Below are 51,750 nucleotides of genomic sequence, written 5' to 3' on the forward strand. Positions count from 1 at the left end.
GCGAAAACGAGGCGATGCTGCGCGGCGTCGAATTGGGCCTGCGCGCTTGCTGCGTTCTTTTCGAAGTCCGCCGGATCGAGCCGTGCGAGGGTCTGGCCGGGCTTGACGCTGTCGCCCAGGCGCACGCTGCGCTCGATGATCTTGCCGTTCACGCGAAACGACAGCGGCGTGGCGTTGCGCGCCTCGATATCGCCGGGGTAGACGGGGCTCACGCCGCCGCCGTCGGGATGCACGGTCATCGAGACGACCGGGCGCGGCTGCGGCGGCGCCTCCTTTTCCTTGCCGCAGGCAGCGAGCGCGGCAACACCGAGCACGAGAAGCACATTCGCGGTATGCCGCCGCCACGGCGCACTGAACTTACCGGTACCACTGCGCATCCTGCTCGATGCGCCACGACCGCAACGATTCACCTGGACCTCGATAGGCTGGGTGCGCACGCAGACCGCAATACCGCCAGACCGATAGCGCCGCCGTTGAGTCGCGGGCGCGGCGCGGCTCGCGCGCCGACCCGGACTTGGGATGATGAGTCGGATTCTAATACAACCTTGTATCCGAGTGCGAAACTGAATCCGAGGAATGTTTCAGTGCTAGACTCGCGTCAATCCGTGACACATAACGACGCCCCACGCCATGAAGCGCATTCGACTCACCCGCGAACAAAGCCGCGACCAGACGCGCGAGCGCCTGCTCGACGCTGCACAGGCCATGTTCATGAAAAAAGGGTTCGTAGGCGCGAGCGTCGAGGACATCGCGCACGCGGCGGGGTACACGCGCGGCGCGTTCTACTCGAATTTTTCCGGCAAGTCGGACCTGCTCGTGGAATTGCTGCGGCGCGATCACGAAGCCATGCAGACCGACCTGCGCGCCATCTTCGAGTCCGAGGTCTCGCGCGAGCAGATGGAGGCGCGCGTGCTGTCCTACTACAGCCGCATGCCGCAGGACAACAAGGTCTTCCTGCTGTGGGTGGAAGCCAAGCTGCTGGCCGCGCGCGACGCACGCTTTCGCACGCGCTTTAACGCGTTCATGAAGGAAAAGCGCGAGAGTCTTGCCGCGTATATCGAGGAATTTGCCGCGCGCCTCGGCATGCCGGTGCCCTTCGACCCGGAATTGCTCGCGGTTGGCCTGATCGGGCTGTGCGACGGCGTGCAGTTTCTCGCCACTGCCGATCCGCAGCACGTCACGCCGCCGGTCGTCGAATCGGTACTGGGGACTTTTTTCGCGCGCGTCGTGTTCGGCCGCGACGCGTGAGTCCAGCGCGCAAGCAGCCCACTGCGGGCGTGCTTCAGGAGCCGAGGCCAGGGCCGTAGTTGCTGCCGATCAGCCGCGTAACGGACGCGACGTCGTGGTAGTCCTGCTCCGGCATGCCATCGAGGATCGCCAGCACCTCGTTGCTGGCGCCAGCGTCGCGCGCGGCGTCCACGAGTTCGTCCTTGTTGGCGGGCCAATGCACTTCGCGCAGCACGTCGGCGAATTGCAGGTCGATGGGTTCGTCAGGAATGCGAGAGGCTGACATGCGTGGCGTCCTTTGCGCGGGCGGCCGGCGTTGGCGGTCCGCGTCGTCGTCTCGTTTGTTGTGCGGATTTTGTTCAGACTTTGTTCGCGCTTTGTTTGCATTGCAGCGCGCAGCGCTAGCGCCGCGCCACAAGCATACACAATCCGCCTCGCACGCCTTCGCGGCGTGCGCACGCGCTGCTCATTTGCCGCTCATGCGCCACTTTCTTTGCCGCTTGTTCGCAAACGGGAGTAACGGTTGGGCTCAGGTCTGCTCGTGCAGATCCGGGCTTAGCGTTTTGTCCAGCCGATGCGACTTGGGCAGCGTGAGGTACTCCCAGTGTTGCGGACCGTTTGCGGTTACAGGCACGTTGGGGGCGGGGGGCGCCACGGGGGCGTCGTAGGCGTGGGACTGTCCACTCGCGAGCGGGATGTGCGCGCTGGTCTGGGTGACCGGTGAGTCCTGCGCGGTGCGTACCGGAGCGGCGAAGCAAGACGCCGACAACAGCACGGTGGTCATCAGTGTCGAGGTTTTCATCGCTCGACCTCCTTTCTCATGCGGCCCATAGGTCGCAGCAAGCGCCGTACCGCATCCGCCAGCGTGGGTGGCAGTGCAGGCAGCCGCGCCAGCCGGGGCGGCCCGGCGCGCCGCTACGCGAAGGCGCAACGAGCCGCCTGGACGGCTCATGTGCGCGAGGCGCATACGGAAATACCATGATGGCAGGAAATGAGCCGACACGTCTCGAACGCGCGTGCTTTTTTACCGGCGCCGCCGTTACGCGGGATTAAAGCGAGGGCCCGCGCAGCGCCTCGAAACGCGTCCAGGGCCACGACGGGCGGTCGCGCATATAGCCGTTGAGCCAGTTCCATTGCGGATGGCGCTGCATGAATGCCTGGGCGTCGAACGGGCGGCCGCACGGATGGCCCCAGCGCGCCCAGAACGACAGATCGCGCGCCATTTCGCTGTCGACCACCTTGCCGTCGTTCGCGCCCCATGGGTTGAACGGCCCGTGGTCTGCGCCGCCGAAGCGCGCGTCGTCGAGTTCGAGATGGCCGCAGATCGTGCGCGAGCACGGGTTGTCGCTGCGCTCGAGGTAGACGTCGTGGTGGTCCGCGATCATCGCTTTCGCGAGTTCGGCGTCGATCGCGCCGCGATGCTCCTGCGCGAGTTGCATGAAGCGCAGGCGGCGCGCGCCATTGCGGCGCACGTCGGTGTAGTCGTCGGCTTCGCCGGTGCATTCCTGGTTGCGGATCTTGAGGTCCGTCGCCGCGTTGAAACCGCTGTAGAAGCCGTCTTTCGTGCTTTCGAAGCCTGCATGCTGCAGGCCCAGTTCATAGCGCGCGATCTCGCCCGTTTTGGTGTCGCCGAGCAGCCAGCTGTTCACGTAGCCCGCGTTGTTCGCCTGCGCGAACATCTCGCACCACTGCGCGATGCTCGACGCATACTGCGTCGCCCGGCGCGAGCGATAGAACTCGGGGGCGCCGTTCGCGCGGTAGCCGACGAAGTTCGAGATGGTCGTCTCCGTCACCATCAGGCCCGCGCCGTTGATCCAGAAGTCGGTGAGGCTCGAGATGCAGCCGGGCAGGCCCTGCATGAGGATGCGGTGCCCCGAGTCGGGCACGATATCGAACACGATGTTGAAGGCGTCGCCGGCCGCGTAGCGGTCCCACGAGTTGTGCGCCATGACGATGCGGCCGTCGCGCGTCGCGCTGCCCGTGGCGATGAAGGCGCTGCAGTGGTGGCCCCGCCGCCCGCGCCACGGGCGCACGGCGCCTTGCCCCTGTGCCCCCTGCTGCGCTGCGGCATGAACCGGCCACCAGCTCTGCAGCAGGTCCATGTAGCCGTTCCAGGCGAGCACTTCGGCGAACTTCAGACCGGCGCCGTCGGCGATGCCCTGGATCTCGTCGGCGAATTCGGTGTCGAGGCGCGGCGCGAACTGCACGATCGCCGCGTTGACGAAGGTGTCGAAGTCCTCGCCTGTGTCCCATTTCGCGAGGTAGCGCGCGGTGCGAATCGCGTTGCGTATTTCGTTGGCGAGCAATTTGCCGTGCTGCTCGCCCCGGTCGTAGGGCTCGCCCTGCAAGTGCACGAATATCCAGCCCGCGTGGTCGCGGCGTACGGCTTCGAGTGAGGGTTCGCTCATCTTCGCTCCGGTCATCCCCCCGTCGATTCTCGCTGCCTTCTGCGCGCGCGTTCGTACGCAGGCGCACGGCATGGGCTGCGTAGCGCGTTTCCCTCTAGATTCTAGAAAATCCGTTGCGCTTTGCCACGCACCTCGCGCGCCGGCGAAGCCTACCGCTCCGCGTTCATGCGCTGATAGGCGTCGAGCAGCGAAGTCTTGTACACCACGCCCGCGAGCGTCGGCTCGCGCGTGCTTTCGACCACGGGCAGACGCTCGCCCTGAAACGACATGAAGTGCTGCAGGCCGACGGCGAGCGGCATGTCGGGCGTGAGCACGTCGAACGTCGGCTTCAGGTAGTCGCGGGCGTGCTTGTTCGCGGTGTCGCGCTTTTGCAGCAGGTCCGACGTGATGTCGGCCAGCGCAACCGCGCCGAGAAAGCGCCCCGTCTCGTCGGTCACGTAGAGGTACTTGACCGGATATTCGAGGAACACGCGCGTCATCTCCTGCACCGTGGCGCTCTCCAGCACGACCGTCTGCGCGGGGCGCACCAGCTCGCGCATCTGCGTCATGCGCAGGCGCATGCGTTCGGCTTCCTCGCGGTTGCGATGCAGCGTGATTTCGTACATCGACGCCTTGCCGATCGCGCGCGCGACGAAATACGCAACCACGCACGAGAGCATGAGCGGCAGCACCACCTGGTAGCTCAGCGTCATCTCGAAGATCATCAGGATCGCCATGAGCGGCGCCTGGGTCGCGCCCGCGAGGAACGCGCCCATGCCCACCATCGCGTAGGCGTACGACGCGGAGGTGCCGTCGGGCCAGAGCGCGTGCATGCCCTGGCCGAACAGGCAGCCGAGCACGGCGCCCATGAAGAGCGTCGGCGTGAACACGCCGCCCACGGCGCCCGAGCCAACCGTCGCGGCCGTCGCGATGAGCTTGAAAACGAGCACCGTGGCGAGCGCGGTCCAGGTCCACGGCGAATGGAGGATGGAGTTCACGACGCTATAGCCGTTGCCCCACACCTCGGGCGTCCACACGGAAAGGATGCCGACCACGAGACCGCCGAGCGCGAGCCGCACGGGCAGCGGCGCGTTGATGCGGCCAAAGCCTTTTTTCGCGGTGGCCATCATCATGAGGAACTGCGGCGCGAGCGCGCCGCACAGCAGGCCGAGCGCCACGAAGAGCAGCACCTCGACACCCGTCACCGGCGGGAACACGGGCATCTCGTACGGCGGCTTGTAGCCCGCGAACTCGCGCATGGTGATGTTGGCGACCACGGAGGAAACGACGATCGGCCCGAAGCTTTCCATGACGATGGAGCCGAGCACGATTTCGGTCACGAAGAAGGCGCCGGCGATGGGCGCGTTGTACGCCGAGGTGATACCGGCCGCCGCGCCGCACGCGACGAGCAGGCGCAGCCGCGACGGATCGAAGTGGACCCAGCGGCCGATCAGCGAGGCGGCGAGGGCGGCGAGCTGCACCATCGGGCCTTCACGGCCGATCGAGCCGCCGCTCGCGATCGTGAAGAGCGACGAGAGGCTGCGCCAGATGCTCGTGCCCACCGGCATGACGCCGTCGCCGATCGCCACCGCCTCGATGTAGTCGGCGTGCATCGCCTTGCCGTTGCTGCTGGGCGCCTTGCGCCGCGCGAGCAGCAGCAGGCATCCCGCGATGAAGCCGCCTACGGCCGGCATCCAGATACGCCGGTGCCACGGCAGGTGGCGCGCCATCTCGACGAGGCTGCCTTCGCTGCCCGTGAAGAGCATTTGCACATGCGCGATGCCCTCGCGAAAGATCACGGTCGCAAACGCACCCGCCACGCCGACGATGACCGACCAGATCAGCATCGTATGGGCGTCGGACAGGCGAAAGAGATCGCGGGCGCGGGTGCGCAGTTTCAGCAGGAATGACAGCACGGCGGGCAGGTCAGGTTACGGGTGAAAGAAAACCGCACGTGCGCGGGGCGCGACGTGCGGCGGGAAGCATAACGGGTGCGCTGCGGCAATTGCGTGCCGCATGCACGAAACCAGGCGACTGCGGATACCTTCCACGGCCCGCGCGCGCTCAGCGCATGGCCCGGTCGAGTTCGGGGTAGTGCCGGAAGATGCCCGTTTCGTTGAACGGCAGCCGCCGCTCCGAGTCGAGATAAGCGGCGATATGCGGGCGCTTCGCCACCGCGTCGCGCAGCGCGACGACATGCGGATAGTGGTCCGCGAAATGCTTCGTCGCCTTTGGAAACGCGTAGCGCAGGCCCTCGACGATCTGAAACATCGACAGATCGACATAAGTGAGCAAGTTGCCCACCATGTGGCGCGGGCCGTCCGGATTCTGCGCGAGCACGCGTTCGAAATAGCTCATGAATTTCGGAATGCGATGCGCGATGAAATCCGCCGAGCGCGCCTTCGCCGCATCCTTCTGGTCCTCGTAGTAGAGGCCGCTTGCGATCGGATGATGGGTGTCGTGCGCCTCGGTCACGAGGTCCGCGATCGTGAGCTGCAGCCCGTTCGCCACGACGCGCAAGCCCTCGTCGCGCGGCGCGAGCTTGAGCTTCGGGCCGAGATAGAAAAGGATATTGGCGGTCTGCGGCACGATCAGGTCGCCGTCCTTGAGAAAGGGCGGGGCGTAGGGCGGATACGGCTCGGCGCTCTCCAGTTCGCCCATCATCGCGCCGATGCCGAGGCCGTCCTTCTTCTCGCCGCGCGCCACGTCCACGTAGGGCGCCTGCGCCTCTTCCAGCGCGAGCCGCACGAATTCGCCCCGGCCCTGCAGACCGTCCCAGTAATAGAGCTCGTATGCCATCGGTCGTCCCCTTGCGTTCATGGCCGTGCTCGCCACGGCCTGCGCGGCCGCCGCCCACGCAACGGGCGGCAACGCACAGTATCGCTCGCAACGGTCGCGCCTGGTTCGCGCGTGGCGCACGCTCGCTCGATGGCGCAAGGGCGCCGCGCGCAGAAACGCAAAAAGCCCCGCCGCATGCGGGGCCGGTGGCCGGCAGCGCCGGCGCACAGGGACTCGGGTCGGGGCGCGTGGCCCTTGGGCGCCGGATCATCCGAACAGGCGCTGCACGCCCCAGGTGATCGCGAGACCGCCGCCGACCAGCCAGAGGTAGATGATGAAGCCGGCGGTCAGCGCCCGCGGGCCGGCCTGGCGAATCTGCGAGACGCGCGTCTCGATGCCGAGCGCCGTCATCGCCATCGTGAGCGCGAAGGTGTCGAGCGTGTTGACCGCGTGGGTGGCCGTTTCGGGCAGCACGTGGAGCGAATTGACGATCACGAGCGCGAGGAAGCCGAGCGCGAACCAGGGCACCGCGAGCTTACGCGCGCCGCCGTGGCTGGCGTGGCCGTCTGCCGCTGCCTTGCTGCGCGCCGAGCGATTGAGCCACACGCCGAGCACGAGCAGCACCGGCACGAGCAGCATCACGCGCGTCATCTTGACGATGGTGGCGATGTGCGTGGCCTCCGGGCTCACATTGCTCGCCGCGCCCACCACCTGCGCGACCTCGTGGATCGTGCCGCCGAAGAAGAGCCCCGCGCCGAGCGTATCCAGATGCAGCCAGCCCGCGCGGAACAGCACCGGGTAGAGGAACATCGAAAGGGTGCCGAACAGCACGACGCTGCCGACAGCCATGGCGCTCTTGTGCGGCTTCGATTGCAGCGTGGATTCGAAGGCGAGCACGGCCGCTGCGCCGCAGATCGCGCTGCCGGCCGCCGTGAGGATGGCGGTGTCGCGATCGAGCTTGAGGAGCTTCATGCCAACCCAGGTGCCGATCAGGAGCGTGCTCACGACGATCACGACGGATTCGACGAGCCCCGGCACGCCGACCTGGGCGATTTCCTGCAGGCTCACGCGCAGCCCGAAGAACGCCACGGCGATGCGCAGCAGCTTGCGCGCGGAGAAGTTCACACCGGCGGCCCAGCTTTCGGGCATGCCGTCGCGCAGCGCATTGCCATAGACCGCACCCGCGACGATGCCGACGATCAGCGGGCTCATGCCGAGCCCGGCGATGGCGGGCAGCGAAGCGACGCTGGTGACGGCCGCCGCGAAGAGCGCGACGAACAGCACGCCGTTGAGCTGCCCGCGGGTGGACGGCGATGATGCGTGCGCAAGACTGGGTGTAGACATGACGGCCTCTCTACCGGGCGAGCCGGTCGAAAAATGGGGTAGCGAACAGGTCGCTATCGAATGGCCTAATCCTAATTTAGATATATCGATATGAAAAATCGTGATTTGTGAAGTAATATATAGGACAACACGATGGTTTTCCACGATGACCCCGGAACAACTGATAACTTTCGCTGCCGTCGCCGAGCATCTCAATATCAGTCGAGCTGCGCTGGCATTGCATTTGTCGCAGCCGGCCGTTTCGGGCCAGTTGCGGCTGCTGCAGGAGGAAATCGGCGAGCCGCTCTATCAGCGCGATGGCCGGGGAGTGCGCCTCACGCCCACAGGCGAACAACTTGCGGGCTACGCGGCGCGCCTGCGCGACACCTGGCGCGACGCGCTCGCCTACCGCGACGCGTTGCGCGGCCTCGAGCGCGGCACGCTGCGCATCGGCGCGACCACCACGCCCGCGAGCTACCGGCTGCCGTATCTGGTGGCGCAGTTCCACGGCCGCTATCCGCAGGTCAAGCTCGAAACGTCGAGCGGAAATTCGACGGACGTCGTGGGCATGCTCGGCGCGGTCGATATCGCACTGATCGAAGGCCCGGTGGGCGAGCAGTTGCCGCCGGATACCGCCGTGCATGCCTGGCACGAGGACGAAATCGTCGCGATCGTGCCGCGCTCGCACGCGCTGGCGTCGCAGCTCGACGCGCAAGGCGATGCGGCTGGAGCAATGCCGGCCATCACCGTGGAAGCGCTCGCCCAGTGGCCGCTCGTCCTGCGCGAGGATGGCTCGGGCGTGCGCCAGGTGGTCGAGCGCGCGTTCGCACGCGCGGGGGTGCCCATGCGCGTGGCGCTGGAGATCGCGGGCGTGGAGGGTGTGAAGGAGGCGGTGCGCGCGGGCATGGGCATCGGCTTCGTCTCGGCCATGTCGATGCGTCACGAGAATGGTGCGTTGCGGCAGATCAGCCTTGGCCCCAAGCCGCTCGCGCGGCGCTTCTCGATCCTGGTGCCGCACGCGGGCGCGGCGTCGCGCGTCGCGCAGCGCTTCCTGGAACTGTGTCTCGCCGACGTTCCAGGCGCCTGATTCATCTGACCCAGGGCAATCCAGAATGGCGGCGTGAGCGGCTAGCGCGCACTATCCGCCGTAACCAACCGGCGCGCAGGCGCTTTTTTTTGGACTGGATTTGGAACCGGTTCCAAGAAACGCAAAGTACGCGCGGGTGGCAGTCAACAGGAAGAAGGCAATGGCGGAAGTAGCAATCGTGGCGAGCGCGTTCGGCGCGCAGGCAATCTGGCGTGACGGTCACGCGGCGTGGAGCCGGCCGGCGCGGCGCGCGGGCGCTCACGCGTTCGAAGTGCGGCGCGAGCTGATGCACGATGCCGACGCGCAGCCCGAAGCGCTGCGCGCGCTCGGAACAGCGCTCGCGAACGAGGGTTTGTGGCGCGTCTGGTCCACGCCGGACGCGTTGTATGGCGAGGATGGCGCGCTCGACGAGGCGGCGCTTGGCGCCGCGGTCGCCGCGGGTCGTGCGCTCGGGGCGCGTTTCGTGAAGCTGCAACTCGGCGGTTTTGCGGGTGACGCCAGCGCGGCGCGCCTCGCGAGCCTGCTCGACGAACTGGGCGCGCGCACGGGCGACACCGCTGAAGCGAGCCACGGCCCGCGCGTCGTCGTCGAGAACGGCCAGCTCGAGCAGGGCGGCAAGCTCGACCAGTTCATCGGCCTTTTCAACGCGTTGCGCGATGGTGGCGCACCGGGCGTGATCGGCATGACATTCGACATCGGCAACTGGCAATGGCCGGGCGAGCCGCCGCTGCTCGCTGCCGCCGCGCTCGCGCCGTACGTCGAATACATCCATTGCAAGGCCGTGGTAGGCGAGGGCGCACGCCGCTTTGCCGCCGCGCCGGATGACGACGACACGCTGTGCCGCGCCGCACTCGCGCTGCTGCCGACGCACGTGCCGCGCGGCATCGAATTTCCGTTCGATCCGGCGCGCGTGCAAGACGACGCCGCGCATTACGTCGAATGGCTCGCGGCCGCCTGAGCACCGCGCGAAGTCTCGAAGCCGAGCCCCAGACTCTCCATACGATTCATCAGGAACGCATCTCATGACCGAAGCACTCGATGTCATCACCTACGGCGAAGCGATGGCGATGTTCGTCGCCACGGAGCCGGGGCCGCTCGCCCAGGTCACGCATTTCACGAAGCGCGCGGCGGGCGCGGAACTCAATGTCGCGACCGGCCTCGCGCGCCTCGGTTTCAAGGTGGGCTGGATGAGCCGCGTGGGCGCCGATTCGTTCGGCGAGTTCGTGCGCGACGTGCTCGCGCACGAAGGCATCGACGCGCGCTGCGTAAGCACCGACACGCGTTTTCCGACCGGTTTCCAGCTGAAGTCGAAGAACGACGACGGCAGCGATCCCGCTGTCGAATACTTCCGCCGCGGTTCGGCGGCGAGCAAGCTCTCGGCTTGCGACTATCAGGCCGACTATGTGCTCGGCGCGCGCCATCTGCACCTGAGCGGCGTGGCGCCCGCGATCTCCTCGTCGTCGCGCGAACTGGCGTTCAAGCTTGCTCACGAGATGCGCGCCGCGGGCCGCACGATCTCGTTCGACCCGAATCTGCGCCCGACGCTCTGGGGCTCGCAAGCCGAAATGGTTGGCACGCTCAACGAACTCGCGAGCTTCGCCGACTGGGTGCTGCCCGGCGTCGGCGAAGGCCGCGTGCTGACGGGCTCGGACGACCCGGAAGCCATCGCGCAGTTCTATCTTGCGCGCGGCGCGCGCGGCGTGATCGTCAAGCTCGGCGCAGAAGGCGCTTACTACGCCACGGCCGAAGGCGAGCAGGGCCGCGTCGCGGCGCAGCGCGTGGAGCGCGTGGTCGATACCGTCGGTGCCGGCGACGGCTTCGCGGTGGGCGTGGTGAGCGCGCTGCTCGAAGGACGCCCGCTTGCTGCGGCCGTCGCTCGTGGCAACCGCATCGGCGCGCTGGCTGTCCAGGTGATCGGCGACTCGGAAGGGTTGCCGACGCGCGCGCAGCTCGATGCGCTCGAAAGCGCGCAAGCGCAGGCAGCCGCATAGCGGAACAAGCGGCGCAACGCCTTAGCGCGGCGCGCCGAATGACATGAGACCAGAGGGCGGAACTGACAGGTACCGAGCCCCCATTGAACTGGAGACACCGATGACCTCAACCTCGCTCGCGCCACGCCGCTGGTGGGCAATCATGCCGATCGTGTTCATCACGTACAGCCTCGCCTACCTTGACCGCGCCAACTACGGCTTCGCCTCGGCGGCCGGCATCAATCGCGATCTCGGCATCAGCCCGGGGCTCTCGTCGCTGATCGGCGCGCTGTTCTTCCTCGGCTACTTCTTCTTCCAGCTGCCGGGCGCCGTGTATGCGGAGCGCCGCAGCGTGCGCACGCTCGTGTTCGCGAGCCTCGTGCTGTGGGGCGGCTGCGCCGCGCTCACGGGCGTCGTCACGAACATTCCGTCGCTCATGGCGATCCGTTTCGTGCTCGGCGTGGTCGAGGCGGCCGTGATGCCCGCCATGCTCATCTTCATCAGCAACTGGTTCACGAAGAAGGAGCGCTCGCGCGCCAACACGTTCCTGATCCTCGGCAATCCGGTCACGGTGCTGTGGATGTCGGTCGTCTCGGGCTATCTCGTGCATGCCTTCGGATGGCGTCACATGTTCATCGCGGAAGGCGTGCCGGCTGTCGTGTGGGCCGTGTGCTGGTGGTTGCTCGTGCGCGACAAGCCCTCGCAGGTCACCTGGCTCTCCGACGATGAAAAGCGCGCGCTCGACGCCGCGATGCGCGCCGAGCAGGCCGCCATCAAGCCGGTGCGCAACTACGCCGAGGCGTTCCGCACGCCTGCCGTGATGCTGCTCTCGGCGCAGTACTTCTGCTGGAGCATTGGCGTGTACGGCTTCGTGCTGTGGCTGCCCTCGATCGTGAAAAATGGCTCGGCGCTCGGCATGGTCGAAACGGGCTGGCTCTCCGCGGTGCCGTACCTCGCGGCGACTATTGCGATGCTCGCTGCCTCGTGGGCGTCGGACAAGCTCGACAATCGCCGCGCCTTCGTGTGGCCGTTCCTGCTGGTCGGCGCACTGGCCTTCGCGCTCTCCTACGCGCTCGGCTCGACGCACTTCTGGATCTCGTACGCGCTGCTCGTGGTGGCGGGCGCGGCGATGTACGCGCCGTATGGCCCGTTCTTCGCGATCGTGCCGGAACTGCTGCCGAAGAACGTGGCCGGCGGCGCGATGGCGCTCATCAACAGCATGGGCGCGCTCGGCTCGTTCGTCGGCTCCTATGTGGTCGGGTATCTGAATGGCGCGACGGGCTCGCCTGCGGCATCCTATGCGTTCATGAGCGTGGCGCTGCTCGTTTCGGTGGGCCTCACGCTCGCCGTCAAGCCGCAGCGCGCCGCGGCCCGTGCTTATGCATCGCCGGCTCACGGAAAATAACCTCTCCTTTCTAGCGCACTTATGAAGCCGAAAATCGTTGTCTACAAAGCCTTGCCCGCCGATGTCGCCGACTATCTGCGCGAGCATGCCGAACTGATCGACGTCGATGCCGACCAGCCCGGCGCACTCGCCGCCGCGCTAAAGGACGCCGACGGCGCGATCGGCGCGAGTGTGAAGATCACGCCGGCGATGCTGGACGGTTCGCGCGTGAAGGCGCTCTCCACGATCTCCGTGGGCTACGACCAGTTCGACGTGTCCGATCTCACCAAGCGCGGCATCGTGCTCGCCCACACGCCCGACGTGCTGACCGAATCGACGGCCGACACTGTCTTCTCGTTGATCCTTGCGAGCGCGCGCCGCGTGGTCGAGCTGGCCGACTGGGTCAAGGCGGGTCACTGGAAGGGCAGCATCGGCCCGGCGCAATTCGGCGTGGACGTGCAGGGCAAAACGCTCGGCATCGTGGGGCTCGGGCGCATCGGCGGCGCCGTGGCGCGGCGCGCGGCGCTCGGCTTCAACATGAAGGTGCTCTACACGAACCGCAGTCCGAACGAAGCGGCCGAGCGCAACTATGGCGCGCGCCGTGTCGAGCTCGACGAACTGCTCGCAAGCTCGGACTTCGTGTGCCTCCAGGTGCCGCTCACCGACGCCACGCGCCACCTGATCGGCGCAGAGCAGCTGAAGAAGATGAAGAAGAGCGCGATTCTCATCAACGCCTCGCGCGGTGCGACCGTCGATGAAAAAGCCCTGATCGCAGCGCTCGAAGCGGGCACGATCCACGGCGCGGGACTCGACGTGTTCGAGCGCGAGCCGATCGATCCCGCGTCGCCGCTCCTGAGCATGCGGAACGTGGTGGCGCTGCCGCACATCGGTTCGGCCACGCACGAGACGCGTCACGCGATGGCGCGCTGCGCGGCGGAAAACCTCGTCGCGGCGCTTGCTGGCACGCTCGATGTGAACGTCGTCAACCGCGACGTGCTCGCGCGATGAGCATGGCTGCGGGCGGCGCGGATCGCGAGCGTGACGTCGATACGGCGGAAAAGGGCGCCGCGGCCACGGCGCCGCGCCGCGCGACCATCAGCGATGTGGCGCGCGAAGCCGGCACCGGCAAGACCAGCATCTCGCGCTATCTGAACGGCGAGCTGGGTGTGCTTTCGCCCGACCTGCGCGCGCGCATCGAGGCGGCGATCGAGCGGCTCGACTATCGCCCCAACCAGATGGCGCGCGGGCTCAAGCGCGGCCGCAACCGTCTGCTCGGCCTGTTGCTCGCCGATCTCGCCAATCCCTATTCGGTGGAGATTCTGCAGGGCGTGGAGGAGGCGTGTCACGCGCTCGGCTACATGCCGCTCATCTGCCACGCGGCGAACGAAATCGACATGGAGCGGCGCTATCTGCAACTGCTCACCACGTATCGCGTGGAAGGCGTGATCGTCAATGCACTCGGCGTGCGTGAATCGATGCTGAAACCCGTGGGCAGCGGCGGCATTCCGGCCGTGCTGATCGACCGAACCGTCGACGGCCTGGATGCGGACATGGTCGGCCTCGACAACGCGGCGGCCGTGCGCGTCGGCACCGAGCATCTGCTTGCGCGCGGCTACGACGACATCGTGTTCGTCGTGCAGCCGTTCGAGCAGGTGAGTTCGCGGCGCGAGCGCGAAGCGGCGTTTCGCGAGTCGATGCAGGCGACCAAAGGCGCGGCCCGCGGCCTCACGCACGTGCTCGATCTCCACGACGAAGCCGCCGTGCAAGCCGCACTCGCGACACTCGACACCCACGTGGCCCAGGCGCTCGCGCGTGGTGCGCGTTGCGCGTTGTTCGCGGCCAACGCGCCGGTAGCGCTGCGCCTCGCCTTGCATTTGAAGGCCGCCCTCGGCGCGCAGTGGCAGCAGCGCGTGGCGCTCGTCGCGATTGACGATCCGGAATGGGCCGAACTTGCCGGCATCACGACGATCCGCCAGCCTACGCGCGAGATCGGCTATCGCGCGGTGGAGTTCCTGCACGAGCGCATCGAGGGCGCGGCACCCAAGGCGCGCGCTGCGGCGTTCGAGGGCGAACTGGTGGTGAGGGCCTCGACGCTGGGGTGACTACAGCGGTATCGAGGGCACGGATTGCGGGCTGACTGAGCGTTCCGGCTGCGCGATTGCGAGCCTCTCGCGCAGCCGGGCCTGCGCGCAGGCGTCAATATCTGCGATCATTCGGGCTGCGGCGCGCGTGCTTGCGTGCCGAACGTCATAAGGAAGCCCATGTCCGTAGCCCCGATCACGCTCGTCTGCCTTTCGCTCGCGACGCTGTTCGTCGCCGCCTTGCCCGTATCGCTCTATCGCCGGCTGCGCGTGCCGTTCGCGCTCGACTGGCGCGATACGATCACGGGCGTCGCCATCTTCGCGTTGTTCGCGACTGTGATCGAGCGCGCCATCAACGACTACATGCTGCACGGCAACGCCGCCGTCGCGCAGGTCCTTTCGAATCCTGTTTTCTTCGTGCTGTACGGAGCGCTCGCCGCGGGCGTGTGCGAGGAGGTCGGGCGCTATATCGCCATGCGGGTCATCGCGCGCCGCGGCGCGGGCAAGCCCAACGCGCCCGCAGACAGCACGGCCTTCGGCTACGGCATCGGCCATGCGGGCGCAGAGGCGTGGTTCGTCGGCGTGCTCGTGCAGCTGCAATGGATCGTGTTCGCGGTGCTCGCGAATCGCGGCGATCTCGACGAGCATCTCTCCAATCTCACGATGGACTCGGTCTTGCGCGTGCATCTGATTCTCGCTAGCCTTTCGCCGCTCTTCGCGGGCGTGTTCGCGCTCGAGCGCACGGCTGCGTTCGTGTTCCAGATTGCCTTGTCGGTGCTGATGTGGCGCGGCGTGCGCGCGGGATGGAAGGGGATTTTGCCGCTCGCGATCCTCGTGCACGCGCTCATCGACGTGCCTGCCGCGATGTACCAGGCGCGTGTCGTGCCGCTCGTGGCCGTGGACAGTTTGTATGTGGTGGCGGCCGTGGTCGTCGCCGTCGTGCTTTTCAGGACGTGCCGCCCGCAGCGGCGCGTCGCACGCGCGGCTTGAGTGCGCGCGTCTTACTTCTTTTTTCTGGCATCAATGGAAGCCTATCTGTTTGAATGCGCGAGCCCCGATTTCGACGAGCTCGCCCGCGTGATCGCCGACATCTTTCCCGAGCAGACGCGCTTTGCCGAAGAGCCGAACGAGAACGGCGTGCCGCAACTGGTTGTGCACTGGGTGGCGATGCGCTTCGGCTCGAAGGCGCGCCGCATGGCGCTCACGGTGGCAATCGCGCCCGCCGCGCTCGCACGCTATCGCGCATTGCCGCCGCGGCTGCGCGGGCGCAGCTTCGCGGTGTTACGGGCCTACGTGGAGGCGACGATCGAATCGCTCGAGGAACAGCACGCGAAGGGCGAAGACGTGCCGCACGAGGTGACGATCGCGCTGGACGAAGAATTTGCGTAGCGGGTTGACTTCAAGCGCGTTGACTTGAAGCGATGGGCGCATCGCGCCCGGTCAGCGTTGCGCTGCGAGTCAGTCGACGAGCTTGTAGACCTTGGCGAAACGTGCAGCCTGCACGACGCCATAGTCGCCGGGCGCGTACTGCATGACCCAGTCGCCGGCTACGCCGCTGAGCCGGTCGCCACCTGCCGAACGCACGAGCGTGAACGGCTCGTCCATGCGCCTGGCGAGCACCACGACCTGGTGGTTGCGGTACGCGCCTGCGTCGCCGTGGGCGAGGGTATCGCTCGCCGGCAGGTACTTCGCATCGAACCGGTCGCGCGAGACGACCCAGCGATCGCCGGTCGAACCGGTGATGATCGCGTCGCCGGGCGCATAGCGGTTCGGGCCTTCGAGGCTCATCAGCTCGCCGGCAACGGCTGCGAACTCGACGCTCACGGTCTCGTCCTTGACGACGCGCTGTGCGGCGGGGTCGACACGCAGGTCGAGTTGGGTCAGTTCAATCATGGCGGCAGCAGCGGACGGGCTTCACAAAAACGGATTCCAGAGAAGCGACGGCCGGGCGAAACTGCCCGGCCGTCGCGCGGTCCGCAAGGGTACCCTGGATCGGGCCGTTGCGCACGCATGGGAGCGTGGCCCGATTGGCGGATGCGCCTGACTTCTTCTTACTGCGCGGCCGGCGTGCTGGCCGCTTCGGTGTCGCTCGCTGCGGCGCCTGCGGACGGCTTGGCCTTGCCCTTGTGCTTCGGATGCGCCGGCTTGCCCGACGGGCCGTGCTCATTGCCGTGGCGGAAGGCCTGATCGGCGAGCTTCTTCTGTTCCGGCGAGAGGCTCGTGTAGAGCGGCTCGAACGCCGAGACCAGCTTCTGCATGTCGTCCGCGTGCGCCTGGGCGATCTGCGCGTACTGCTTCATGTCGTCGAGCGCGTTGCGCGAGTTTTCGCTTTCAGCACGCTGCTTGAAGAGACTCGCCATGGTCTCGCCGTTGCTGCGCATGGTGTCGGCGAACGTCTTCCATTGCGGTTCTTGCTCGGGCGTGATCTTGAGCTGCGTATGCAGCCACGTGATACGTTCCTCGACACGCTGCTGATGCTGTGCGGCGCGCACATCGGCGCTCGACGCAGCGGCGGCGGTATCCGAAGCGGCCGGAGCGGCGCTTTGCGCAAACGCACCGCTCATCGAGAGCGAGGCGGCAAGGATGACGAAAGCTTTCTTCATTGTGACTCCTTGAATCATTTCGTAGCGGGTAGCATGGCCAGAATGCCTGCAGCCGTTATTAGTACCACGTTCTCGCTACGCCACGCCCCGGCTGCGACACTTGCTTACAAACGAAACGCGTGGAAATACCCGTCGCGCATGGCTTGCGCGCCGCGACCGCCGCCCGGCGCGCGCAACCACGCGCGATAATGTCGCCGTCCAGACTTCCCATACAGACCGCCGCCCGATGAGACCTCCGCGCCTCGATCAACTCGACGACCTCGACCGCAGCCTCGTCGCGCTGCTGCAGGAAAACGCGCGCGAAAGCGTCGCGAATCTCGCACGGCGCCTGGGCGTCGCTCGCACCACGGTGCTTGCGCGCATCGAGCGGCTCGAGCGCACCCAGGTGATCGCGGGCTACGGGGTACGCCTTGGCCAGGACGTGCTCGACGCGAGCCTGCAGGCGTGGGTCGGGCTCATCATCGCGCCGCGCCATGGGCCCGATGTGCAAAAGCGCCTCGGCAAGATGCCCGAAGTGCAGTTGCTGTGCGCGGTGAGCGGCGAGTACGACTACGTAGCGTGGCTGCGCGCCGATTCGCCCGACCGCCTCAACGATCTGCTCGACCAGATTGGCGGCATGCCCGGCGTGGAGCGCACGACCACGTCGATCGTGCTCGCGCGCAAGGTCGATCGCGGCTCGGTGACGGGCTGAAATACGGGCCGGCCGACGGGGCACTCTCCATCGATATCGCATGATTTCGTCATTTCGACGAAATCGATCGTCACAATGACGAAAATCACGGTCGAAACGCGTCGTTTTGCGTCTACAAACCGTTTTTGTCTCTCCCTAGACTGTGTTTGAGCGGGCGCTGCCCATCCCCAAGCATAGAAAACCAAAGGAGATGACACATGAAAGTTGCGATTGCAGGCGCCGGCCTGATCGGCCACACCATTGCCCATATGCTGCGCGAGAGCGGCGACTACGAAGTCGCGGCTTTCGACCGCGATGCGAAATCGCTCGAGCCGCTCGCGGCGCAGGGCATTCCAACCGCGCGCGTCGATTCCGGCGACGCCGCCGCACTGCGCGGCGCGCTGGAAGGTTACGACGTGCTGATCAACGCGCTGCCGTATTACCTGGCTGTGAATGTCGCCTCGGCGGCGAAGGGCGCGGGCGTTCATTACTTCGACCTGACCGAAGACGTGCGCGCGACCCACGCGATCCGTGCGCTGGCCGAGGGCGCCGATCATGTCTTCATGCCGCAGTGTGGTCTCGCGCCCGGCTTCATCGGCATTGCGGCGCATGCGCTCGCGAGCCGCTTCACCGAGATTCGCGACGTCAAGATGCGCGTAGGCGCGCTGCCGCAGTTCCCCACCAACGCGCTCAAGTACAACCTCACGTGGAGCGTGGACGGCCTCATCAACGAGTATTGCCAGCCGTGCGAAGCGATCCGCGAAGGCCGCACGCAGTGGGTGCAGCCGCTCGAAGGCCTCGAGCATTTCTCGCTCGACGGCGTGGAGTACGAGGCCTTCAATACCTCGGGCGGTTTGGGCACGCTGTGCGAGACGCTTTCGGGCAAAGTGGAGTCGCTCGACTACAAGTCGGTGCGCTATCCGGGTCATCGCGCGCTCATGCAGTTCCTGCTCGAAGACCTGCGCCTTTCCAGCGACCGCGACACGCTCAAGTCCATCATGCGCCGCTCGGTGCCCGCCACGGAGCAGGACGTCGTGCTGATCTTCATGACGGTGACCGGCATGCGCGACGGCAAGCTCGTGCAGGAAGTGTTCACGCGCAAGATCTTCGCGAAGACGGTGTGCGGCGTGCCCATGAGCGCGATCCAGATCACCACGGCCGGCGCCATGTGCGCGGTGCTCGATCTGTTCCGCGAAAAGCGTCTGCCGCAAGCCGGATTCGTGCGCCAGGAGCAGGTGTCGCTCCAGCAGTTCCTTGCGAACCGCTTTGGTCAGGTGTACGAAGGCGCGACGCTCGACAGCCGCGCGAAGGTGGCGGCCTGATATCTCAGGTCGATGCCGTTGCCGACACGATGCGCTCGAGCAAGGCGTCGTAGTCGGCCGCGGCGGGCGCGCTGTTGTCGAAGAGCAGAAGGCCGTCGAGCTGCGTGCCCGACGGCATGAAGCGCCGCTGTCGGTATTCGTCCCAGTGAGCGAGTTTGTAGGCGTCGATCGGATGGGCGCGCGCGACGATGCGCGCGTGCGCCGTTTCCTCGCTCGTATGCACCCACACCACGGTAAGCCCCACCTCCTGACCGACGCCGAGCCAGGCTCGGTCGAACAGCTTGCGCTCGCGCACTTCGCGCGAAAGCGGGCCGACCACGAGCGCGCTCACGCCAAGCTCGAGGTTTTCGCGGGCAGTGTCGATGAGCCCGCGGTACTCGGGTTCGCGAAAATGCTGCAGGAAGAGCGGGCTGTCGCGATCGTTCGGGTCGCGCGTGAGCGCGCCCATCGCGGCGGCGCTATAGCTGCCGTAGAGCGTGTCCTTGTCGAGCAGACAGAACGGCTCGCCGGTCTCGCGGGCGAGCGGGGCGAACAGGCTTTTGGCGAGCGACGTTTTACCTGCGCCGGCGTGGCCGCAGAAGAACACCAGTCTTGTCACGGGCGGTGTGCCTCGCCGTGTTGTGTGCCGTCGTTTGCCGACGGGGCGTTATCCGTGCCGTTTTGCTCGTGCCCGTGTCCGTTCATGAATTTGCCGTTGGCCTCGAGCCACATCACGTTGATGATGCCAAAGCCGAGCGCAACGCCGATGCCGAGGATCCACGAGAAGTACCACATGGCCGTTGCCTCCTCTTAATGCCGGTTGCGAGCGCTGTCGCGCATTCCCCAAAGCATATAACAACGATGATCGGTCTGGCGCCCGTACGGATATGATGGGCGCGAACCAGGAGCCAGAGGTCAGAAAAGGGGAAAGCGCCCATGCCGCCTTTGCCGTCGCGCAGATCGATTGCGAGTCTCGCCGCCGCTGTCACGGTGGTCGCCGCGTTCGCACTCGGCGGCTGTGCCGAGGAGCAGCCGCAGCCCATGCCGTTCAAGCCCGTGCCGGCCGAGCGCATCCTGAAGCCGGGCTACACCGAGCCGGGCGAGGGCCTCGTGGCCGTGGACGTGCGCCGCGAGCGCACCCGCAACGTCATCGTCAAATTCCGTGACGCGCCCGTCTACATCGACGGCGAGCCCGTGACCGACCTCATGGACGGCGAACACGTCACGTTCTACCTGAAGCCCGGCGTGCACCGCATCGCCGTGACGACGCAGTTCGATCCCGTGATCGAGCTGCGCTTCCTTGTGGATCCGCGCTACACCAACCGCGCGAGCGTCACCTTCGACAAGGATGACCGCATCGGCATCCGCCGCGTCGCGCAGTAGCCTCCCAGTTCGCCGCCGCCGTTGCACGGCGGGCACGGGCAGTGCTCTCTGGCGCCAGTCAGGCCCCGTCAGGCGGGCGCAGGCCGCCCGGGAACCCCGTCCAGGCGGCGCCGGTCAACGGAACACCTTACACTTGGCAACCGGTGCAACTCGAAGCTGCGCGGGCGCGACCCGCCGCCCGGAAGAAAAGGAACATGCTAATCAACTGCGTCGCGTATCAAGGCGGCAAGAAACTGGCCGACGTCACGGTCGAAGCCATCAGCGACTATCTGGCGAAACCCGAGTGTTTCGTGTGGGTCGCGCTCAAGGATCCGGACGCCGGTGAAATGGCAGCGATGAAGGAGGAGTTCGGCCTGCATGCGCTCGCTATCGAAGACGTGATGAACGGCAACCAGCGCCCGAAAATCGAGGAATACGGCGACACGCTCTTTTGCGTGCTCCACACGCTCGAACTCGACGACGACGGCGAAGTCATCACAGGCCAGGTGAACGTATTCGCCGGGCCCAATTTCGTGCTGTCGGTGCGCCACCGCGCGCAGCAGGGTTTCACCGACGTTCGCGCGCGCTGCGAGCGCGAGCCCGAATTGCTGCGCGAAGGCTCCGGGTTCGTGCTCTACGCGCTCATGGACAGCGTGGTCGACCGCTACGCGCCCGTGCTCGAAACGCTCTCCGGCGAAGTCGAGGAGCTCGAGGACCGCATCTTCGACAAGCACGATCTCGCGGGCTCACGCGCGATCATCGAGGATCTCTACTCGCTCAAGCGCCGTCTCGTGATCCTCGCGCATCACGTCACGCCGCTCGTCGATGCCGTCGGCAAACTGGTGGGCTGGCGCATTCCGCAGATCTGCGTGGGTATGCAGGCGTACTACCGCGACGTGTACGACCACCTCGTGCGAGTGTCGAACATGATCGACGCCCGCCGCGAAATGATCGTCACGGCCATCCAGGTGAATCTCGGCATGATCTCGCTCGCGGAGAACGAGGTGACCAAGCGCCTCGGTTCGTTTGCCGCGCTCTTCGCCGTGCCGACGATGATTGCGGGTATCTACGGCATGAACTTCGAGCATATTCCGGAGCTGCATTTCAGGTTTGGCTACCAGATCTGCCTCGCCGCCATGCTGGTTCTGGATATCTTCCTCTTTTTCCTGTTTCGTCGTATTAACTGGCTTTAAGGCGGGCTCTGAGGCGGGGCGGGCGTTGCTGCGGCGCCGCATTGCCGGCAGCGACGCCAGCAACAGAGCGAAGTTGACATCGCTCAGCGCCTGCGCCGAGAATGGCCCGGCAGAAAACGTTTGCGCATAACCAGAAAGCAGGGCCCAGCCGGGCCCGACAAACCGGAGACTTCCAGAAATGAACTCCCGCATTCGCCGCCGCATCCTTCTCGCCGCCAGCGCGCTCGCCACGACCGCCGTAACAGGCGCCTTGCCGCTCGCGGCCCGCGCACAGGCGCCTCACAAGCCGAAGGTCGCGCTCGTCATGAAGTCGCTCGCCAACGAGTTCTTCCTCACCATGGAGACCGGCGCGAAGGACTATCAGAAGCACAACGCCGACCAGTTCGACCTCATCACCAACGGCATCAAGAACGAGACCGACACCGCCGCGCAAATCCAGATCGTCGAGCAGATGATCGTCTCGAAGGTCGACGCCATCGTGCTCGCGCCCGCCGACTCAAAGGCGCTCGTGCCCGTCGTGAAGAAAGCGGTGGACGCGGGCATCATCGTCGTGAACATCGACAACAAGCTCGACGCCGACGTGCTCAAGTCCAAGGACCTGAACGTGCCGTTCGTCGGCCCTGACAACCGCAAGGGCGCACGCCTCGTGGGCGACTACCTCGCCAAGCGCCTGAAGTCGGGCGACCAGGTGGGCATCGTTGAGGGCGTCTCCACCACGACCAACGCGCAGCAGCGCACCGCGGGCTTCAAGGACGCGATGGATGCCGTGGGCGCGAAAATCGTCTCGACGCAGTCGGGCGAGTGGGAGATCGACAAGGGCAACGCCGTCGCTTCCGCCATGCTCAATGAATATCCGGACATCAAGGCGCTCCTGTGCGGCAACGACAATATGGCGATCGGCGCCGTGTCGGCCGTGCGCGCGGCGGGCAAGCAGGGCAAGGTGTACGTGGTCGGCTACGACAACATCGCCGCCATCAAGCCAATGCTCAAGGACGGCCGCGTGCTCGCCACCGCCGACCAGTACGCGGCGAAACAAGCCGTGTTCGGCATCGACACGGCCCTGAAGGCGATCAAGGAGCACAAGAAGCAGTCGGAGCTGTCCGGCATCGTCGAAACGCCCGTGGTGCTCGTCACGAAGTAAGGCGGTGGCGGCAGGCGCCACGTCGTGCCGCGGCGGTATTTGCGTGCGCAACGCATTAAGCGCTCAAGAATCTCGCCGCGCAGCCGTTATTTGTACCGGGATGGCCGCATGGGCGGCCGTCTTCCGCTGGGCGGCGAATCGCTGCCCAGCGCGCCGTTCGATGCATGCTCTACCGGAGCGTGCGGCGGCGGTGCAGACCCGCAGTATCCGGGCGGCGCGGCTCACCGGTTGAACCCGGCGGCGCGGCTCGCGACTACAGGATCGTGATGGATGCAAATGTCCCCGACGTAGCGTCACCTGCGCCCGCCGTGCTTACGGTTACGGGCGTCGGGAAGACCTACGAGCAGCCGGTGCTCGCCGACGTCAGCCTCGCGCTGCACGCCGGCGAAGTGCTTGCGCTTACGGGGGAAAACGGCGCAGGCAAGAGCACGCTCTCGAAGATCGTGAGCGGCCTCACGGCGCCGAGCGCGGGCAGCATGGAACTGATGGGCCGCGCCTACGCCCCGGCGAGCCGCCGCGAAGCCGAGGCGCTCGGCGTTCGCATGGTCATGCAGGAGCTGAACCTGCTGCCCACGCTGAGCGTCGCCGAGAATCTTTTTCTGGACCGCCTGCCGCACGCGGGGCCGCTGCGGTTCGGCTGGATCGATCGCAAGCGGCTGCGTGAAGACGCGCGGGCCGCGATGGCGCAGGTCGGGCTCGACGCGATCGACCCCGACACGCCGGTAGGCGAGCTGGGTATCGGGCATCAGCAGCTCGTGGAGATCGCGCGCAACCTGATCGGCAGCGCCGAGGGTGCCGATGGTGCCGGTCGTGCCGAGGGGGCCGGTCGCGGCGACATGCGCGTGCTGATCCTCGACGAGCCCACGGCCATGCTCACGGCCCGCGAGGTCGAGCTGCTGTTCGAGCAGATCGCGCGGCTGAAGGCGCGCGGCGTGGCGATCGTCTACATCTCGCACCGGCTCGAAGAACTCGAGCGCATCGCGCAGCGCGTCGCGGTGCTGCGCGACGGCAAGCTCGTGCGTGTGGACGACATGGCGAACCTCACGCCCGAGCGCATCGTCGCGCTGATGGTGGGGCGAGAGCTTGGCGAGCGTATCGATCTGGGGCAGCGGCGCATCGGCGCGACGCTCCTGAAGGTGGACGGGCTCACGCGTGCGAAGGCCGTGCGCGACGTGTCGTTCGAGGTGCGCGCCGGTGAGATTTTCGGCGTTTCGGGGCTGATCGGCGCGGGTAGAACGGAGCTGATGCGGCTCATCTACGGCGCCGACCGCATGGAGCGCGGCACGGTGGCGCTCGCGCCCACGCCTGGCGCCGCGCCGGAGCCGGTGCAGATCGCCTCGCCCGCCGACGCGGTTCGGCTTGGCATCGCGCTCATCACCGAGGACCGCAAGGGCGAAGGGCTGCTGTTGCCGCAGCCGGTCGCCGCGAACGTGACGCTCGGCAACGTGGGCGCGGTGGCGCGCTACGGCGTGGTGGATGCGGCGCGCGAGAACACGCTGGCGCGCACGCAGATCGACGCGCTGCGCATCCGCACGTCCGGGCCGGCGCAGCCGGTGGGCGAACTGTCGGGCGGCAACCAGCAGAAGGTGGTGATCGGCCGCTGGCTCGCGCGCGACATTACGCAGCCGATGCGCGTCGTGCTGTTCGACGAACCCACGCGCGGCATCGACGTCGGCGCGAAGTTCGACATCTACGGGCTGATGGGCGCGCTCGCGCGCGAAGGCCGGGCGCTCGTGGTGGTGTCGAGCGACCTGCGCGAGCTGATGCTGATCTGCGACCGCATCGGCGTGATGTCGGCGGGGAAGATGACGGCCATTTACGGTCGCGACGAGTGGAGCCAGGACAAGCTGCTGGCCGCCGCGTTCGCGGGGCTGCGCGCCGAGGATGCGCTCGTTGCGAACGCGTGCGATCTGCCCGAAATGGGCGATGTACCGGCACACGTGGAAGCGCAAAAGCTGCAGGAACGAAACGACGACCCACGAGGGAGCGCTTCATGACGAACGATCCGTTGCGCGGGCAACCATCGCCTCAGGGCGACGAAGGCGGTGGGCGAACCAGTTCGGCCAAAATCGGGGCGGCCGCTGCGTCCGAGTCGGTGCCGCGTGCGATGCAGGCGAGCGGCAAGCCGGTCGGCACGCGCTTTGGCTTTTCGAACTACCTGGGCCTCGCGCTCGCGCTGATCGCGATGATCGTGTTCTTCTCGCTGCTGAGTTCGCACTTCCTCACGTACGATACGTTCAGCACGATCGCGAACCAGATTCCCGATCTCGTGGTGATGGCCGTGGGCATGACCTTCGTGCTGATCATCGCGGGCATCGATCTTTCGGTGGGCTCGGTGCTCGCGCTCGGCGCTTCGGTGGTGAGCGTGGCGTCGCTCAAGTGGGGCTGGGGCGCGTTGCCGGCGGCGCTGCTCGGCCTCGTCGCCGCGGCGGCCACTGGCACGCTCACGGGCGCGGTGACGGTGGGCTGGCGTATCCCGTCGTTCATCGTCTCGCTCGGCGTGCTCGAAGCGGCGCGTGGGCTTGCGTACCAGATGACGAATTCGCGCACGGCGTATATCGGCGACGCGTTCGACTTTCTCTCGAACCCGATCGCATTTGGCATTTCGCCGGCGTTTCTGATCGCGGTGGCGGTGATGGTGATCGCGCAGCTCACGCTTACGCGCACGGTGTTCGGACGGTATCTGATTGGTATCGGTACCAACGAGGAGGCAGTGCGCCTCGCGGGCGTCGATCCGCGGCCGTACAAGGTGATCGTGTTCGCATTGATGGGTGCGCTCTCCGGGCTCGCAGCGCTGTTTCAGATTTCGCGTCTCGAAGCCGCCGACCCGAACGCGGGCGTCGGGCTGGAACTGCAGGTGATCGCGGCCGTGGTGATCGGCGGCACGAGCCTGATGGGCGGGCGCGGCTCGGTCATCAGCACGTTCTTCGGCGTGCTGATCATTTCGGTGCTGGCCGCGGGGCTCGCGCAGATCGGCGCGAACGAGCCCACCAAACGGATCATCACCGGCGCGGTGATCGTCGTGGCAGTCGTGCTCGACACATACCGCAGCAGGCGAAGTAGCAGAGGCAGCAGGACATAACAAATTTTTTCGAGGGCGCGGTCCGCAACGCAGCGCGGGCCGGCGGAAATGACCGGGGAAGCGACGCCAGACCAAACCAACAACGGGCGCGCAGAGAGCCGGCAGCAACAGGGCAGCAAAAAAGCAGGAGCAACATAAATATGGCGACGATCAAGGATGTGGCCGCCGTGGCGGGGGTGTCTTTCACGACGGTGTCGCATGTGGTGAACAATTCGCGTCCGGTGTCGGCGGACGTGCGGGCCAAGGTCGAGCGTGCGATTCGCGACTTGAACTACGTGCCGTCGGCGGTGGCGCGCTCGCTCAAGGCGCGTGCCACGGCGACCGTGGGTCTGCTCGTGCCGAACGGGACCAACCCGTATTTCGCGGAGCTTGCGCGCGGCGTCGAGGACGCCTGCGCGCGCAAGGGCTACTGCGTGTTCTTCTGCAACTCCGACGACGACCCGGCCAAGCAGCGCAGCTACCTGCGCGTGCTGCAGGAAAAGCGCATCGACGGGCTCATCGTCGCCTCGGCCGGCGACGATGCCGTGCTGGCTTCGACGCTTGCCGATACCCGCGAGCCGATCGTCGTCATCGACCGCAACATCGAGGGCCTCGACGCCGATCTCGTGCAGATCGACCACGAGCGCGGCGCCTGGCTCGCCACGCGGCATCTGCTCGAACTCGGGCACTCGCGCATTGGCTGCATCACCGGGCCGGTGACGACCGCAGTGAGCGCGATGCGCATGCACGGCTTCCTGCGCGCCATGTCCGAGCGGGGCGTCGAGATCGCGCCGGAGGCGATCGTCGAAAGCGACTTTTCCGGGGCGGGCGGCTACCGCGCGGCGGCGCAACTGTTCGACAGCGTGCGGCCGACGGCGATCTTTGCCGGCAACGACATGATGGGCATCGGCGCCTTGCGCGCGGCCGCCGAGCGCGGCTTGCGCGTGCCGGGCGACTGCTCGATCATCGGCTTCGACGATATCGAGCTTGGCAACTTCACCTGGCCCGCGCTCTCGACGGTCGGCCAGCCGGCGCGTGCGCTCGGCGACATGGCGGCGCTCACGCTGATCGAGCGCATCGCGAACGCGCGCGAGGAAGGTGCGAGGGCGCGGCGGCGCGTCATGCCGCCTACGCTCTTCGCTCGTGAATCGACGGGGCCCTGGGTCGGCGCGGAGGAGTACGCGCCTCTCGCGGCCTGAGGCAGGGCGGCGGCGGCACCGCAGGCGCAAGCCATTCAGGAGGCATCGTGACGACTGATGCAGCAAGGCCGACCGGCACGCGCGCTCGCGTGGCCGTGGTCGGCAGTCTGAATATGGATCTCGTCGCGCGTGCGCCGCGCTTGCCCGCTCCCGGCGAGACGCTCGCGGGCAATGCGTTCGCGCAGGTGGCCGGCGGCAAGGGCGGCAATCAGGCGGTGGCCGCGGCGCGCCTGGGCGCGCAGGTGGCGATGGTCGGCCGGGTCGGCGCCGACAGCAACGGCGAGGTATTGCGCGCGGGGCTGATGGCAGAAGGTATCGACTGCGGCGCGCTCGAGACGTCGCCGGATGCGCCGACCGGCGTGGCGCTGATCATCGTCGACGACGCGAGCCAGAACGCCATCGTCATCGTGGCCGGCAGCAACGGCGAGGTGACGCCTGAAACGATCGCGCGCCATGAGGCTGTGCTCGCGCAGGCCGACGTCGTGGTCTGCCAGCTCGAAACGCCCACGGACGCCGTGTTGGCCGCGCTCGCCGCCGCACGGCGCCTCGGCAAGATCACCATCCTCAATCCAGCGCCCGCTACGGGGCCGCTGCCTGCGCAGTGGCTCCCGCTCATCGACTATCTCGTGCCGAACGAACTGGAGGCCGCCGCGCTCACCGGCTTGCCCGCGAGCACGCCTGAAGAGGCGGCGCGCGCGGCGTTAGCGCTGCGCGAGGCAGGCGCCTGCAACGTGCTGGTGACGCTCGGCGCGCAGGGCGTATGCGTGCTGCTCGACGGCGCCGCGCCGGCCCATCTGCCCGCGCCACGCGTCACTGCGGTGGACACGACGGCGGCCGGCGACACATTTATCGGCGGACTGGCCGCGCGTCTCGCCGCCGGTGCGCCTGCGCTCGAAGCCATCGCTTTCGCGTTGCGTGCGGCGTCGGTTTCCGTCACGCGTGCGGGCGCTCAACCTTCCATTCCAACGCTCGCCGAACTCGCGGGCTGAGCGTATTTGCGCGTCTTGCAGCGCTGACCGGCCGCGGCGCCGCTGATTGCTGCGGTGCATGAATCTATCTGACGAATACTTCATACGATATACACATTTCAAGACCATGAAAACCTGTGCCGTAAACGCCTGTTAGAGCAATAGCTCAATGTCGGGCGCAGGGCCCGACCACACCACAAGCGTTGGGGGATTCATGGGCAAGGGCATCAGTATCAAGGCGCGCATCGGCATCACAATGGGCTTCCTGGCAACGCTGATCGTCGCGATCAGTGCGGTCGGCCTGCTGGGTCTCACGCGTTCGAACGACGCGTATCGCGAGACCTTCACCGACCAGATGCCCAGTTCGCACGCGGTCAACCTGGCCGAGATCTACGCGGCGCGCGAGCGTCTCGCGCTCGATCGCGCCGCCTTCGAACAGGGTACGTCCGACGCCGCCGCGACGATCGACCGTGCGCGTATGCTGCGTGGCGTATCGGACGACTTCTGGAAGAAGTACATGGCCTTGCCGCACGACGGCGAGGAAGCGCGCCTCGCCCAGGATGTCGGGGCCCGGCGCGACGCCCTGCACCAGATCGCGGATCAGTTCATGACGACTGTCCAGTCAGGCGATCAGGCGAAGATCGTGGCAGGCGCCAAGGCGCTCAAGGAGGCCTACGACGGGCTCTCGAAGGCCGACGCCGAGCTCGACAAGCTCCAGATGACGCAAGCGCAGCAGGGCTTCGACGACGCCCAGGCCGCGTTCTCGGAACTGCGCATCGCGTGCATCGCGGCGTTGATCGTAGGCATCGGCGCGGCCGCCTATTCGTTCTTCTCGCTGCGCCGCGCCATTGCGGAACCGCTTGGCGAAGCGCTGGGCGCTTTCCATGCGATCGCCGCCGGCGATCTGCGCCGGCCCGTGGTCGTGCGCCGCAACGACGAAATGGGCGAACTGCTGGGCGGTGTCGCACAGATGCAGCGCAGCCTCACCGAAACGGTGCGCTCGGTACGCTCGGGCACCGAATCGATCGCCACGGCCACGCGCGAGATCGCCGCGGGCAACCTCGACCTCTCGTCGCGCACCGAAGAGCAGGCTTCTGCTCTCCAGGAGACCGCCTCGAGCATGGAGCAGCTCACGGGCACCGTGAAGCAGAACGCCGACAACGCCCGCCAGGCCAGCGCGCTCGCCGCCAACGCCTCGGAAATCGCCAACAAGGGCAGCTCGGTCGTCAATCAGGTGGTCGGCACGATGGGCGACATCAACGACAGCTCCGCGAAGATCGCCGACATCATCACGATCATCGAGGGCATCGCGTTCCAGACGAATATCCTCGCGCTCAATGCGGCCGTCGAAGCGGCGCGCGCGGGCGAGGAAGGGCGCGGCTTCGCCGTGGTGGCGGGCGAGGTGCGCAGCCTCGCGCAGCGCTCGTCGGCAGCGGCCAAGGAAATCAAGGGGCTCATCGACACCTCGGTCGAGCGCGTGCAGGCGGGTTCGGCGCTCGTCGACGAGGCGGGCCGCACGATGACCGAGATCATCGCCGCGGTGCAGCGCGTGACCGACATCATGGGCGAGATCGCAGCGGCTTCGCAGGAGCAGTCGGGCGGCATCGACCAGGTCGCGCGCGCGGTCACGCAGATGGACGAGGTCACCCAGCAGAACGCGGCGCTCGTCGAGGAGGCGGCGGCCGCGGCGCAGTCGCTCGAGGACCAGGCCGGACGCCTGCGCGAGGCCGTCTCGGTGTTCAATCTGGATGACGCAGCACACGGCGCGGCGCCGGCGCAGCCCGTGCGGGCAGCGGCCAAGGCGGCTTCTGTTTCCCGTTCCGTCACGCGCCTGGCAGCGGCCGGCGGGGCTTCTGCGCCTGCGGCAAAGCGGGCGCCACGCAGCGCTCCCGCTGCCATCCAGCCGGCCACACGGGCGGCCGCTGCCCCGAGCGCGCCCGTCAGCGCGGTAGCGTCGGTCGCCGCCTCGAGCGGCGACTGGGAAACCTTCTGAAGAAGTTCATCTAAACAGGCGCGCGGGCCGACCGCGCGAGAAAGCCAGCCGCTGCTCCCAGCGGCTTTTTTACGCCTTTGACCCCGTTGTGCGGCCCCGCCGTGCGCCATACGAGCGCCGTTACGGTACATTGTCAGCCGTGTCATCTGCGCGGCCCGGTAGGCGCGCTACACTGCGGCGCCCAGCGGCGCCCGCGAGCGGCATGGCGTCGTGCTGGATGGTTCAGCCTGCGCCCGTGCCCGAGCGCGGCCCGCACGGGGTGGCGCCGCAACGGGAAGGACCCGCGCCGCAGGGCAAGGGAGGGCGCACAGCGCCAGGCAGGACGAATTGCGCCGGCATCACGCGCCGGCGCCGCATGACAGCACAAACAAGGAACCCGACATGACGCATGACGATCTCGCGCAACGCCTCGTAAATGCGCGCCGGCATCATCATCTGATCGAAACGCTGGAACCCGAGCGTGTGCCGCCGGACGCGGCCACGGCCTACGCGATCCAGCAGGCAGTGCTCGCCGGGCTCGAGACGACCACGGGCGGCTGGAAGGTGGGCGCACGCGCCCCGGGCGGCCCCGCTTCCGGCGCGCCGATCCCGGCGCCGCTCGTGCACGCCTCACCGGCGCGCTTCGAGCGTCGCCACTTCTTCCGCGTGCTCGTAGAGCTGGAGATCGCCTTTCGTTTTTCGGAACCGATCGTCCCGCGCGCCGAAGCCTATGCGCGCGACGAGGTGCTCTCGCGCGTCGGCCAGATCCTGCCGGCCATCGAAATCGTCGACAGCCGTTTCGCGCAGTGGCCCAACATCGCGCCGCTCGCCCAGCTCGCCGATGCACAGAACAATGGCGCACTCGTGACCGGCCATGCGCAGTCCTACCCAGCGCTTGCCCGCGTGCTCGATTTCGTCGCACCTGAGCTCGAACTGACGTTCGACGGCGCCTCGCTCGTGCCGGAGGCCTCGGGCAACCCTGCTGGCGATCCGCGCGAGCTGCTCGTCTGGTTCGTCAATCATTGCGCCGCAATGGGCATCACGATCGAGCCGGAATGGACCATCACGACCGGCACCTATGTCGGTGCGCACCGCATCGATACGCCGGGCCTCCTGCACGGCCATATCGACGGGTTGGGAGAAGTCGAAGTCGAGTTCGTCTAGGCCGCCCAGGGGCACATCATGTAACTGTCGCACCTGTCACATTTGCTGTAATGAAAAGCCGCCGCGCGCATTGCGCGGCGGCTTTATTTTTTTGTACGCGTTGTGCGTCTCATGGGTGTAAACCTGGCAACCTGTCACGCGCGCCATCTTCATCGTGCGTGTGCGCGTCGTCTGATTGGAGCGGGAAAACCACTACTGGCAAAAGGGCTGGTCAACGAGGCTTCGCAACGCCGGTACGCATACGCGCAGGAATGCGCGGCAGGTCACCGACGATGGAGAATTCGACGCGTAAAACGGGAAAAAAATCGCATTGACGCGTGCTCACAACATCCGCGTGGCAGTGCGCAATGCGAGCGCGCTATGCGGGAGAGCGAACAATTCGTAACGACTGGGTGTGCACCGGCGCTGCACTGATGCGTTTGATGAAGAGGCGCTGTGTATGCCGTAGCGCCGGACAGGCCGGACGACAAGGCGAAAACCGGTCGAACTCGAGGTAAATGGCTTTATTGCTGCGAGTGCCTGGCCCGACGAAATTGGCCAACATGTGGGCACAGCATTTGAGAGGGAGCGTGACCCCGGTCTGAAATTTGCACCAGTGGGGAAGATCATTGTAAGTCGTTGTGTGGCGGCCTCCAAGCGCTCAATAATGCTTAGCTTTTGAGGGCACATCCGGCGCGATTTAACGGTGCGAAAAATTTCAAAAGGGTTTAGGATGAATTTGAGCGATGTCGTTTCCGAATAGCGCGCCGCGCACGACATCGGTCGCAGATCTCGGCGAGGAGGTAGCATGGATATCTACAGCAGCTTCGCGACCCGCTTCGAAAAAACGCGAGAGGAGGAGTTCTCGCTCGAGGAGTATCTCGCGCTCTGCAAGGAAGATCCCAATGCGTACGCCACGGCTGGCGAACGCATGCTGACGGCAATCGGCGAACCCGAACAGATCGACACCCGCAACGATCCGCGTCTGTCGCGCATCTTTGCGAACAAGGTCATCAAGGTGTATCCCGCATTCCGCGAGTTCTATGGCATGGAAGACGTGATCGAGCAGGTCGTCGCGTACTTCCGCCATGCGGCGCAAGGACTCGAAGAGAAGAAGCAGATTCTCTATCTGCTCGGTCCGGTGGGCGGCGGCAAGTCCTCCATTGCCGAGCGTCTGAAGCAGCTCATGGAGCGCGTGCCGTTCTACTCGATCAAGGGCTCGCCCGTGAACGAGTCTCCGCTCGGGCTGTTCGACTACGACGAAGATGGCCCGATACTCGAAGAGCAATACGGCATACCGCGCCGTTACCTGCGCAGCATCCTGAGCCCGTGGGCCGTGAAGCGCCTGCACGAATACAACGGCGACATCCGCAAGTTCCGCGTGGTGCGCCGCTTCCCGTCCATCCTGCGCCAGATCGGCATCGCGAAGACCGAGCCTGGCGACGAAAACAATCAGGACATCTCGTCGCTCGTCGGCAAGGTGGACATCCGCAAGCTCGAGCAATACGCCCAGGACGACGCAGACGCGTACAGCTACTCGGGTGGCCTGTGTCTCGCGAATCAGGGCCTGCTCGAATTCGTCGAAATGTTCAAGGCGCCGATCAAGGTGCTGCACCCGCTGCTCACGGCCACCCAGGAAGGTAACTTCAAGGGCACCGAAGGATTCGGGGCGATTCCGTTCAACGGCATCATCCTCGCGCACTCGAACGAGTCGGAGTGGAAGGCGTTCCGCAACAACCGCAACAACGAGGCACTGCTCGATCGTATCTTCGTGGTGAAGGTGCCGTACTGCCTGCGCTACTCGGAAGAGATGAAGATCTACGAGAAGCTGTTGCGCAATTCGTCGCTGGCCGAGGCCGTGTGCGCGCCGGGCACGCTCAAGATGATGGCGCAGATGTCGGTGCTCACGCGCCTGCAGGAGCCGGAGAACTCGAGTCTCTTCTCGAAGATGCAGGTGTACGACGGCGAAAACCTCAAGGACACCGATCCAAAAGCGAAGTCGTACCAGGAGTACCGCGACTTCGCGGGCGTGGACGAAGGCATGAACGGGGTCTCGACGCGCTTCGCGTTCAAGATTCTCTCGCGCGTGTTCAACTTCGATTCGACTGAAGTGGCTGCGAATCCGGTGCACCTCATGTATGTGCTCGAACAGCAGATCGAGCGCGAACAGTTCCCGCCGGAAACCGAGCAGAAGTATCTGTCGTTCGTGAAGGACGTGCTGGCCTCGCGTTACGCGGAGTTCATCGGCAAGGAGATCCAGACCGCCTACCTCGAGTCGTATTCCGAATACGGGCAGAACATCTTCGACCGCTATGTCACGTACGCCGACTTCTGGATTCAGGATCAGGAGTTCCGCGATCACGATACGGGCGAAAGCTTCGATCGCGCGGCGTTGAATGCCGAGCTCGAGAAGATCGAGAAGCCCGCGGGTATCAGCAACCCGAAGGACTTCCGCAACGAGATCGTGAACTTCGTGCTGCGCGCGCGTGCGGCCAACGCCGGCAAGAACCCCGCGTGGATCAGCTACGAGAAGCTGCGCGTGGTGATCGAAAAGAAAATGTTTTCGAACACGGAAGAACTTTTGCCGGTCATCTCGTTCAATGCGAAAGGATCGGCGGAAGAGCAGCGCAAGCACGAAGACTTCGTCAACCGCATGGTGGCGAAGGGCTATACGCCGAAGCAGGTCCGGTTGCTCTGCGACTGGTATCTGCGGGTGCGCAAGTCGTCGTGAACGAAGAGGCTTTACCGTCCGAGTGCGCTGCCGCAGTTTTGCGGCGGCGCAAAAGGACCCCCGGCGGGGCGCAGGCGGCGTGGCCATGAGCGGGTGAACGCGGCACGCACGATGGCAGACGCGGCAATGAACACTGCGCACCTCGCCCATTCGCAACTGGAGCGGGAGACTGGATGTGCTTCATCAAATCATCGACCGCAGGCTAGCCGGAAAGAACAAGAGCATTGCTAACCGCGAGCGCTTTTTGCGCCGCGTGAAGAACTATATTCGTCACGCCGTTTCGGAAGCGGTGCGTGACCGCAGCATCAAGGACATACAGAGCAACCAGAGCATCACCATTCCGCGCAAGGACATTGCGGAGCCGTCGTTCCGGCACGGCCCCGGCGGCAAGCGCGAAATGGTTCACCCAGGCAACGAGGACTACATTCGCGGCGACCGCATTCCGCGCCCACAGGGCGGCGGTGGCGGTGGCGGCAGCCAGGCGAGCAACGAGGGCGAAGGTCAGGACGACTTCGTGTTCGAACTCTCCCGCGAAGAATTCATGCAGTACTTCTTCGACGACCTCGAACTGCCGCGCCTCGTCAAAACCCATCTCATGGCCGTGCCGACGTGGAAGAGCATCCGCGCGGGCTGGGCTGCCGAGGGCACGCCGAACAACATCGACGTCGTGAGATCGCTGCGCAGCGCGCTCGGCCGCCGTATCGCGCTCGGTGCGCCGCTCGTCAACGAACTGCACGAACTCGAAGAGCAACTCGAAGCGCTCAAGGCCGACCCGGCCGACCGGCGCGAAGAGATCGCGGTGCTCGAAGAGCAGATCCATCACCTGCGTGGGCGCATCTGGCGCATTCCGTTCATCGACCCGTTCGATCTGCGTTACGTGAATCGCGTGAAGCAGCCGCAACCGTCGAGCCAGGCCGTGATGTTCTGCCTCATGGACGTGTCGGGCTCGATGGACGAGCAGCGCAAGGACTTGTCCAAGCGCTTCTTCATCCTCCTGTACCTGTTCCTCAAGCGCAATTACGAAAAGATCGAGGTGGTCTTCATTCGCCACCACACGCGCGCCGAGGAAGTGGACGAGGACACCTTCTTTCATTCCACCGAAAGCGGCGGCACGGTCGTGTCGAGCGCGCTGGAGCTGATGAAAAAAGTGATCGAGGACCGTTATTCGCCAAGCGACTGGAACATCTACGGCGCACAGGCTTCGGACGGCGACAATTGGACTGACGATTCGCCCAAATGCCGCAAGATTCTCGCGGATGACATACTGCCGCAGGTGCGCTATTTTGCGTATATTCAGGTGACGCCGGAGGAGCAGAACCTCTGGCTTGAATACGCGCAGCTCGCACTCACCGAACCGCATCTGGCGATGAAAAAAGTCGACACCGCGGCGGACATCTACCCGGTGTTCCGGGAGCTTTTCGAAAAGCAGGTGGAGCACTCATGACGACACGCCACCTGCACAATGAGGCGCGCGGCTATCAGCCGGAGCGTCGGAAGACGAGCGGCCACGAAAAAGGGCATCATGGCGAACACGGTGACGAGCGCAAGCCCGGCCACCGCGAAGACGCCGAAGCGCCCGGACATGCCGCCGGGGCTGCTCGCCACAAGGAGCATGGGCTCGCCCAGCAAAGGGAAGTGCAAATGAACGTAGCCGACAAACGGCCGTTGCCGTGCCCCTCCGACTGGACCTTCGAACTCATCGAGGAGTACGACACACATATCTCGCATGTTGCAGAGCAATACGAACTGGATGTTTATCCGATCCAGCTCGAACTGATCAGCGCCGAGCAGATGATGGACGCCTACGCGTCCGTTGGCATGCCGGTGAACTATCGCCACTGGTCATTCGGCAAGCACTTTCTCTCCACCGAAAAGAGCTATCGCCGCGGCCAGATGGGTCTCGCCTACGAGATCGTCATCAACTCCAACCCCTGCATTGCGTATCTCATGGAAGAGAACACCATGACGATGCAGGCGCTCGTGATCGCGCACGCCGCGTACGGGCACAACTCGTTCTTCAAGGGCAACTATCTGTTCCGTCTCTGGACGGACGCGCACGCCATCATCGATTACCTCGTCTATGCGAAGAATTACATCGCCGAATGCGAGGAACGCTATGGTCTCGACCGCGTGGAAGAGTTGCTCGACTCGTGCCACGCGCTCATGAATTACGGCGTGGACCGCTACAAACGTCCGCAAAAGCTGTCGCTCGAACGCGAGGCCGCATTGCGCCGGGAACGCGAGGCTTATCTGCAGTCCCAGGTCAATGAGTTGTGGCGCACGCTGCCCAAGCAGCAAATGCCCGTTGCCGAGGAAATCGACGAGCGCTTTCCGCCGGAGCCACAGGAAAACCTGCTGTATTTCGCCGAAAAGAACTCGCCGCTGCTCGAGCCGTGGGAGCGTGAAGTCATACGCATCGTGCGCAAGATCGGGCAATACTTCTACCCGCAGCGGCAGACCCAGGTGATGAACGAAGGCTGGGCCACGTTCTGGCATTACACGTTGCTCAACACGCTTTATACGCAGGGCAAGCTGGAAGACGGCTTCATGATGGAGTTCCTGCATTCGCACAGCAACGTGATCTATCAGCCGCCGGTGACGAAGCCGTATTACAGCGGCATCAATCCGTATGCGCTCGGGTTTTCGATGATGAGCGACATTCGCCGCATCTGCGAGAACCCCACCGAGGAGGACCGCAAGTGGTTCCCCGAGCTGGCCGGCAGTCCATGGCTCAAGTCGCTGCACTATGCCATGCGCAATTTCAAGGATGAGAGCTTCGTGGCGCAATACTTGTCGCCGCATCTGATCCGCGAAATGCGGCTCTTCTCGGTGCTCGACGACGACATGCGCGACGCGCTTGAAGTCTCGGCCATCCACGACGAAAGCGGCTACCAGTACGTACGCCAGGCGCTCTCGCGTCAGTACGACATGCATCACCGCGAGCCGAATATCCAGGTGTGGTCGGTGAACACGCGCGGCGATCGCAGCCTCACGCTGCGTCACTTCATGAGCGACAATCGCCATCTTTCGGGCGACACTGACGAAGTGCTGCGCCATATGGCGCGCCTCTGGCAGTTCGACGTGTTCCTCGAAAGCGTGGACGAGAACGGCACGGTCCGAAAACGCTACGAATGCCGTTATATGCCGCCGCCGATTCGGGTATAGCCATCTCATTGCGTGACGCGATTGAGCGTGCAAGTCATGAGGCCAGCCTGCGGGCTGGCCTCTTTCATTGATGCGCGTGCAACGACGTTGCAATCGAACACGTACCGCAACGCCCACGCGCGCTAACATACTGCGCCAGTGAACTAACAAGCTAAAAGACACCGCACGTAGAGGCGGATTTCGAAAGGATGGCGTAATGGCGTTTGAACTGTTTCGCGGCGTGCGGCCGCTTTCTCGCACGTCTGCTTTGCGCGATGCGCTCGCCGGCGTGCAGCTTGCGTCGATGAACGTGCCGCAACTGCTTGGCTATGCGCGCATCGCGGGCATGCCTGCCGTAACCGGTCTGTACACGGGCTTTCTGCCTCTCGTTGCGTTCGCGCTCTTTGGCGCGTCGCGCCATCTCGTGGTTGCTGCCGATTCCGCCACGGCCACCATTTTCGCGAGCCGTCTCACGACCATGGCGGCGCCTTCGAGCGCAGAGTACCTCGCGCTCGCGGGCATGACCGCTTTGCTCACGGCCGTGATGTTGTTGATCGCACGCGTGTTTCGTCTCGGCTTTCTCGCGGACTTTCTCTCGCGCACCGTTCTCGCAGGTTTTCTCACGGGCGTGGGCGTGCAGGTGGGCGTGGCGATGCTCGGCGACATGCTTGGCATTACTGTCAATTCCCGCCGCACAGTCCTTCAAATCAAGCAGATCGTCACGCAACTGGGCGCGATACACTGGCCGACGCTTGGCATCGCCGTGGCCGTCGTGGCCGCCATCCTGGTCTTCAAGGCCTTGCGGCCGCGCTGGCCGGTGCCGCTCGTCGCCGTGGTGGGGAGCATCGCGGCGAGCGCCATGCTGAACTTCGAGGGCCATGGCATTTCGGTAATCGGCCCGGTGCAGGGCGGCTTGCCGCGCATGAGTTTTCCCGCAGTGGGCTGGTTCCAGATGATCGATCTGCTGCAGGTGGCGGCGTCGTGCTTCGTCATCATCGTCGCGCAGAGTGCTGCAACGAGCCGCGCGTTTGCCGAGCGCTATGGCGAGCGCACCGACGAGGACACCAATCTCCTCGGCCTCGCGGCGGCCAACGCGGCGGCTTCGATGAGCGGCGCGTTCGTCGTGAACGGCAGCCTCACGCAGACCGCCATGGCCGATCAGGCCGGCGCGCGCAGCCAGTTCGCGCAGCTCGTGTTTGCAGGGGTCGTGCTCGTGGTGCTGTTGTTCTTCAGCCGCCTGCTGCAATACCTGCCGCATTGCGTGCTCGCCGCAATCGTCTTCACGATTGCCGTGGGACTCGTGAATATTCGCCAACTGGTCGACATTCGCCGCGAAAGTCCCGGCGAATTCTGGCTCGCGATAACGACGGCGATCGCTGTCGTCGTGGTCGGCGTCGAGAACGGTATCCTCATCGCGATCGGCCTGTCATTGCTGCGCCACGTGCGGCATAGCTACCGGCCGCACACCATGGTGCTCGTGCCGAACGCGGAGGGGCACTGGCTGCCCGAACCCGCGGAGGCGGGCCAGCTCACGGCGCCGGGGTTGATCGTCTATCGCTTCGGTGCGGACCTGTTCTATGCGAACGACCATTTGTTCGTCGACGAGTTGCGCGAGCTGGTCAATCGGGCGCCATCGCCCGTGCACTGCGTGGTCGTGGATGCGGGGGCGATTACCGACCTCGATTATTCCGCGGGGCGGGCCGTGATCGACCTTTGCTCGGAGCTCGCGGAGCGCGGCGTGAAGGTGATTTTCGGTCGCGTGAACCGCTATCTGCTTTCAGACATGGACCGGCATGGCATCACGCCCGTGGTGGGCCGTGCGAACATCTTCCCGACCCTGCACGAAGCACTCGCGGCGGTGCGTCCCGATCTGGAGTCGCGCGCGGATGCGTGACGTCCGTGTAGCCATGCTACAAGCCGAAAGGCCATGTAGTGCGGAAAACGTGTGAAGCAGCTACATAAAAACGTCCAGAGAAACCCCGATTGTCCGCCGGAATTGGCCGCTGCTATTGTGCGGCTCAAGCGCTGTGGAAGCGCTTCCACTCGAACCCGATCCGGCTGCCCAAAACGCATGCGCCGGTGATTCCCGCGCAGGAGGTTGTGTGACTCAGGACACCGCATTGCCGCATTCCGCCGCCGCAGTTGCCGACGATCCGTTCACGCCGCCCGCCAGCTCCGCACTGTGGCGCAGCGACTTCCTCCTGGGCGCGGCCACAGCCTCGTATCAGATCGAAGGCGCGATCCACGAGGACGGCCGCCTGCCGTCGATCTGGGACACCTTCAGCGCGACGCCAGGCAAGGTGCTCGCGGGCGACACGGGCGCTGTTGCCTGCGACCACTATCACCGTTGGGAGGCCGATCTCGATCTGCTCGAAAGCCTGAACTTCGAGGCTTATCGCTTTTCGATCGCGTGGCCGCGCGTGATGGACGAGGCGGGGCGGCCCAATGCCAAAGGCATCGCGTTCTACAAGCGCTTGCTGGAGCGCCTGAGGGAGAAGGGCGTGCGTACCTTCGCCACGCTCTATCACTGGGACCTGCCGCAGCATCTGGAAGATCGCGGCGGCTGGCTCAACCGCGATACCGCATACAGCTTCGCCGACTATGCGGACCTCATGAGCCGCGAACTGTCCGGCCTCGTCGACGCATGGATGACGCTCAACGAGCCGTGGTGCTCGGCGTACCTCGGCTACGGCAGCGGCCATCATGCGCCGGGCCTCGCTAACGGCCGCTACGCCACCCAGGCCATGCATCATCTGCTGCTCGGCCACGGCCTGGCCACTGGTGTTCTGCGCGCGAACGATCCCGGCTCGACCAAGGGCATCGTGGCGAACGTGGGGCGCGGCACGCCCGATTCCTCATCGCCGGAAGACGTGCGCGCCGCGCGCCGCTTCGAAGTGCAGCACAACGCGTGGATTCTCGATCCGCTGCTCAAGGGCGCGTATCCCGAAGAACTCTTCGAGCTGTGGCCAGGCACCGAGCCGCTCGTGCTCGAAGGCGACATGAAGACCATCTCGGCACCGCTCGATTTCCTCGGCATCAACTATTACTTTCGCACCAACGTGAAGAGCGACGGTGCGCACGGCTTCGTCGAAGTGCCGTTGAAGGACGTCGAGCGCACGCAGATGGGATGGGAGGTTCACCCCGACGGTCTGCGCGACCTGCTGATTGGCTTCGCGCGCAACTATGAGAACCTGCCGCCCATCTATATCACCGAGAACGGCATGGCCTCGGACGACCGCGTGAGCAACGGCGAGGTGAACGACACGCAGCGCATCTCGTTCCTCAAGCGCCATCTTGCCGCGGTGGACGCCGCCATCAAGGCCGGCGTGGACGTGCGCGGTTATTTCGTCTGGTCGCTGCTCGACAACTTCGAATGGGCGTTCGGCTATGAGCGGCGCTTTGGCGTCGTGCATGTCGACTACGACACGCAGGTCCGCACGCCCAAGCGCAGCGCGGAACTCATTGCGCATTTCATCGCGCAGCGGCGTGCGCTCGACGGCGCTTGACACTGCAAGTTCGCTTGACAGGGTTACCGAGCAAGGGCAACAACTAGCGTGACAACCACGGCACGACGTGCGACGCTCGGGCATGCCGCTTGATGCGCCGTGGACGGGAAACTTCCAAACCAAAAGCTTTTGCAGACCAACCCGGAGCAACCGGAGCCCTGCATGGGCCCGACGTCGGTGCTGATGCACTGACGCCAGGCGACAGCTGAAGCGCCAGCTCCGGATCGACAGGAGACGCAATGAAGCATAACGCACCCGTTCTGCGCGGCATCGTCGCCGCTCTCGCGCTGGCCGGCGCGCTCGCGGCCCACGCCGCGGAGCCGCTCAAGGCCAACGTGATTCACTGGTGGACGTCGGGCGGCGAGTCGGCCGCAATCAAGCAGTTCGCGCTTGCCTACGATCAGGCGGGTGGGAAGTGGGTGGACAACGCGATCGCCGGTGCGGACCAGGCGCGCGCAACGGCAATCAATCGCATCGTGGGCGGCGATCCGCCCACCGCTGCGCAGTTCAATACGTCCAAGCAGTTTCACGATCTCATCGACCAGGGACTCCTGAACAATGTCGATGCGGTCGCAGCGAAGGAGAACTGGAGCGGCACCTTCCCTGAATCGATTCTCACGGCGATCAAGGTCAAAGGGCACTACTACGCGGCGCCGGTGAACATCCACATGCAGGACTGGTTCTTCTATTCGAAGCCCGCCTTCGCCAAGGCCGGGATCAAGAGCGAGCCGCAGAATTTCGACGAACTCTTCGCCGATCTCGACAAGCTCAAGGCGGCTGGCCTGATTCCGCTCGCGCTGGGTGGCCAGGCATGGCAGGAGAAGATCACGTTCGACGCCATCTTCGCCGACATGGACCGCGATCTCTACATGAAGGTCTACCGCGACCGCGACGCGAACGCCGTGAATTCGCCCGCATTTCGCAACGTGCTCACGACCTTCAAGCGGTTGCATAATTACGTGGATCCGGGCTCGCCTGGCCGAAACTGGAACGACGCCACGGCGCTCGTGATTTCCGGCAAGGCGGGCATGCAGATCATGGGCGACTGGGCCAAGGGCGAGTTTTCGGCCGCGAACCAGGTGGCGGGCAAGGACTTCGGATGCTTCCCCGGTTTCCCGAAGTCGCCGTACATGATCGCCGGCGACGTGTTCGTGTTCCCGAAGACCGACAATGCCGAGCAGGTCAAGGCGCAGCAGCTGCTCGCCACGGTGATGACGTCGCCTGCCGCGCAGGTCGCGTTCAACCAGAAGAAGGGCTCGATTCCGATTCGCCCGGACGTGGACACCTCGGGCTTCGACATCTGCGCGAAGGAGGGCATGGCGATCATGAAGGATAAGTCGAGGCAACTGCCGAATCCGGAAATGCTGATTCCGCCTGATGTCCAGGGCGCGCTCCAGGACGTCATCACGAACTTCTGGAACAAGAACCAGTCGGCCGAAGACGCGCAGAAGGCCTTCGCCACGGCAATCCAGAGCTGAGCTCAGCCATGTACGCCGCCAAGCTGCACCCGGCCAAACGCCAGGCGGGGCAAGCGCACAGCGCGCGCCCCGCACGGCGGCGGCTCTCGCTCGCCGCCTGGATCGCGCTCGCGCCGATGGTGGCGACGGTCCTGTTCGCGTATCTGGGCACCATGTTGTGGACGGCGCGCGTCTCGCTCAGCTTTTCGCGCTCGCTGCCCACCAACACCTTCGCCGGCGTGACACAGTACGTGCGGCTCTTCCAGAACGACCGCTGGATCCTGTCGCTGCAGAATCTCGTGATTTACGGCGCTTGCTTCATCGCCGCATGCCTCGTGATCGGACTGCTGCTCGCGATCTTCATCGACCAGCGTGTCGTCGCGGAAGGCGCGCTGCGCACCGTGTTTCTCTATCCCTATGCGATGTCGTTCGTTGCAACGGGCCTCGTCTGGCAGTGGATCCTCAACCCCGAACTCGGTGTGCAGGCCGTGCTGCGGCACATGGGATTCGAGCAAGCGCGTTTCGACTGGATCGTCACGCAGCGCTTTGCCATTTACACGCTCGTGATCGCCACGGTGTGGCAGGCCTCGGGCCTCGTGATGGCGCTCATGCTCGCGGGCCTGCGCGGCATCGACGACGAAATATGGAAGGCCGCGCGCCTCGACGGCATTCCGCGCTGGCGCGTGTACGCGAGCATCGTCGTGCCGATGCTCAAGACCTCGCTTTCCACGGCATTCGTGCTGCTCTTCGTGATGGTCGTGAAGCTCTACGACGCCGTGGTCGCGATGACCCAGGGCGGCCCCGGCACCGCGAGCGAGGTGCCCGCGAAATTCATCATGGATTACCTGTTCAATCGCGCGAACATCGGGCTCGCTTCGGCCGCGTCGATCGTGCTGCTCGCGACCGTCCTCGCGATACTCGCGCCATTCTTCTACGCGCGCAGCCGCGCGGCGCTCAAAGGAGACCGGGCATGAGCACGCCTTTGGCCGATTCGCTGCGTCCCGCGCCTGCTCGAGCACGTGCGGCGACAAAGCGGCGCAAGCCGCGCAGCCGCTTCACGCCCGCGCGGCTCGGCGTGTATGCGTTTCTCTTCACGGCGGCGCTGTTTTTCCTGCTGCCACTCTATGTGATGCTGGTGACTTCGGTGAAGCCGATGACCGAGATCCGTCTAGGTCATCTGCTCGCGCTGCCGGTGCATTTCACGCTTGCGCCGTGGCGCGACGCGTGGGCCTCCGCGTGCACGGGCCTCGACTGCGACGGCATTCGGGTGGGTTTCTGGAATTCGGTGCGCATCGTCGTGCCGAGCACGATCTTCTCTATCGCCGTGGGCGCCGTGAATGGCTACGCGCTGTCGTTCTGGCGGCCGCGCGGCGCGGGCGTGCTGTTCGGCATTCTGCTCGCGGGCGCCTTCATTCCCGTGCAGGTGATGGTGTACCCGCTCGTGCGCGTGCTGGCCTTCGTGCATCTGTTCAGCTCGCTGCCGGGCATCGTCGTGATTCACACCATCTTCGGCATGCCGGTCATGACGCTCTTGTTCCGCAACTACTACGCGTCCTTGCCGCAGGAGTTGTTCAAGGCCGCGCGCATCGACGGTGGCGGTTTCTGGCGCATCTTCGTGCAGTTGATGCTCCCCATGTCGGTGCCGATCATTGTCGTGGCGATCATCATGCAGGTCACCGGCATCTGGAACGACTACATTCTCGGCCTCGTATTCGCGGGCACGAAAAACCTGCCGATGACGGTGCAACTGAACAACATCATCAACACGACGACCGGCGAGCGTATCTACAACGTCAACATGGCCGCGACGATCCTCACGTCGGCCGTGCCGCTCGCGATCTACTTCATTTCGGGGCGCTGGTTCGTGCGCGGCATCGCCTCGGGCGCGGTGAAAGGCTAGGAGCAGGACATGGGCAATCTCACGAATGTTTCCGTACGCAATCTGCGCATCGACCTCGGCGCGAACACGGTGATCGACGAACTCGATCTCGATGTGCGCGCAGGCGAGTTCGTTGTGCTGCTCGGGCCTTCGGGCTGCGGCAAATCCACCTTGCTGCACAGCATCGCCGGCCTCGTCGACGTGACTGACGGCAGCATCGAGATCGGCGGCGAGGATATGACCTGGGCCGATCCGAAGGATCGGGGCGTGGCGCTCGTGTTCCAGTCGTACGCGCTCTATCCCACCATGAACGTGGAGCGCAATCTCTCGTTCGCACTGCGTATCAATGGCACGCCGAAGGCGGAGATCGACCGGCGCGTGAAGCGCGCCGCCGACATGCTGCAACTCGGGCCGCTGCTTTCGCGCAAACCCGCACAGCTCTCGGGCGGCCAGCGCCAGCGCGTCGCGATTGGGCGCGCAATCGTGCGCGAGGCAGACGTGTTCCTGTTCGATGAGCCGCTCTCGAACCTCGACGCCAAGTTGCGCACCGAATTGCGCCGCGAACTGAAGCAATTGCACCAGCAACTCGGCGCGACGATGATCTACGTGACGCACGACCAGGTCGAGGCGATGACGCTCGCCACGCGCATGGCGGTGATGAAGGGCGGGGCGATCCAGCAGTTCGGCACGCCGGCCGAAGTCTACGCGCGCCCCGAGAACCTGTTCGTCGCGACCTTCCTCGGCGCGCCGCCGATGAACCTGCTGCGTGGCAGGCTCGAAGCCGACGAAGGCCGGCTGCGCTTTCGTGGGACAGGCCTCGACGTGGATGTTTCCGCTTACGCGTTCAAGGGCACGCCGGATCCGACGCGTGCGTGCGTGCTCGGCGTGCGGCCGGAAGACGTGCGTGCAGGCGGTGCGGTGCGCCCGCACGAAACGGCTTGGGAAGGCCGCTTGACGCTCGTGGAGCCCATGGGCAATCATCGTGTCCTGTGGATCGAGCATCAGGGGGGGCAGATCGCGTCGATCGATCAGGACAAGACGCCGCTTGCGACTGAGGCGGCGGTGCCGTTCTCCATCGACGGTGCGCACGTTTCGCTGTTCGACGAAGAAACCGGCGCGCGCATTTGATGCATACAACCGATAAAGAAAGAGAGACCAGGAACGTGGCGACCCTGAAAGACGTGGCGGCGCTGGCCGGCGTGGGCCTTTCGACGGCTTCGCGGGCGATATCGGGCAACGGCCCGGTGTCGGCGGAGGCGGCCGCGCGCGTGCAGGCTGCGATCGAGCAGCTCAATTTCCGGCCTTCGTCCATCGGCCGGGCGATGGCCACGAAGTCGCTCGGCATCATCGGTATCTTCGTACCGACGTTTTTCGGCTCGTACTACGGCACCATCCTGAAGGAAACCGACACGCAGCTGCGCGCCGTGCGGCGCCACGTGGTGGTGGCCACCGGTTGCGGCGAGGCTTCGCCGCGCGAACAGGCCATCGAGGCCGTGCGCTTCCTGATCGGCCGCGATTGCGACGGCGTGGTCGTCATCAGCCACGATCTGTACGACGACGACCTGCAGATGCTGCACGCCATGCACCCGCGCATGGCCTTCCTGAACCGATCATTCGATCAGTTACCCGAAGCATCGTTTTGCGCCGATCACTTTCATGGCGGCGAGATGGCTGCGCGCACGCTCATCGAGCACGGGCACCGCGAGCTTGCGGTGATCGGCGGGCCGTCGACGTCATCGGACAATGCGGCGCGTCTGCATGGTTTTTTCGCCGAGCTGGCGCGTCACGGCATCGAGCGCAGAACCGTGCCGCATATCGTCTCGGACTTCTCGCCCGAAGGCGGCTATGTTGCGGCGGGGGCGCTTCTCGAACGCAAGCACCGCTTCACTGGGCTCTTCTGCGCGAACGACACGATGGCCATGAGTGCGCTCGCGCGCCTGCAGCAGGCAGGGTTGCGCGTGCCCCACGACGTTTCCGTCATCGGCTACGACGACGATTATTCAGCAGCCTACATGGCGCCGGCGCTGACCTCGGTGCACATTCCCACCGCGGAACTCACGCGCAATGCGGTGCGCTGGCTCATCAACCAGTGCTACGGCACACAGTGGCCGATCGAGCGCACGTTCCCGGTGAGCGTGACGATGCGTGAATCGGTGGCGCGGGCAAAGTAACGCGCACGTCGCGTGCATCGAATAGCAGTGGTGGAAGCGAAGGTGAGGGTGGGGAAGCTGCACCCGGGAGGCGGCAAGTCGCGTAAAATCGAACGCACTCCCAATCCCCACGTTTTCCATTCATGCCCGCGCAAGACCCGGCTGGTACGGTCAAGAAAGAAGAAGGCGTCGCCGTCATCGACCGCGCGTGTGCCATCCTGTTCGCGTTTCGCCCCGGAGACAGCGCGCTCACGCTCGCCGAACTCGCGGCGCGCACGGGCCTCTATAAAAGCACGTTGCTGCGGCTGGCCGGCGCGCTAATTCAGCATCGCCTGCTGCTGCGCCTCGACGACGGACGCTACCAGCTCGGCCCCGCCACGTTCGCGCTGGGCGCGCTCTATCAACGCAGCCTCAACATGGGCGATATTCTGCTGCCGCTCATGCGAGAACTGGCCGCCGCGAGCGGGGAAAGCGTTTCGTTCTACGTGCGCGACAACGCGGTGCGCGTGTGCCTGCATCGCGTCGATTCACATCATGTGGTGCGCCACCATGTGCGCGAGGGCGACGTGCTGCCGCTCGAAAGCGGATCCGGCGGCCACGCGCTGCTGGCATTCGGCGGCGAACCGGGCGAGCCGTTCGAGAGCATTCGTCACGACTTCTACTGCATCTCGATCGGTGAGCGCGACCGCGAGACCGCAGGCGTATCGATGCCCGTGTTCGGCGTTCACGACGCCTTGCGTGGCGTGCTCACGCTCGCCGGGCCGAGTTCGCGCATCGACGGGGCGTTCGTCGAGCGTTATCTCGACGCGCTGTTCGAGTGCGCGATACGCGCTACCGACGCGCTCGGCGGCGACTCGCGCGCGCTGCGCGCCGCCCAACGTGCGCACGCCGCGCACGCACGTCAGGACGCCTGAAGCCGCGCGCGGCTAGCGCAAACGCGGCGGGCGCGAGGCGCCGCCTGCACGTGCGCGCTTTCACGGTGCATTGATCAGGACTGCTAGAGATGTCGCTCCGGCGCGCCGGTATAGGCATACGGAATCTGGCGCGGCATGGGTCCCTTGTTACGCTCGCCGCGCCCGCGCTGCTCCCATGCGTGCGCAAGGATACCCACAGCGCGCGAGAGACAGAACACGCCGCGCGCCAGTTCGGGCGCAAAGCCCAGTTCGGCGTAGATGACGGCCGTTACGCCGTCGATGTTCATCGGCACGGGCCGGTCCTTGCGCTTTTTCAGCAAGTCTTCGATGCCGCGCGCAATCGCGGCATAGCGGCCCTTGATCGTACCGGACGCCACACGTGCGTCGACGAGTGCGAGCAGCCGTCCTGCGCGCGGATCGACGGGATGAAAGCGATGGCCGAAGCCCGGCAGATACTTCCCGTGAGTGGCAATGAACTCGTCTACGCCGGCCTCGACTGCCGCGTCGAACGGGGTGCCTGCCACGATGCGCGCCGCGATGTCGGCATAGAGTTCCACCGCCTGCTGGCCGGCGCCGCCGTGCACGTCGTCGAGTGCATTGAGCGCCGAGGCCATTGCGCCGTTGATCGGCAACCCGCAACTCGTGGCCATGCGCGAGATTGCGATCGAAGGGGCATGCGGCCCGTGATCGACCGAGGCCACGAGCGCCGCTTCGAGCAGCGTGGCCTCTTCGTCGCCGGGCAGCTCGCCGCGCAGCATCAGCCAGATCATCTGCGGGAAGCTCACGTTGCCGATCAGCTCCTGGATCGGATAGCCGCGCACCTTGATGGAGCACGGATGGATGTCGATGATCGAGGTGCTCCAGTAGTCGGCGCAAAGGGCTGCGAGATCGGGCGTGGTGGTGTTCGTCGTCGGCATGTCAGATCACTCCGTCGTGGTGGAGGGCGTCGATTTGCTCGGCTTCGTAACCGAGTTGTGCGAGCGTTTCGCGCGTGTGCGCGCCGAGCGTCGGCGCGGGAGTGGCGGGTGCTGCATCGGCATCGGCGAGCCGCAGGCCCGCGCGCGTCACGCGTTGCGCGGCTTCGCCCTGTGCCGGTTCGAACTCGCGGATGAAGCGCCGTTCGGCCAGATGCGGATGCGCGAGGATTTCGGGCACCGAGAGCACGCGGCCCACGGGCACGCCGCGCTCGAGCAGGCGCGTTTCCCAGTTGGCCGCGCTGTCTGCTGCGAGCGCGGATTCGATCTCGGCCTTGAGCGCTTCGCGATGCTGCTTGCGCGAATGGCGCGCGGAGAAGCGCTCGTCGCGCGGCAGGTCGGGGCGGCCGATCACCTCGCACAGGCTTTCGAACTGGCGCGTTTCGTTTGCCGCGATATTGAGCAGGCCCGCGCCGGTGCGGAAGGTGCCCGAGGGCGCAGCCGTGAAATTTTCGTTGCCCATCGGCGCGGGCTCGACCCCGGCGTTCAGATAGTTCGACACGACCCAGCCCATGGTCGCGAGCGTCGCTTCGAGCATCGAAACGTCGAGCCGCCGCCCGCGGCCGCTCGTGCGCGCGTCGACGAGCGCCGCGCAAACGCCGAACGCAGCGGTGAGGCCGCCCACGGTATCGGAGACGGGATAACCCACACGCAACGGCGCGCTGTGCGCGTCGCCGGTCACGCTCATCACGCCGGACATGCCCTGAATGATCTGGTCGTAAGCCGGGCGGCGCGACAGCTCGCCTTCGTCGCCGAAACCGGAAATCGCACAGTAGACCAGCGCCGGGTTCACTTTGGATAACTGATCGTATCCGAGTTCAAGACGATCCATGACGCCGGGCCGGAAGTTCTCGACGAGCACGTCGGCGTTGCGCACCAGATCGCGCAGAATGGCTTTGCCGCGCGGGTCTTTCAGGTTCAGCGTGATCGAGCGCTTGCCCGCATTCACGGCCACGAACGACGCGCCCATATTGCGTGCCGCGGCGTCCTTGTCGGCCCCGAGGCGGCGCGCCAGGTCGCCGCCTTCAGGATGCTCGACTTTGGTGACTTCGGCGCCAAAAAGCGCGAGTTGATAGGCGCAGAACGGACCCGCGAGCACATTCGACAGATCCAGGACGCGCACGCCGGCTAACGGGAGCATGGTTACAGCCTCGTATTGAAAAATTAGCGGGAGATATCGTCGAGCGCGCGATTCTTCGTGCGCGGCCCGAAGATGCCGATGGCCGCCATCACCACGATCATCGCGCCGGTGATCAGCGCGAAAACGCCTGGCACACCGAAGTGGCGCAGCGCGAAAGCGATCATGAAGCCCGAGAACATCGCGGAGAGGCGCGACATCGAATAAACGAAGCCCACGGCGGTGGCGCGCATGCGAGTGGGGAACAGCTCGACCTGGTACGCGTGATAGCCGACCGAGAGCAGCGTGCCGCCAAGCGTGATCAGCACACCGAGGAACATGAGCATGCCGGCCGACGTTTGCATGGCGAACAGCGTGCCGCAGACGGCGATGGCGAGCGCGGAGAGCACGACGAGCGTCTTGCGCTCGATGCGGTCGGCGATCACCATGCCGAGCAGCGGGCCGAACGGATTCGATGCAGCGATCACGAACGAATAGAGCAGGCTGTGCGTGACCGTGACGCCCTTGGAAACGAGCAGCGTCGGCACCCACGAGGCGAAGCCATAAAAGCCAATGGCCTGAAACAGATTGAACACGAGCAGCGTGATCGTGCGGCGGCGGTAAGGCGGCTGCCAGATCTCGGCGAAGCGCGCCTTGGCGAGCGTTTGCGCGCTGGCCGATTCGACGACAGGCGCGGGCAGCAAACGCCCGTGCTGTGCTTCGATCTTCGCTTCGAGCCTCGCGAGAATACGCGCGGCTTCTTCGGTGCGGCCGCGCTGGGCGAGCCAGCGTGCGCTTTCGGGCACGCGGCGGCGGATCGCCCAGGCGATGAGCGCGCCAAATGCGCCGAACATCACGACCCAGCGCCAGCCGTCGAAGCCGAGCGGCGCGCGCGGCACGAACCACCACGCGAGCAACGCGACGGCCGGCACCGCCGTGTACTGCACCAGATGCACGAACGCGAACGCGCGGCCGCGCATGTGCTTGGGCACGAGTTCGCTCACATAGGTGTCGATGGTGACGAGTTCGACCCCCACGCCAATGCCCGCGATGAGGCGCCACAAGTTGATGCCGGGTGCGCTCGTCTGCAGCGCCATGATGCAGGTCGCAACCGAATACCAAAGCAGCGATGCGGTGAACAAGGTACGGCGACCATAGCGGTCGGCAAGACCCGTCAGGCAGAACGTGCCGATGAAGAGCCCCGCGAACGAGGCCGCCACGAATGCGCCGAGACCCGAAAATCCGAAGAACGAAGCCGTAGTGGTCGAGTAGAGGCCGCTTTTCACGAGGCCCGGCCCGACATAGGCCGTGAAGAACAGATCGTAGAACTCGAACCAGCCGCCCAACGAAAGCAGGAGCACGAGCGTCCAGATGGTGCGCGTGGCCGGCAGGCGGTCGATGCGCGCGTTGATCTCGGCCGCACTCGCGGGCGCGGCGGCATCGTCCCGGAGCGGCGCGCGCGTCGCTCCGATTGGCAAGCTGGACATTGGAATCTCCTGAACTCTTCGTTTGCGTGTCTGTTCGTTCTATCTAACAGAACATCGTTCTAAAAATATGGCTCGATGATACTGCGAGGCGTTGAGCCAACCGACCAGGGCTTTTACTGAGAGCACTGCGACACACCTGCAGGGAGAGGGCGGTGGTCACGTGTTAGATAGGGCCGCCTTCTGGTGGCTAGCCGGGCATGTCGTTTGCTTCCAGCCCTTCGTTTTGTGCGGATGCTCAGTCAGGAGACGTCGTGAAGAAGAACGCTTTTCCCGGAGTCGTTCCTGCCACGTTCGCCTTGTCGCTCGGCGCCGCTATCGCTTTGGGCGGCTGTGCCCATCCGGAGAGCGCGGGGTACACGCAGGCGCAATCGAATGTTCCATCGCCGCTCACCGATCTCGGCACCGTCGAGGGAACCGCCGCCACGAATGCCGCACAGCCCGCCGTCGATCAGCAGGCAATCGACGCGCTCAATGCCATGGGCGCTTATCTGCGCACGCTGCACCGTTTCGAGGTCAACGCGGAAACATCAACCGACGTCGTGCTCGATAGCGGCCAGAACGCCGCGCTGCTGCGCCATACAGTTCTCAAGGTCAAGCGCCCCGACCGGCTGCGCGCCGAAATCACGGGCAACGGCAACGTGCGCGGGCTGGTCTATGACGGCCGCGAGTTCATGACCTTCAACGAAAAGAAGGGCTTTTACACACGCAATGACGCACCACCGACGCTCGATGGCCTCGTGCGCGAACTCGCGAATACCTGGCGTATCGAAGCGCCGCTCGCGGAGCTTTTCTATTGGGGCAACGGCAAGGACGACAACGCGGCGATCACGGCGGCGCAGGTGCTCGGCGTTGAGAAAATCGATACGCGCTGGTGCACGCATTACGCTTTTCAGCAGCGCGGCGCTGACTGGGAAATCTGGATCGAGCAGGGTCGACGGCCGCTGCCGTGCCATCTGGTCGTCACCGACACGACTCAGCCTTCGAGGCCCCGACACGAAGTGACGTACCACTGGAATCTGGCGCCGTCGTTCGCCGCGTCGACGTTCGCGTTCCATCCGAAAGCCGGGGCGAAGCAAATCGAACTGGAGCCGGCTGCCGCGCGGCCTTCGTTCGAGGAAGCTCAATGACCGGGCGGCGCGAGCAACCGGTCCCGATGATCGCGGGGCGATCGGGACCGGGTTGCTGACGGGCGACAATCCTTGCCAGACAGAGCCGTCTGTGGATTTTTCTGATTTAACATAAGATAAATTATCGAACTTTTGATTTGTAGTGGCTAAGTAGAAATGTCCGCTTTTGGCCAAGTTCAAATGTCCGCTTTCGAGTTGCCCGTAGCCTGACCGGCCGCTGGAGGTCCAGCGCCGGAGCTGCGATGGCTGCAACAGAACGGATAACCATGACGATGTGCGAGCTGGACAGATTCAAGGTCATTGAGGACGTGGTGGACGGCAGGCTTACGCCAACGCGCGCCGCGGAACGTCTCGGGCTGACGACCCGGCAGATCCGGCGGCTGGTGGCGCGACTCCGCGAGCATGGGCCGCAAG

Annotated in this window: 48 protein-coding genes (1 of these 48 cut by a window edge); 34 read left to right on the forward strand and 14 right to left on the reverse strand. The window is 65.4% G+C overall.

Annotation, left to right across the window (positions count from 1 at the left end; all coding sequences use genetic code 11):
• Nucleotides 1-377 carry the start of an efflux RND transporter periplasmic adaptor subunit gene (locus E1N52_RS30245; protein WP_133186764.1) on the reverse strand. It extends 763 nt beyond the left edge of the window, so 377 of the gene's 1,140 nt are visible here — the first part of the coding sequence; the start codon lies at nt 375-377; its stop codon lies beyond the left edge, outside the window.
• 253 nt (nt 378-630) lie between these two features.
• On the opposite strand from E1N52_RS30245, the gene E1N52_RS30250 reads away from it, so the two are divergent.
• Nucleotides 631-1,248, forward strand: coding sequence for a TetR/AcrR family transcriptional regulator (locus E1N52_RS30250; protein WP_133186766.1), 618 nt, complete (start codon nt 631-633; stop codon nt 1,246-1,248).
• A 34-nt stretch (nt 1,249-1,282) separates the two neighbouring features.
• Here E1N52_RS30250 and E1N52_RS30255 read toward each other — a convergent pair whose 3' ends face one another.
• The 6 genes from E1N52_RS30255 to E1N52_RS30280 all read right to left on the reverse strand — a co-directional run bounded on the left by E1N52_RS30255 (nt 1,283) and on the right by E1N52_RS30280 (nt 7,736).
• Nucleotides 1,283-1,513, reverse strand: coding sequence for a DUF2795 domain-containing protein (locus tag E1N52_RS30255; RefSeq protein WP_133186768.1), 231 nt, complete (start codon nt 1,511-1,513; stop codon nt 1,283-1,285).
• Nucleotides 1,514-1,756: 243 nt separating this feature from the next.
• Nucleotides 1,757-2,029: a hypothetical protein gene (locus E1N52_RS30260; protein WP_133186770.1), complete on the reverse strand. Its 273-nt coding sequence runs from the start codon at nt 2,027-2,029 to the stop codon at nt 1,757-1,759.
• 247 nt (nt 2,030-2,276) lie between these two features.
• Nucleotides 2,277-3,635, reverse strand: coding sequence for a C45 family autoproteolytic acyltransferase/hydrolase (locus E1N52_RS30265; RefSeq protein ID WP_133186772.1), 1,359 nt, complete (start codon nt 3,633-3,635; stop codon nt 2,277-2,279).
• Nucleotides 3,636-3,784: 149 nt separating this feature from the next.
• Nucleotides 3,785-5,530, reverse strand: coding sequence for a ClcB-like voltage-gated chloride channel protein (locus E1N52_RS30270; RefSeq protein ID WP_133186774.1), 1,746 nt, complete (start codon nt 5,528-5,530; stop codon nt 3,785-3,787).
• Between the two features lie 148 nt (nt 5,531-5,678).
• Entirely contained in the window at nt 5,679-6,413 is a 735-nt protein-coding gene (locus E1N52_RS30275; RefSeq protein WP_133186776.1) for a glutathione S-transferase, read from the reverse strand.
• 246 nt (nt 6,414-6,659) lie between these two features.
• Nucleotides 6,660-7,736, reverse strand: coding sequence for a YeiH family protein (locus tag E1N52_RS30280; RefSeq protein WP_133186778.1), 1,077 nt, complete (start codon nt 7,734-7,736; stop codon nt 6,660-6,662).
• Between the two features lie 145 nt (nt 7,737-7,881).
• Between E1N52_RS30280 and E1N52_RS30285 the strand changes: the two genes are divergently transcribed.
• The 8 genes from E1N52_RS30285 (at nt 7,882) to E1N52_RS30320 (ending at nt 15,626) form a co-directional block, all read left to right on the forward strand.
• Nucleotides 7,882-8,802: a LysR family transcriptional regulator gene (locus tag E1N52_RS30285; RefSeq protein ID WP_133186780.1), complete on the forward strand. Its 921-nt coding sequence runs from the start codon at nt 7,882-7,884 to the stop codon at nt 8,800-8,802.
• A 160-nt stretch (nt 8,803-8,962) separates the two neighbouring features.
• The gene (locus tag E1N52_RS30290) at nt 8,963-9,760 is read left to right on the forward strand and encodes a TIM barrel protein (protein WP_133186782.1); all 798 of its coding nucleotides are present in this window, start codon (nt 8,963-8,965) and stop codon (nt 9,758-9,760) included.
• 64 nt (nt 9,761-9,824) lie between these two features.
• Complete coding sequence (locus tag E1N52_RS30295; protein ID WP_133186784.1) at nt 9,825-10,793, forward strand: sugar kinase; 969 nt, start codon at nt 9,825-9,827, stop codon at nt 10,791-10,793.
• Between the two features lie 100 nt (nt 10,794-10,893).
• Nucleotides 10,894-12,177 (forward strand): MFS transporter, encoded by a 1,284-nt coding sequence (locus tag E1N52_RS30300; protein ID WP_133186786.1) that lies wholly within the window; start codon nt 10,894-10,896, stop codon nt 12,175-12,177.
• Between the two features lie 21 nt (nt 12,178-12,198).
• A complete protein-coding gene (locus E1N52_RS30305; protein ID WP_133186788.1) occupies nt 12,199-13,164 on the forward strand; it encodes a 2-hydroxyacid dehydrogenase in 966 nt (321 codons plus the stop codon).
• Entirely contained in the window at nt 13,161-14,258 is a 1,098-nt protein-coding gene (locus E1N52_RS30310) for a LacI family DNA-binding transcriptional regulator (RefSeq protein WP_246089268.1), read from the forward strand. Before E1N52_RS30305 ends, E1N52_RS30310 begins: the two co-directional genes overlap by 4 nt.
• Before the next feature lie 159 nt (nt 14,259-14,417).
• Complete coding sequence (locus tag E1N52_RS30315; protein WP_133186790.1) at nt 14,418-15,227, forward strand: YhfC family intramembrane metalloprotease; 810 nt, start codon at nt 14,418-14,420, stop codon at nt 15,225-15,227.
• 33 nt (nt 15,228-15,260) lie between these two features.
• The gene (locus E1N52_RS30320) at nt 15,261-15,626 is read left to right on the forward strand and encodes a DUF3022 domain-containing protein (protein ID WP_133186792.1); all 366 of its coding nucleotides are present in this window, start codon (nt 15,261-15,263) and stop codon (nt 15,624-15,626) included.
• Nucleotides 15,627-15,695: 69 nt separating this feature from the next.
• Here E1N52_RS30320 and E1N52_RS30325 read toward each other — a convergent pair whose 3' ends face one another.
• Nucleotides 15,696-16,130 carry a PGDYG domain-containing protein gene (locus tag E1N52_RS30325; RefSeq protein WP_133186794.1) on the reverse strand — a complete coding sequence of 145 codons (435 nt, stop codon included), beginning with the start codon at nt 16,128-16,130 and terminating at the stop codon, nt 15,696-15,698.
• 158 nt (nt 16,131-16,288) lie between these two features.
• The gene (locus E1N52_RS30330; RefSeq protein WP_133186796.1) at nt 16,289-16,840 is read right to left on the reverse strand and encodes a Spy/CpxP family protein refolding chaperone; all 552 of its coding nucleotides are present in this window, start codon (nt 16,838-16,840) and stop codon (nt 16,289-16,291) included.
• 226 nt (nt 16,841-17,066) lie between these two features.
• Between E1N52_RS30330 and E1N52_RS30335 the strand changes: the two genes are divergently transcribed.
• Together E1N52_RS30335 and E1N52_RS30340 are read left to right on the forward strand one after the other, a co-directional pair.
• The gene (locus E1N52_RS30335) at nt 17,067-17,531 is read left to right on the forward strand and encodes an Lrp/AsnC family transcriptional regulator (RefSeq protein ID WP_028207862.1); all 465 of its coding nucleotides are present in this window, start codon (nt 17,067-17,069) and stop codon (nt 17,529-17,531) included.
• Nucleotides 17,532-17,728: 197 nt separating this feature from the next.
• Nucleotides 17,729-18,832, forward strand: a complete 1,104-nt coding sequence (locus E1N52_RS30340; RefSeq protein ID WP_133186798.1) for a saccharopine dehydrogenase family protein — start codon at nt 17,729-17,731, stop codon at nt 18,830-18,832.
• Between the two features lie 4 nt (nt 18,833-18,836).
• On the opposite strand, the gene E1N52_RS30345 is transcribed toward E1N52_RS30340, so the two are convergent.
• Together E1N52_RS30345 and cydX are read right to left on the reverse strand one after the other, a co-directional pair.
• On the reverse strand, nt 18,837-19,430 hold the full coding sequence (locus E1N52_RS30345; RefSeq protein ID WP_133186800.1) for a P-loop nucleotide/nucleoside kinase family protein: 594 nt from the start codon (nt 19,428-19,430) through the stop codon (nt 18,837-18,839).
• Nucleotides 19,427-19,606, reverse strand: coding sequence for a cytochrome bd-I oxidase subunit CydX (gene cydX, locus E1N52_RS30350; RefSeq protein ID WP_133186802.1), 180 nt, complete (start codon nt 19,604-19,606; stop codon nt 19,427-19,429). The genes E1N52_RS30345 and cydX overlap by 4 nt, the downstream gene beginning before the upstream one ends.
• A gap of 141 nt (nt 19,607-19,747) precedes the next feature.
• Between cydX and E1N52_RS30355 the strand changes: the two genes are divergently transcribed.
• From E1N52_RS30355 to E1N52_RS30455, 21 genes are all read left to right on the forward strand, one after another.
• Nucleotides 19,748-20,194: a hypothetical protein gene (locus E1N52_RS30355; RefSeq protein ID WP_133186804.1), complete on the forward strand. Its 447-nt coding sequence runs from the start codon at nt 19,748-19,750 to the stop codon at nt 20,192-20,194.
• Between the two features lie 194 nt (nt 20,195-20,388).
• Nucleotides 20,389-21,366 (forward strand): magnesium/cobalt transporter CorA, encoded by a 978-nt coding sequence (corA, locus tag E1N52_RS30360; protein ID WP_133186806.1) that lies wholly within the window; start codon nt 20,389-20,391, stop codon nt 21,364-21,366.
• A gap of 178 nt (nt 21,367-21,544) precedes the next feature.
• Complete coding sequence (locus tag E1N52_RS30365) at nt 21,545-22,507, forward strand: sugar ABC transporter substrate-binding protein (protein ID WP_133186808.1); 963 nt, start codon at nt 21,545-21,547, stop codon at nt 22,505-22,507.
• A 108-nt stretch (nt 22,508-22,615) separates the two neighbouring features.
• Nucleotides 22,616-22,774, forward strand: a complete 159-nt coding sequence (locus E1N52_RS44210; RefSeq protein WP_165979472.1) for a hypothetical protein — start codon at nt 22,616-22,618, stop codon at nt 22,772-22,774.
• On the forward strand, nt 22,774-24,504 hold the full coding sequence (locus E1N52_RS30370) for a sugar ABC transporter ATP-binding protein (protein ID WP_133186810.1): 1,731 nt from the start codon (nt 22,774-22,776) through the stop codon (nt 24,502-24,504). The genes E1N52_RS44210 and E1N52_RS30370 overlap by 1 nt, the downstream gene beginning before the upstream one ends.
• Entirely contained in the window at nt 24,501-25,589 is a 1,089-nt protein-coding gene (locus E1N52_RS30375) for an ABC transporter permease (protein ID WP_246089269.1), read from the forward strand. The genes E1N52_RS30370 and E1N52_RS30375 overlap by 4 nt, the downstream gene beginning before the upstream one ends.
• Before the next feature lie 140 nt (nt 25,590-25,729).
• Nucleotides 25,730-26,767 carry a LacI family DNA-binding transcriptional regulator gene (locus tag E1N52_RS30380; RefSeq protein WP_133186812.1) on the forward strand — a complete coding sequence of 346 codons (1,038 nt, stop codon included), beginning with the start codon at nt 25,730-25,732 and terminating at the stop codon, nt 26,765-26,767.
• A gap of 47 nt (nt 26,768-26,814) precedes the next feature.
• Entirely contained in the window at nt 26,815-27,756 is a 942-nt protein-coding gene (gene rbsK, locus E1N52_RS30385; RefSeq protein WP_281282766.1) for a ribokinase, read from the forward strand.
• Nucleotides 27,757-27,949: 193 nt separating this feature from the next.
• The gene (locus E1N52_RS30390) at nt 27,950-29,728 is read left to right on the forward strand and encodes a methyl-accepting chemotaxis protein (RefSeq protein ID WP_133186814.1); all 1,779 of its coding nucleotides are present in this window, start codon (nt 27,950-27,952) and stop codon (nt 29,726-29,728) included.
• A 381-nt stretch (nt 29,729-30,109) separates the two neighbouring features.
• Nucleotides 30,110-30,871, forward strand: coding sequence for a 2-keto-4-pentenoate hydratase (locus E1N52_RS30395; protein ID WP_133186816.1), 762 nt, complete (start codon nt 30,110-30,112; stop codon nt 30,869-30,871).
• Between the two features lie 787 nt (nt 30,872-31,658).
• Nucleotides 31,659-33,581: a PrkA family serine protein kinase gene (locus E1N52_RS30405; protein ID WP_069265701.1), complete on the forward strand. Its 1,923-nt coding sequence runs from the start codon at nt 31,659-31,661 to the stop codon at nt 33,579-33,581.
• Nucleotides 33,582-33,756: 175 nt separating this feature from the next.
• Nucleotides 33,757-35,025, forward strand: a complete 1,269-nt coding sequence (locus tag E1N52_RS30410) for a YeaH/YhbH family protein (protein WP_133186820.1) — start codon at nt 33,757-33,759, stop codon at nt 35,023-35,025.
• Nucleotides 35,022-36,746 carry a SpoVR family protein gene (locus E1N52_RS30415; protein ID WP_133186822.1) on the forward strand — a complete coding sequence of 575 codons (1,725 nt, stop codon included), beginning with the start codon at nt 35,022-35,024 and terminating at the stop codon, nt 36,744-36,746. The genes E1N52_RS30410 and E1N52_RS30415 overlap by 4 nt, the downstream gene beginning before the upstream one ends.
• Before the next feature lie 196 nt (nt 36,747-36,942).
• Complete coding sequence (locus tag E1N52_RS30420) at nt 36,943-38,619, forward strand: SulP family inorganic anion transporter (RefSeq protein WP_133186824.1); 1,677 nt, start codon at nt 36,943-36,945, stop codon at nt 38,617-38,619.
• A gap of 208 nt (nt 38,620-38,827) precedes the next feature.
• Nucleotides 38,828-40,231, forward strand: a complete 1,404-nt coding sequence (locus tag E1N52_RS30425) for a GH1 family beta-glucosidase (protein WP_133186826.1) — start codon at nt 38,828-38,830, stop codon at nt 40,229-40,231.
• A gap of 239 nt (nt 40,232-40,470) precedes the next feature.
• Nucleotides 40,471-41,709, forward strand: coding sequence for an ABC transporter substrate-binding protein (locus tag E1N52_RS30430; RefSeq protein WP_133186828.1), 1,239 nt, complete (start codon nt 40,471-40,473; stop codon nt 41,707-41,709).
• Nucleotides 41,710-41,717: 8 nt separating this feature from the next.
• On the forward strand, nt 41,718-42,662 hold the full coding sequence (locus E1N52_RS30435; RefSeq protein ID WP_133186830.1) for a carbohydrate ABC transporter permease: 945 nt from the start codon (nt 41,718-41,720) through the stop codon (nt 42,660-42,662).
• Complete coding sequence (locus E1N52_RS30440; protein WP_133186832.1) at nt 42,659-43,588, forward strand: carbohydrate ABC transporter permease; 930 nt, start codon at nt 42,659-42,661, stop codon at nt 43,586-43,588. The genes E1N52_RS30435 and E1N52_RS30440 overlap by 4 nt, the downstream gene beginning before the upstream one ends.
• A gap of 9 nt (nt 43,589-43,597) precedes the next feature.
• Entirely contained in the window at nt 43,598-44,695 is a 1,098-nt protein-coding gene (locus tag E1N52_RS30445; protein ID WP_133186834.1) for an ABC transporter ATP-binding protein, read from the forward strand.
• 35 nt (nt 44,696-44,730) lie between these two features.
• Complete coding sequence (locus E1N52_RS30450; RefSeq protein WP_205965685.1) at nt 44,731-45,738, forward strand: LacI family DNA-binding transcriptional regulator; 1,008 nt, start codon at nt 44,731-44,733, stop codon at nt 45,736-45,738.
• Between the two features lie 122 nt (nt 45,739-45,860).
• Complete coding sequence (locus E1N52_RS30455) at nt 45,861-46,631, forward strand: IclR family transcriptional regulator (RefSeq protein WP_133186838.1); 771 nt, start codon at nt 45,861-45,863, stop codon at nt 46,629-46,631.
• A gap of 83 nt (nt 46,632-46,714) precedes the next feature.
• Here the strand turns inward: E1N52_RS30455 and E1N52_RS30460 are convergent, their stop codons facing one another.
• From E1N52_RS30460 to E1N52_RS30470, 3 genes are read right to left on the reverse strand one after another with little or no spacing between them, the layout of a single operon-like run.
• Nucleotides 46,715-47,548, reverse strand: coding sequence for a citryl-CoA lyase (locus tag E1N52_RS30460; protein ID WP_133186840.1), 834 nt, complete (start codon nt 47,546-47,548; stop codon nt 46,715-46,717).
• Between the two features lies 1 nt (nt 47,549).
• Complete coding sequence (locus E1N52_RS30465) at nt 47,550-48,746, reverse strand: CaiB/BaiF CoA transferase family protein (RefSeq protein WP_133186842.1); 1,197 nt, start codon at nt 48,744-48,746, stop codon at nt 47,550-47,552.
• Between the two features lie 23 nt (nt 48,747-48,769).
• Nucleotides 48,770-50,209, reverse strand: a complete 1,440-nt coding sequence (locus E1N52_RS30470; RefSeq protein WP_133186844.1) for an MFS transporter — start codon at nt 50,207-50,209, stop codon at nt 48,770-48,772.
• Between the two features lie 251 nt (nt 50,210-50,460).
• Here E1N52_RS30470 and E1N52_RS30475 point away from each other — a divergent pair, with 251 nt between their 5' ends.
• The gene (locus E1N52_RS30475) at nt 50,461-51,336 is read left to right on the forward strand and encodes a DUF2092 domain-containing protein (RefSeq protein WP_165979473.1); all 876 of its coding nucleotides are present in this window, start codon (nt 50,461-50,463) and stop codon (nt 51,334-51,336) included.
• Nucleotides 51,337-51,578: 242 nt separating this feature from the next.
• A partial coding sequence (locus tag E1N52_RS30480) for a helix-turn-helix domain-containing protein (protein WP_133186848.1) occupies nt 51,579-51,750 on the forward strand: 172 nt, incomplete at its 3' end.

This window comes from Paraburkholderia guartelaensis, from assembly GCF_004353905.1.
Taxonomy (GTDB): Bacteria; Pseudomonadota; Gammaproteobacteria; order Burkholderiales; family Burkholderiaceae; genus Paraburkholderia; species Paraburkholderia guartelaensis.

Coding starts and splice junctions, on each gene's coding strand:
- E1N52_RS30250 (WP_133186766.1), top strand. CDS start 631: ATGAAGCGCATTCGACTCACCCGCGAACAAAGCCGCGACCAGACGCGC.
- E1N52_RS30255 (WP_133186768.1), bottom strand. CDS start 1,513: ATGTCAGCCTCTCGCATTCCTGACGAACCCATCGACCTGCAATTCGCC.
- E1N52_RS30260 (WP_133186770.1), bottom strand. CDS start 2,029: ATGAAAACCTCGACACTGATGACCACCGTGCTGTTGTCGGCGTCTTGC.
- E1N52_RS30265 (WP_133186772.1), bottom strand. CDS start 3,635: ATGAGCGAACCCTCACTCGAAGCCGTACGCCGCGACCACGCGGGCTGG.
- E1N52_RS30275 (WP_133186776.1), bottom strand. CDS start 6,413: ATGGCATACGAGCTCTATTACTGGGACGGTCTGCAGGGCCGGGGCGAA.
- E1N52_RS30280 (WP_133186778.1), bottom strand. CDS start 7,736: ATGTCTACACCCAGTCTTGCGCACGCATCATCGCCGTCCACCCGCGGG.
- E1N52_RS30285 (WP_133186780.1), top strand. CDS start 7,882: ATGACCCCGGAACAACTGATAACTTTCGCTGCCGTCGCCGAGCATCTC.
- E1N52_RS30290 (WP_133186782.1), top strand. CDS start 8,963: ATGGCGGAAGTAGCAATCGTGGCGAGCGCGTTCGGCGCGCAGGCAATC.
- E1N52_RS30295 (WP_133186784.1), top strand. CDS start 9,825: ATGACCGAAGCACTCGATGTCATCACCTACGGCGAAGCGATGGCGATG.
- E1N52_RS30300 (WP_133186786.1), top strand. CDS start 10,894: ATGACCTCAACCTCGCTCGCGCCACGCCGCTGGTGGGCAATCATGCCG.
- E1N52_RS30305 (WP_133186788.1), top strand. CDS start 12,199: ATGAAGCCGAAAATCGTTGTCTACAAAGCCTTGCCCGCCGATGTCGCC.
- E1N52_RS30310 (WP_246089268.1), top strand. CDS start 13,161: ATGAGCATGGCTGCGGGCGGCGCGGATCGCGAGCGTGACGTCGATACG.
- E1N52_RS30315 (WP_133186790.1), top strand. CDS start 14,418: ATGTCCGTAGCCCCGATCACGCTCGTCTGCCTTTCGCTCGCGACGCTG.
- E1N52_RS30320 (WP_133186792.1), top strand. CDS start 15,261: ATGGAAGCCTATCTGTTTGAATGCGCGAGCCCCGATTTCGACGAGCTC.
- E1N52_RS30325 (WP_133186794.1), bottom strand. CDS start 16,130: ATGATTGAACTGACCCAACTCGACCTGCGTGTCGACCCCGCCGCACAG.
- E1N52_RS30330 (WP_133186796.1), bottom strand. CDS start 16,840: ATGAAGAAAGCTTTCGTCATCCTTGCCGCCTCGCTCTCGATGAGCGGT.
- E1N52_RS30335 (WP_028207862.1), top strand. CDS start 17,067: ATGAGACCTCCGCGCCTCGATCAACTCGACGACCTCGACCGCAGCCTC.
- E1N52_RS30340 (WP_133186798.1), top strand. CDS start 17,729: ATGAAAGTTGCGATTGCAGGCGCCGGCCTGATCGGCCACACCATTGCC.
- cydX (WP_133186802.1), bottom strand. CDS start 19,606: ATGTGGTACTTCTCGTGGATCCTCGGCATCGGCGTTGCGCTCGGCTTT.
- E1N52_RS30355 (WP_133186804.1), top strand. CDS start 19,748: ATGCCGCCTTTGCCGTCGCGCAGATCGATTGCGAGTCTCGCCGCCGCT.
- corA (WP_133186806.1), top strand. CDS start 20,389: ATGCTAATCAACTGCGTCGCGTATCAAGGCGGCAAGAAACTGGCCGAC.
- E1N52_RS30365 (WP_133186808.1), top strand. CDS start 21,545: ATGAACTCCCGCATTCGCCGCCGCATCCTTCTCGCCGCCAGCGCGCTC.
- E1N52_RS44210 (WP_165979472.1), top strand. CDS start 22,616: ATGGGCGGCCGTCTTCCGCTGGGCGGCGAATCGCTGCCCAGCGCGCCG.
- E1N52_RS30370 (WP_133186810.1), top strand. CDS start 22,774: ATGGATGCAAATGTCCCCGACGTAGCGTCACCTGCGCCCGCCGTGCTT.
- E1N52_RS30375 (WP_246089269.1), top strand. CDS start 24,501: ATGACGAACGATCCGTTGCGCGGGCAACCATCGCCTCAGGGCGACGAA.
- E1N52_RS30380 (WP_133186812.1), top strand. CDS start 25,730: ATGGCGACGATCAAGGATGTGGCCGCCGTGGCGGGGGTGTCTTTCACG.
- E1N52_RS30390 (WP_133186814.1), top strand. CDS start 27,950: ATGGGCAAGGGCATCAGTATCAAGGCGCGCATCGGCATCACAATGGGC.
- E1N52_RS30395 (WP_133186816.1), top strand. CDS start 30,110: ATGACGCATGACGATCTCGCGCAACGCCTCGTAAATGCGCGCCGGCAT.
- E1N52_RS30405 (WP_069265701.1), top strand. CDS start 31,659: ATGGATATCTACAGCAGCTTCGCGACCCGCTTCGAAAAAACGCGAGAG.
- E1N52_RS30415 (WP_133186822.1), top strand. CDS start 35,022: ATGACGACACGCCACCTGCACAATGAGGCGCGCGGCTATCAGCCGGAG.
- E1N52_RS30420 (WP_133186824.1), top strand. CDS start 36,943: ATGGCGTTTGAACTGTTTCGCGGCGTGCGGCCGCTTTCTCGCACGTCT.
- E1N52_RS30430 (WP_133186828.1), top strand. CDS start 40,471: ATGAAGCATAACGCACCCGTTCTGCGCGGCATCGTCGCCGCTCTCGCG.
- E1N52_RS30435 (WP_133186830.1), top strand. CDS start 41,718: ATGTACGCCGCCAAGCTGCACCCGGCCAAACGCCAGGCGGGGCAAGCG.
- E1N52_RS30440 (WP_133186832.1), top strand. CDS start 42,659: ATGAGCACGCCTTTGGCCGATTCGCTGCGTCCCGCGCCTGCTCGAGCA.
- E1N52_RS30445 (WP_133186834.1), top strand. CDS start 43,598: ATGGGCAATCTCACGAATGTTTCCGTACGCAATCTGCGCATCGACCTC.
- E1N52_RS30455 (WP_133186838.1), top strand. CDS start 45,861: ATGCCCGCGCAAGACCCGGCTGGTACGGTCAAGAAAGAAGAAGGCGTC.
- E1N52_RS30460 (WP_133186840.1), bottom strand. CDS start 47,548: ATGCCGACGACGAACACCACCACGCCCGATCTCGCAGCCCTTTGCGCC.
- E1N52_RS30465 (WP_133186842.1), bottom strand. CDS start 48,746: ATGCTCCCGTTAGCCGGCGTGCGCGTCCTGGATCTGTCGAATGTGCTC.
- E1N52_RS30470 (WP_133186844.1), bottom strand. CDS start 50,209: ATGTCCAGCTTGCCAATCGGAGCGACGCGCGCGCCGCTCCGGGACGAT.